The sequence below is a fragment of the Zoogloea sp. genome, assembly GCF_041914405.1.
Classification (GTDB): domain Bacteria; phylum Pseudomonadota; class Gammaproteobacteria; order Burkholderiales; family Rhodocyclaceae; genus Zoogloea.
This window is the reverse complement of record NZ_JAYSDK010000002.1, coordinates 54,546-110,883: the sequence shown is the minus strand read 5'-3', so window position 1 is coordinate 110,883 and position 56,338 is coordinate 54,546. Positions and strand designations below refer to the sequence as shown.

At 63.6% G+C, this 56,338-nt stretch carries 56 protein-coding genes and 1 riboswitch (2 of these 57 only partly in view); of the genes, 27 read left to right on the top strand and 29 right to left on the bottom strand.

Features of this window, described 5'->3' with window-relative positions:
- On the top strand, positions 1-1,296 hold the 3' portion of the coding sequence (locus ACE3RX_RS01700) for a flavin-containing monooxygenase (protein ID WP_374479640.1). Its footprint begins 354 nt before the window's first position; 1,296 of the gene's 1,650 nt are visible here — the last part of the coding sequence; its start codon lies off the left edge, out of view; its stop codon occupies positions 1,294-1,296.
- Between the two features lie 43 nt (positions 1,297-1,339).
- Entirely contained in the window at positions 1,340-2,398 is a 1,059-nt protein-coding gene (locus ACE3RX_RS01695) for an alpha/beta fold hydrolase (protein ID WP_374479638.1), read from the top strand.
- Positions 2,399-2,495: 97 nt separating this feature from the next.
- Here the strand turns inward: ACE3RX_RS01695 and ACE3RX_RS01690 are convergent, their stop codons facing one another.
- Complete coding sequence (locus ACE3RX_RS01690; RefSeq protein ID WP_374479637.1) at positions 2,496-3,383, bottom strand: helix-turn-helix domain-containing protein; 888 nt, start codon at positions 3,381-3,383, stop codon at positions 2,496-2,498.
- 273 nt (positions 3,384-3,656) lie between these two features.
- Here ACE3RX_RS01690 and ACE3RX_RS01685 point away from each other — a divergent pair, with 273 nt between their 5' ends.
- The 3 genes from ACE3RX_RS01685 to ACE3RX_RS01675 all read left to right on the top strand — a co-directional run bounded on the left by ACE3RX_RS01685 (position 3,657) and on the right by ACE3RX_RS01675 (position 5,435).
- Entirely contained in the window at positions 3,657-4,343 is a 687-nt protein-coding gene (locus ACE3RX_RS01685; protein ID WP_374479635.1) for a PEP-CTERM sorting domain-containing protein, read from the top strand.
- A gap of 283 nt (positions 4,344-4,626) precedes the next feature.
- Positions 4,627-4,944 (top strand): hypothetical protein, encoded by a 318-nt coding sequence (locus tag ACE3RX_RS01680; RefSeq protein ID WP_374479633.1) that lies wholly within the window; start codon positions 4,627-4,629, stop codon positions 4,942-4,944.
- Between the two features lie 101 nt (positions 4,945-5,045).
- Positions 5,046-5,435: a carboxymuconolactone decarboxylase family protein gene (locus ACE3RX_RS01675; RefSeq protein ID WP_374479631.1), complete on the top strand. Its 390-nt coding sequence runs from the start codon at positions 5,046-5,048 to the stop codon at positions 5,433-5,435.
- On the opposite strand, the gene ACE3RX_RS01670 is transcribed toward ACE3RX_RS01675, so the two are convergent.
- Together ACE3RX_RS01670 and ACE3RX_RS01665 are read right to left on the bottom strand one after the other, a co-directional pair.
- Positions 5,396-6,112 (bottom strand): flavodoxin family protein, encoded by a 717-nt coding sequence (locus ACE3RX_RS01670; protein ID WP_374479629.1) that lies wholly within the window; start codon positions 6,110-6,112, stop codon positions 5,396-5,398. The two genes, ACE3RX_RS01675 and ACE3RX_RS01670, sit on opposite strands and share 40 nt — an antisense overlap.
- Positions 6,113-6,168: 56 nt before the next feature.
- Positions 6,169-6,663, bottom strand: coding sequence for a DUF2938 domain-containing protein (locus ACE3RX_RS01665; RefSeq protein ID WP_374479626.1), 495 nt, complete (start codon positions 6,661-6,663; stop codon positions 6,169-6,171).
- Positions 6,664-6,747: 84 nt separating this feature from the next.
- Here ACE3RX_RS01665 and ACE3RX_RS01660 point away from each other — a divergent pair, with 84 nt between their 5' ends.
- From ACE3RX_RS01660 to ACE3RX_RS01595, 14 genes are all read left to right on the top strand, one after another.
- On the top strand, positions 6,748-7,179 hold the full coding sequence (locus tag ACE3RX_RS01660) for a helix-turn-helix domain-containing protein (RefSeq protein WP_374479624.1): 432 nt from the start codon (positions 6,748-6,750) through the stop codon (positions 7,177-7,179).
- Between the two features lie 194 nt (positions 7,180-7,373).
- The gene (locus ACE3RX_RS01655) at positions 7,374-7,814 is read left to right on the top strand and encodes a ProQ/FINO family protein (protein WP_374479622.1); all 441 of its coding nucleotides are present in this window, start codon (positions 7,374-7,376) and stop codon (positions 7,812-7,814) included.
- A 912-nt stretch (positions 7,815-8,726) separates the two neighbouring features.
- Positions 8,727-9,575: a hypothetical protein gene (locus ACE3RX_RS01650; protein ID WP_374479620.1), complete on the top strand. Its 849-nt coding sequence runs from the start codon at positions 8,727-8,729 to the stop codon at positions 9,573-9,575.
- Between the two features lie 642 nt (positions 9,576-10,217).
- Positions 10,218-11,156, top strand: a complete 939-nt coding sequence (locus tag ACE3RX_RS01645) for an IS5 family transposase (protein WP_374479618.1) — start codon at positions 10,218-10,220, stop codon at positions 11,154-11,156.
- A 297-nt stretch (positions 11,157-11,453) separates the two neighbouring features.
- Complete coding sequence (locus tag ACE3RX_RS01640; RefSeq protein WP_374479616.1) at positions 11,454-12,095, top strand: HAD hydrolase-like protein; 642 nt, start codon at positions 11,454-11,456, stop codon at positions 12,093-12,095.
- Positions 12,096-12,255: 160 nt separating this feature from the next.
- The gene (locus ACE3RX_RS01635; protein ID WP_374479614.1) at positions 12,256-15,354 is read left to right on the top strand and encodes a transglycosylase domain-containing protein; all 3,099 of its coding nucleotides are present in this window, start codon (positions 12,256-12,258) and stop codon (positions 15,352-15,354) included.
- Positions 15,355-15,358: 4 nt separating this feature from the next.
- Positions 15,359-15,447: riboswitch (glycine riboswitch) on the top strand.
- A gap of 209 nt (positions 15,448-15,656) precedes the next feature.
- Positions 15,657-16,271: a trimeric intracellular cation channel family protein gene (locus tag ACE3RX_RS01630; RefSeq protein ID WP_374479906.1), complete on the top strand. Its 615-nt coding sequence runs from the start codon at positions 15,657-15,659 to the stop codon at positions 16,269-16,271.
- An 87-nt stretch (positions 16,272-16,358) separates the two neighbouring features.
- Complete coding sequence (locus tag ACE3RX_RS01625) at positions 16,359-17,645, top strand: nitrous oxide reductase family maturation protein NosD (RefSeq protein ID WP_374479903.1); 1,287 nt, start codon at positions 16,359-16,361, stop codon at positions 17,643-17,645.
- Positions 17,626-18,537 carry an ATP-binding cassette domain-containing protein gene (locus ACE3RX_RS01620; protein ID WP_374479611.1) on the top strand — a complete coding sequence of 304 codons (912 nt, stop codon included), beginning with the start codon at positions 17,626-17,628 and terminating at the stop codon, positions 18,535-18,537. Before ACE3RX_RS01625 ends, ACE3RX_RS01620 begins: the two co-directional genes overlap by 20 nt.
- 12 nt (positions 18,538-18,549) lie before the next feature.
- Positions 18,550-19,365 (top strand): ABC transporter permease, encoded by an 816-nt coding sequence (locus tag ACE3RX_RS01615; protein ID WP_374479901.1) that lies wholly within the window; start codon positions 18,550-18,552, stop codon positions 19,363-19,365.
- Positions 19,362-19,883 (top strand): nitrous oxide reductase accessory protein NosL, encoded by a 522-nt coding sequence (locus ACE3RX_RS01610; RefSeq protein ID WP_374479609.1) that lies wholly within the window; start codon positions 19,362-19,364, stop codon positions 19,881-19,883. Before ACE3RX_RS01615 ends, ACE3RX_RS01610 begins: the two co-directional genes overlap by 4 nt.
- A 4-nt stretch (positions 19,884-19,887) precedes the next feature.
- On the top strand, positions 19,888-20,160 hold the full coding sequence (locus tag ACE3RX_RS01605) for a hypothetical protein (protein WP_374479607.1): 273 nt from the start codon (positions 19,888-19,890) through the stop codon (positions 20,158-20,160).
- Positions 20,157-20,522, top strand: a complete 366-nt coding sequence (locus tag ACE3RX_RS01600; RefSeq protein WP_374479605.1) for a hypothetical protein — start codon at positions 20,157-20,159, stop codon at positions 20,520-20,522. The genes ACE3RX_RS01605 and ACE3RX_RS01600 overlap by 4 nt, the downstream gene beginning before the upstream one ends.
- Before the next feature lie 18 nt (positions 20,523-20,540).
- On the top strand, positions 20,541-21,047 hold the full coding sequence (locus ACE3RX_RS01595; protein ID WP_374479603.1) for a nitrous oxide reductase accessory protein NosL: 507 nt from the start codon (positions 20,541-20,543) through the stop codon (positions 21,045-21,047).
- Here the strand turns inward: ACE3RX_RS01595 and ACE3RX_RS01590 are convergent.
- From ACE3RX_RS01590 to smc, 8 genes are all read right to left on the bottom strand, one after another.
- Positions 21,044-21,850: a hypothetical protein gene (locus ACE3RX_RS01590; RefSeq protein ID WP_374479601.1), complete on the bottom strand. Its 807-nt coding sequence runs from the start codon at positions 21,848-21,850 to the stop codon at positions 21,044-21,046. The two genes, ACE3RX_RS01595 and ACE3RX_RS01590, sit on opposite strands and share 4 nt — an antisense overlap.
- A gap of 114 nt (positions 21,851-21,964) precedes the next feature.
- A complete protein-coding gene (locus ACE3RX_RS01585; protein WP_374479599.1) occupies positions 21,965-23,110 on the bottom strand; it encodes a hypothetical protein in 1,146 nt (381 codons plus the stop codon).
- Positions 23,111-23,366: 256 nt separating this feature from the next.
- A complete protein-coding gene (locus ACE3RX_RS01580; RefSeq protein ID WP_374479597.1) occupies positions 23,367-23,864 on the bottom strand; it encodes a hypothetical protein in 498 nt (165 codons plus the stop codon).
- On the bottom strand, positions 23,861-24,667 hold the full coding sequence (locus tag ACE3RX_RS01575; protein WP_374479595.1) for a peptidoglycan DD-metalloendopeptidase family protein: 807 nt from the start codon (positions 24,665-24,667) through the stop codon (positions 23,861-23,863). Before ACE3RX_RS01575 ends, ACE3RX_RS01580 begins: the two co-directional genes overlap by 4 nt.
- 184 nt (positions 24,668-24,851) lie before the next feature.
- Positions 24,852-25,727: a UTP--glucose-1-phosphate uridylyltransferase GalU gene (gene galU / locus ACE3RX_RS01570; RefSeq protein WP_374479593.1), complete on the bottom strand. Its 876-nt coding sequence runs from the start codon at positions 25,725-25,727 to the stop codon at positions 24,852-24,854.
- A 6-nt stretch (positions 25,728-25,733) separates the two neighbouring features.
- Positions 25,734-27,830 carry an NAD-dependent DNA ligase LigA gene (gene ligA, locus ACE3RX_RS01565; protein ID WP_374479591.1) on the bottom strand — a complete coding sequence of 699 codons (2,097 nt, stop codon included), beginning with the start codon at positions 27,828-27,830 and terminating at the stop codon, positions 25,734-25,736.
- Positions 27,831-27,841: 11 nt separating this feature from the next.
- Positions 27,842-28,936 carry a cell division protein ZipA C-terminal FtsZ-binding domain-containing protein gene (locus tag ACE3RX_RS01560; protein WP_374479589.1) on the bottom strand — a complete coding sequence of 365 codons (1,095 nt, stop codon included), beginning with the start codon at positions 28,934-28,936 and terminating at the stop codon, positions 27,842-27,844.
- A 21-nt stretch (positions 28,937-28,957) separates the two neighbouring features.
- On the bottom strand, positions 28,958-32,482 hold the full coding sequence (smc, locus tag ACE3RX_RS01555; RefSeq protein ID WP_374479587.1) for a chromosome segregation protein SMC: 3,525 nt from the start codon (positions 32,480-32,482) through the stop codon (positions 28,958-28,960).
- A gap of 209 nt (positions 32,483-32,691) precedes the next feature.
- On the opposite strand from smc, the gene dapC reads away from it, so the two are divergent.
- The 6 genes from dapC to ACE3RX_RS01525 all read left to right on the top strand — a co-directional run bounded on the left by dapC (position 32,692) and on the right by ACE3RX_RS01525 (position 38,720).
- A complete protein-coding gene (gene dapC / locus ACE3RX_RS01550) occupies positions 32,692-33,906 on the top strand; it encodes a succinyldiaminopimelate transaminase (RefSeq protein WP_374479585.1) in 1,215 nt (404 codons plus the stop codon).
- A gap of 17 nt (positions 33,907-33,923) precedes the next feature.
- Entirely contained in the window at positions 33,924-34,754 is an 831-nt protein-coding gene (dapD, locus tag ACE3RX_RS01545; RefSeq protein ID WP_374479899.1) for a 2,3,4,5-tetrahydropyridine-2,6-dicarboxylate N-succinyltransferase, read from the top strand.
- A 61-nt stretch (positions 34,755-34,815) separates the two neighbouring features.
- Positions 34,816-35,997, top strand: a complete 1,182-nt coding sequence (locus ACE3RX_RS01540; protein WP_374479583.1) for a PilT/PilU family type 4a pilus ATPase — start codon at positions 34,816-34,818, stop codon at positions 35,995-35,997.
- A gap of 9 nt (positions 35,998-36,006) precedes the next feature.
- The gene (gene dapE / locus ACE3RX_RS01535; RefSeq protein WP_374479581.1) at positions 36,007-37,170 is read left to right on the top strand and encodes a succinyl-diaminopimelate desuccinylase; all 1,164 of its coding nucleotides are present in this window, start codon (positions 36,007-36,009) and stop codon (positions 37,168-37,170) included.
- A complete protein-coding gene (prmB, locus tag ACE3RX_RS01530; RefSeq protein WP_374479579.1) occupies positions 37,167-38,132 on the top strand; it encodes a 50S ribosomal protein L3 N(5)-glutamine methyltransferase in 966 nt (321 codons plus the stop codon). Before dapE ends, prmB begins: the two co-directional genes overlap by 4 nt.
- A 138-nt stretch (positions 38,133-38,270) precedes the next feature.
- Positions 38,271-38,720 (top strand): response regulator, encoded by a 450-nt coding sequence (locus ACE3RX_RS01525; protein ID WP_374479577.1) that lies wholly within the window; start codon positions 38,271-38,273, stop codon positions 38,718-38,720.
- Positions 38,721-38,732: 12 nt separating this feature from the next.
- Here ACE3RX_RS01525 and ACE3RX_RS01520 read toward each other — a convergent pair whose 3' ends face one another.
- The 12 genes from ACE3RX_RS01520 to ACE3RX_RS01465 all read right to left on the bottom strand — a co-directional run bounded on the left by ACE3RX_RS01520 (position 38,733) and on the right by ACE3RX_RS01465 (position 47,561).
- Complete coding sequence (locus ACE3RX_RS01520) at positions 38,733-39,236, bottom strand: glutathione peroxidase (protein WP_374479575.1); 504 nt, start codon at positions 39,234-39,236, stop codon at positions 38,733-38,735.
- Entirely contained in the window at positions 39,233-39,427 is a 195-nt protein-coding gene (gene iscX / locus ACE3RX_RS01515; RefSeq protein ID WP_374479573.1) for a Fe-S cluster assembly protein IscX, read from the bottom strand. Before iscX ends, ACE3RX_RS01520 begins: the two co-directional genes overlap by 4 nt.
- Positions 39,427-39,768: an ISC system 2Fe-2S type ferredoxin gene (gene fdx, locus ACE3RX_RS01510; protein WP_079433529.1), complete on the bottom strand. Its 342-nt coding sequence runs from the start codon at positions 39,766-39,768 to the stop codon at positions 39,427-39,429. Before fdx ends, iscX begins: the two co-directional genes overlap by 1 nt.
- A gap of 23 nt (positions 39,769-39,791) precedes the next feature.
- Complete coding sequence (gene hscA, locus ACE3RX_RS01505; protein ID WP_374479570.1) at positions 39,792-41,660, bottom strand: Fe-S protein assembly chaperone HscA; 1,869 nt, start codon at positions 41,658-41,660, stop codon at positions 39,792-39,794.
- Positions 41,660-42,190 carry a Fe-S protein assembly co-chaperone HscB gene (gene hscB / locus ACE3RX_RS01500; protein WP_374479568.1) on the bottom strand — a complete coding sequence of 177 codons (531 nt, stop codon included), beginning with the start codon at positions 42,188-42,190 and terminating at the stop codon, positions 41,660-41,662. The genes hscA and hscB overlap by 1 nt, the downstream gene beginning before the upstream one ends.
- Before the next feature lie 53 nt (positions 42,191-42,243).
- Entirely contained in the window at positions 42,244-42,567 is a 324-nt protein-coding gene (iscA, locus tag ACE3RX_RS01495; RefSeq protein ID WP_374479566.1) for an iron-sulfur cluster assembly protein IscA, read from the bottom strand.
- Between the two features lie 14 nt (positions 42,568-42,581).
- The gene (iscU, locus tag ACE3RX_RS01490; protein WP_374479564.1) at positions 42,582-42,965 is read right to left on the bottom strand and encodes a Fe-S cluster assembly scaffold IscU; all 384 of its coding nucleotides are present in this window, start codon (positions 42,963-42,965) and stop codon (positions 42,582-42,584) included.
- A 13-nt stretch (positions 42,966-42,978) separates the two neighbouring features.
- Positions 42,979-44,190, bottom strand: a complete 1,212-nt coding sequence (locus ACE3RX_RS01485; RefSeq protein ID WP_374479897.1) for an IscS subfamily cysteine desulfurase — start codon at positions 44,188-44,190, stop codon at positions 42,979-42,981.
- Between the two features lie 43 nt (positions 44,191-44,233).
- Complete coding sequence (locus ACE3RX_RS01480) at positions 44,234-45,382, bottom strand: cysteine desulfurase family protein (RefSeq protein ID WP_374479562.1); 1,149 nt, start codon at positions 45,380-45,382, stop codon at positions 44,234-44,236.
- Between the two features lie 16 nt (positions 45,383-45,398).
- Positions 45,399-45,887, bottom strand: a complete 489-nt coding sequence (iscR, locus tag ACE3RX_RS01475; RefSeq protein ID WP_374479560.1) for a Fe-S cluster assembly transcriptional regulator IscR — start codon at positions 45,885-45,887, stop codon at positions 45,399-45,401.
- Positions 45,888-45,982: 95 nt separating this feature from the next.
- A complete protein-coding gene (gene cysE / locus ACE3RX_RS01470; RefSeq protein ID WP_374479558.1) occupies positions 45,983-46,744 on the bottom strand; it encodes a serine O-acetyltransferase in 762 nt (253 codons plus the stop codon).
- A gap of 94 nt (positions 46,745-46,838) precedes the next feature.
- Positions 46,839-47,561 (bottom strand): RNA methyltransferase, encoded by a 723-nt coding sequence (locus tag ACE3RX_RS01465; RefSeq protein ID WP_374479556.1) that lies wholly within the window; start codon positions 47,559-47,561, stop codon positions 46,839-46,841.
- A 78-nt stretch (positions 47,562-47,639) separates the two neighbouring features.
- Between ACE3RX_RS01465 and ACE3RX_RS01460 the strand changes: the two genes are divergently transcribed.
- Both ACE3RX_RS01460 and ACE3RX_RS01455 read left to right on the top strand, forming a co-directional pair.
- A complete protein-coding gene (locus ACE3RX_RS01460; RefSeq protein WP_374479554.1) occupies positions 47,640-48,446 on the top strand; it encodes an inositol monophosphatase family protein in 807 nt (268 codons plus the stop codon).
- An 8-nt stretch (positions 48,447-48,454) separates the two neighbouring features.
- Positions 48,455-49,072: an arylesterase gene (locus ACE3RX_RS01455; RefSeq protein WP_374479552.1), complete on the top strand. Its 618-nt coding sequence runs from the start codon at positions 48,455-48,457 to the stop codon at positions 49,070-49,072.
- Between the two features lie 10 nt (positions 49,073-49,082).
- On the opposite strand, the gene ACE3RX_RS01450 is transcribed toward ACE3RX_RS01455, so the two are convergent.
- From ACE3RX_RS01450 to infB, 6 genes are all read right to left on the bottom strand, one after another.
- Positions 49,083-49,643 carry a class I SAM-dependent methyltransferase gene (locus tag ACE3RX_RS01450; RefSeq protein ID WP_374479550.1) on the bottom strand — a complete coding sequence of 187 codons (561 nt, stop codon included), beginning with the start codon at positions 49,641-49,643 and terminating at the stop codon, positions 49,083-49,085.
- Between the two features lie 211 nt (positions 49,644-49,854).
- Positions 49,855-51,969 (bottom strand): polyribonucleotide nucleotidyltransferase, encoded by a 2,115-nt coding sequence (gene pnp, locus ACE3RX_RS01445; protein WP_374479548.1) that lies wholly within the window; start codon positions 51,967-51,969, stop codon positions 49,855-49,857.
- A gap of 182 nt (positions 51,970-52,151) precedes the next feature.
- Positions 52,152-52,421 carry a 30S ribosomal protein S15 gene (gene rpsO / locus ACE3RX_RS01440; protein WP_169145043.1) on the bottom strand — a complete coding sequence of 90 codons (270 nt, stop codon included), beginning with the start codon at positions 52,419-52,421 and terminating at the stop codon, positions 52,152-52,154.
- Between the two features lie 74 nt (positions 52,422-52,495).
- Positions 52,496-53,413: a tRNA pseudouridine(55) synthase TruB gene (gene truB / locus ACE3RX_RS01435; protein ID WP_374479545.1), complete on the bottom strand. Its 918-nt coding sequence runs from the start codon at positions 53,411-53,413 to the stop codon at positions 52,496-52,498.
- A 49-nt stretch (positions 53,414-53,462) separates the two neighbouring features.
- On the bottom strand, positions 53,463-53,879 hold the full coding sequence (gene rbfA / locus ACE3RX_RS01430; protein ID WP_374479543.1) for a 30S ribosome-binding factor RbfA: 417 nt from the start codon (positions 53,877-53,879) through the stop codon (positions 53,463-53,465).
- Positions 53,880-53,882: 3 nt separating this feature from the next.
- A protein-coding gene (gene infB, locus ACE3RX_RS01425) for a translation initiation factor IF-2 (protein ID WP_374479541.1) crosses the window boundary here: on the bottom strand, positions 53,883-56,338 show its 3' portion. Its footprint extends 391 nt past the window's final position; only the last 2,456 of its 2,847 coding nucleotides appear in the window; the start codon falls outside the window, past its right edge — the gene reads right to left on this strand; it ends in the stop codon at positions 53,883-53,885.

Genomic DNA, 56,338 nt, shown 5'->3' with positions numbered 1-56,338 from the left:
GGCACCCGCATCGCCTCGGCCCATTTCGACGAGGCCGCGGACCTGTGGCGCATCACCACAGCCGCTGGAGAAACGATCACTGCCCAGTACCTGCTCGCCTGCTGCGGCATGCTGTCGGCCCCCATCGTCGACCGCTTCCCCGGCCAATCCAGCTTCAAGGGCGAGGTACTCATCACCGGCCTGTGGCCGAAGGAGCCGGTGGATCTGAAGGGCAAGCGGGTCGCCGTGGTCGGCACCGGCGCCACCGGCATCCAGGTGATCCAGACCATCGCGCCGGAAGTCGGCTCGATGAAGGTTTTCGTGCGCACACCGCAGTACATCATCCCGATGCAGAACCCCAAGTACTCGGCGCAGGACTGGCAGAAATGGGGCGAGCGCTTCCATGAAACCAAGCAGCGCGTACGCAGCACCTTCGCTGGCTTCGACTACGACTTCGACGCTGGCCCATGGGACGAGAAAACGCCCGAGGAACGCACCGCCATCCTCGAGCGCAACTGGAACGACGGCTCCCTGGCCCTGTGGCTGGCCTCCTTCCCCGAGATGTTCTTCGACGAGGCCGTCAGCGAGGAAGTGTCGAAGTTCGTGCGCGCCAAGATGCGCGACCGCCTGCAGCACCGGGCCGACCTGTGCGAGCTGCTGATCCCGCAGGACTACGGCTTCGGCACCCACCGCGTACCGCTGGAGAACAAGTATCTGGAAGTGTTCCTGCAGCCCAACGTGGAAGGCGTGGACTGCCGCAAGGCGCCCATCGAGCGCATCGTGCCGGAAGGCATCCAGACCGCCGACGGCAAAGTGCACGAAGTGGACGTGATCATCCTGGCCCTCGGCTTCGACGCCGGCTCCGGCGCACTGAGCCGCATCGACATCCGCGGCCGCGGCGGGCGCTCCCTCAAGGAACAATGGAGCCGGGAAATCCGCAGCTCCATGGGCCTGCAGGTGCATGGCTACCCCAACCTGTTCACCACCGGTGCCCCCCTCGCGCCCTCCGCCGCCCTGTGCAACATGACGACCTGCCTGCAGCAACAGGTGGACTGGATCACCGACTGCATCGCCTACGCCCGCAAGCACGGCAAGCAGGTCGTCGAAGCCACCCAGGATTTCGAGGACGCCTGGGTGCAGCACCATGACGAAACCGCTGCCGCCACCCTCGTCGTCAAGACCGACTCCTGGTACATGGGCTCCAACGTCGAAGGCAAGCCGCGCCGGCTCATCTCCTACATCGGCGGCGTCGGCAACTACAACCGCCAGTGCGACGAACTCGCCAGCAAGGGCTACCCCGGCTTCGCGATGCGCTGAGCCACGCCACACCACGCCAACGATCCCAGGAGGAGACAAGACCATGAACACCTACTACAGCCAGGACGTCCACGGCCCCTTCAAGCTCATCGACATCGGCCGCCTCGAACTCGAAGAAGGCGGCGTGCTCGAAGACTGCACGCTGGCCGTGGCTACCCACGGCCAGCTCAACGAAGCGCGGGACAACGCCATCCTCGTGCCGACCTGGTACTCCGGCACCAGCAAGATCATGGAGCAGGTCTACATCGGCCCCGGCCACGCCCTCGACCCCGAGCGCTACTTCATCATCGTCGTCAATCAGATCGGCAGCGGCCTGTCCCTGTCGCCCAGCAACGCGCCGGCCGACATCGCCGGGCCGCGCTTCCCACGCGTGCGCATCGGCGACGACGTGCGTGCCCAGCACCGGCTGCTCACCCAGCATTTCGGCATCGAACGGCTGGCACTGGTGGTCGGCGGCTCGATGGGCGCCCAGCAGACCTACGAATGGGCGGTGCGCTACCCCGAGATGGTCGAGCGGGCCGCCCCCATTGCCGGCACAGCGCGCAACACCGAGCACGACTTCGTATTTGCCGACACGCTGATGGAAGCCATCACCACCGATCCCGGATTTCGCGATGGCGGCTACACATCCCCAGCCGACCTAGCCGCCGGCCTGCGCCGGCACGCCAAGCTATGGACGGTGATGGGCTGGAGCACCGAGTTCTTCCGCTGTGGCCGCCACCGGGTGCTCGGCTTCGACGACATGCAGAGCTTCATCGAGCAGTTCATGAACGGCTACTTTGGCCCGATGGACCCGAACAACCTGCTGTGCATGGCCTGGAAGTGGCAGCGCGGCGACGTGAGCCGCCACACCGGCGGCAATCTCGCCGACGCCCTCGGCCGCATCAAGGCCAAGACCTTCGTGATGCCAATCAGCCACGACATGTTCTTCCCGCCGACCGACTGCCTGGCGGAGCAGCAACTCATCCCGGGCAGCGAGTTCCGGCCGCTGAACAGCATCGACGGCCACCTCGCCCTGTTCGGCACCGACGCAAACTGTATTGCTGAAGTAGACAGCCATTTGAAGGAACTGCTGTCGCAACTGATCACCTCCGGAAGGTGATGCCCGGGCGGCCCTGACAGGCTGCAAGCGCAGGCGCCCCTCGTTCTGCAGGGCGCGCCTTTCGGGCGCATCGGCATTGCCGCTGCGCCCCTTTTTACTAGCCGCTACGGTCCTTGCGCATCCGCGCTGGCGTCGTCCCCAGCCGTGCCCGCATCACCCGCGTCAGATGCGCCTGATCGGAGAAACCGCAATCCGCAGCCACCTCCTTGATCGCCAGCTCCCCCGCCGTCAGCAGTTGCACCGCCCGCTCCAGACGCCGCCGCGTCACGTAGTCGTAGGGCGAAACCCCCGTCGTCGCGCGGAAATGCTTCGAGAAGGTCCACACCCCCAAGCCCAGCGTCGCCGCCATCTGCTCGATGGAGATGCTGTCCTGCAGGTGGGCATCCACAAACTCGGCTAGCCGCCGCATCCGCGCCGGCGACAAAGGCCCCATCGGCACCTCGTCACGAAACTGGATGGACGCGTACTGGCGGAACAGATGCACCGCCAGCTGGATAGACAGCGCCTCCACGTACAGGCCGCCGCCAAACCCCCGCTGCCCCGCCTCCGCGCTGATTGCATCGACCACGTTCATCACCACCGGATCCCGCGCCTGCAGCACATCGTGCAGCCGGATGTCCGCCACCGCCCGCTCGGTGATGTCCGCCGCCACCCGCTGCATCAGCGCATCCGACAGATACGTGTGAGACACCTCGATGCACTCGGTCCAATGCCAGTGGGACGGCTCCGAACGGGTCAGCAGGGAGAACTCGCCCGGCGCGCACTGTCGCCGCGTCCACCGCCCCTCGACCCGCCGATCCATGGGCGTCTGCCCCGTGCGATAGCGGACCACCATGAAATGATCTATCGGCGGAATGGCCACATCGAGCCCGGTGTACAGATAAGTCCGGTGCCCCACGTCCTTCCACCCCAGGCCATCGCTGGCCGACAACACCCGTCCCGGAACCCAGGTGGGCAAGTCTTGCGGAGAGATCAAGGAACCCATGGGCGAACTCGTTGGAAAGGATGTCGGAAAACCCAGCACAAACGCGCGGCACTCAATATCACTCTAGGATAAGTCCATGCATGGATCTGAAAAACTGTTTTTTCGATGGGGTTTAAAACGACGGCTCGCCCCGAAAGCGTGAAATAGTTGTTGTCGACGTTTTTTACAAATTATCTTCAACAAACAACAAAATCATTGATAAACCCTTGATTTTCCGTCGTGGCACAACCATTGCTTAGCGTCGCCGGCTCTAATACTTAATGGAAAACAATAATGTTCGGTCTGAAAAAGCTGGGTGCCTCCATCGCTGTTGTCTGCCTCTCCTTCGGCATGACGCAAGTGGCTCACGCCGCAGTGATCAACACCGTCCCCGTTTGGGATGGCAGCTCCAGCCTCTCATCCTGGGGTGGCAGCGGCAGCACCAGCACCTACGGCGAAACCTTCCTTGCCGCCGGCAGCACGCTGAATGACTTCACGTTCTATGTGAACACCAATGGCAACACCATCTCCGCCCTGGCCCAGGTTTACGCATGGAGCGGCGCCCTCGGTGGCCACGGCCCGGCCACCGGCCCGGCACTGTTCAGCAGCAATGTCTCCGTGTTCGGCAACGGCCTGCAGCCGATCACCGTCAACACCGGCAACCTGGCGCTGACCGCCGGCAACGAGTATGTCGCCCTGCTGACCGTCACCGACAACAGTCAAGCCGGCGGCGCCTCCTGGGGTCTCATCTGGGCGGACTCGAACGTTGCCAACGACGGCAAGGTTGTCTGGTTCAACAACAACGCCAACCTCTCCCTGCTGAACAGCCAGGCCTGGGACGGCCCGTGGATCAATGGCTCGCTGGCCTGGACCGCCAACTTCAGCAATGGCGCCTCCCACGTGCCCGAGCCCGGCAGCATGGCCCTCGTCGGCCTGGGCATCCTCGGTGCCGGGATCTTCCGCCGCAAGAAGACGGCCTGAGCCCGCTACACCGCTCAAGGCTTGACGAAACCCGCCCACGTGGCGGGTTTTTCATTTCTTGCGCGCGCGTGGGCCGGCAGCCTTCAAGAATTCTTGGTGCGCTATTTGCAACCCGATTGGGAACAGCGTTCTAACAAGCGGTTCTTGTCATGTTTCCATCAATTCAACCCACTTGCCTGGCAACCTCCGGTCCAGGCGACGCCGGGAACCGTCACGAAAAGTTCGAACGCATCACCAAGGCACGCTCCGCCTTGCTCGAAACGCTAAACAGGTGAATGCAGCCATGACCCAGATCATCGACTTTCCCGTCCCGAACAACCGGCGCAACCACGATTACGATGCCGATATAGAGGAAATACTGGCATCCATCCCGGTGAAGAGCCGGGAAAAGCTCAGGTTCGAGCTGATCAAGACGATTGACAGCTACGACGGCTATTTCACTCAATGGTCCCTGAGCTTTCCTGAAGCCTGTGATGAAACACTCAAGAAGCAGATCTACGATCTGGCGCACCAGGAACATGACCGAAAAATACGCATGCTGAAAGACATCATGCGGCTCAAGGCCAAGGTTCTGGTAGCGGCCTACCACCAATCCAGGTGAAAGGAGGCGTATCCAGAAGTACGCCTCTTCCGGATGTTTCCGTTGCCAGCCGGGAATTGCGGCAGATAAGCTCATGGTCATTTCCATCAGGAGTCTTCACCATGAGTCGCGACGCACAATTCGAACAGGGCTTGCAAAAGCGCAAACAAGTGATGGGCGAAGCCTTTGTCGACAAAGCCTTCGCCAACGTGGACGCCTTCACCGCGCCCCTCCAGGAATTCGTCACCCGCAACGCCTGGGGCACCACCTGGTGCCGCGACGGACTCGACCTGAAGACCCGCAGCCTGCTCACCCTGTCGATGCTGACCGCCCTCGGCCGGAGCACCGAGCTCAAAGGCCACGTTCGCGGCGCTGTCAATAATGGCGCCAGCGTGAAGGAAATCCAGGAAACACTGCTGCACGCCACCGTTTACTGCGGCTTCCCCCTCGCCATCGACGCCTTCCGCTCGGCTCAGGAAGTATTGAAGGAAATGGGGCTGATCGAGGACTGAAGCCGCTTGCGTAACACCTCAATTGCGTCATTGCAAACCGCCCTGTCACCCAAGCGGCGAGCCGGAACGAGGACATCCGGCCGAAGAATGACGCAGCCACTCAAGTTCTGCGTTTCGTTTGAAATGCGGTGCGCAGTCTCGGCAAAGTTGCGTCCAAACATCCGGGCTGTCTTGATGTCGCCAGCAACAAAGGCGTCTGCCGCAGCTGAATGCCCCGCCTGCGCCATCAACCCGGACCACGAGCCCAAGCGGTTCGCCGCTTCGTCGTAAGGCACGCCACGATGCTGCTCCGGGAGAATGGGATTGCCGAGCCACAACATTCCGCGCTGCATGCAGAACGTGAACAAAGAGATCAACGTTGACTGCTTGTCACCGGCAGGAAGCGAAGACACCGTAAAGCCGGCGGCCAGTTTTCCCTTGAGCCGCTGCGTGCGCCACAGACCGCCGGTCGAATCCATGAAATTCTTGAAGGTCCCTGAAACACCCCCCAAATAAGTGGGCGAGCCCAGCAGAAAACCATCGAACTCGAGAAGACTGTTGGGTTGCGATGTAACTTCCTCGGCCCTGACGAGACGAACGTCCGTATCGGGGGTACTCCGTGCCCCTTCTGCAACATGCCGGGCAATATGCTCGGTATGGCCATGGGCACTGTGGTAGATGACAGCGATATTTTTCATTTGACGATCTCCGGGAAGACTGGATTTCTGCATGAGGGATTAAGCGTTCATGGCTTTCATCGCGCGATCCATTCAACGAGGCAAGCCGACAGGAAGAGACCAAAGCCAAAAATGCTGTGGTTGATCAGGCTTCTGAGGCCGTTCTTGATCGGGGTGGGCGTCTTCGAAGCTGCGAACCCCAGCCCCATCGCGGGCTGCATGACCAGAAGAGGAAACGCCACCGTGCATACGCCAACCAGAACGGCGATACCGGGCGAAGGCGCTCTGGTCCATGTAACGCCCGAAATACTGGTCAGCAGAAACGCGAAGGCAATCCCCACGACGTAATGGGTGATCCAGCCCAACCAAGTTTCATGGGCGATCGGTGAAGCCTTGCCGATTGATGCATGCGCAATCCGGCCATGAAACACATGCCCGACCCAACGCCCTATGAAGGCAAAATTCAGAGTCTGGACACCGATCCACTTCAGGAATACCAGCCAGATATCCATGAACAAAGTGGCTCCGCACCCGATGAGGACGATCCTCGTAACTTCGGCAATTGATGCCATGACGCACTCCTTTGAACGTTGACGAACAAGACTCTGGAGCGCACTCTAAAAGTTGAAGTCAACTTCAAGTCAAGGGGTGTTTCGATGGATATTTCTGAAGTCAGCAAACAGACCGGGATACCCTCATCGGCATTGCGCTATTACGAACAAAAGGGGCTCATCACCTCGGTTCGCGAAAAAGGTGAGCGACGCCGCTACGCCCCCTCCGTACTCGACCAATTGGCCTTGATCGCCCTTGGCCAGGCCGCGGGGCTAAGCCTCGATGAAATTCGCTCCATGCTTTCGCCTTACGGACAGCCAGATATCGACAGGCAATTGCTGATAGCGAAGGCCGATGAAATCGATACGCTGATCAAACGCTTGAAAGCCATGAGCAACGGGCTCCGGCACGCTGCGGCGTGCCCGGCACCCAGCCATGCCGAGTGCCCGAGCTTTCAGAAGTTATTGAAGGCAGCCGCAACAGGTGCCCTGGAAAAGCGATGGGGCAAGACAAAACTGCATGCTCCCCATCGGTAGGTCCGTGCTGGTGCGTGAGTTCCGTCGCACAAAACGCACGCCCTTTCTTCAACCTAAGCGGCTACGGGCAGGCTGTTTTCCGAAGAAATGCTGAGTGAACGTGATTTCGCACGTCCTTCCTTGATCAAGCCAAGCGGCACGCGAGCCTCGGAGTGCTACCATCGCATCCCGCTGAAAGCCGAGCCCCCTGATCCATGGAAGACCACACACCGTCCCTCGCACCGAGGGCACCCGCCGAGCTCCGTACCGTAAAAGACATGCTTAAGGCACTGCGCGAAGCATTCCCCGTGTTTGCGGAGTACAAACCACTGGCCATCGGCATAGACAAGCAAGCAATCGCCAATCGCCCCGACTTCGACAAGAAGCTCCTGAAGTCCGCGATAGGATCACACACGCGGTCAATCTCTTATCTGAAGGCCCTGCAAAACGCCACCCATCGCTTCAATATCGACGGAACGTCTGCGGACCCGGTCACCCCGGCACAACAGGAACTCGCCGCGCAACAATTGCGTGAACACTTCAAGGCTGGCGCTGAGAAGCGCAGAGCCGAAAAAGCCGCAGCAGACGCCGTTGCAGCCGAGCAAGAGCGCATGCGCAAGCTAGCAACACTGGCGGAAAAGTTCGGGCGGAAATAACCCTGTCTTGTGGAGCCTCAGCACGAGGCTCTCGCGTTACCCAGGGCAGCAAGGCCGATTCAGTCAATCGCTGACGGCGCCACCTGACTTCGTCCGCCAGCGTTTCTTCCAGGGGCCTGAACCCCAGACCGGACTCCCTGCGAGTTTTGTCTGCAGATAATCACCTCCCGTAGTCCCGCCCCCCTCGTCGCCCAACTCAACGCCCGCCTCGCGCAACGCCAAGCCCTGCTCGCCATGACCCGCAGCAACGCCGGGGACGATTGAGGGCACGGATTTCCGGTTGTGGATGACCGGGGAGAAAGGGAGCGCGTGTAGGGTGTTGCCAGATAGCAGCGATGCCTGGCATCTGGCGGTATTGTGAAAGCCTGAAGAACTGACGGTTTTACGCAGACGCAGATCGCGAAGCGGTGATCTCGGGAAGGTCGGGCTGTGCGTCTGCTTGTCGGTGCGGCCGTTCAGCTCTCGGTCGCCGAACTACTGCTATCGACCCAACCCGGACCTTCGTCCATTCGATGTTTCAAGGGCAGGTAACTGAGTTGAGCAGCCGTCCGTGACAACTGCTCACCGACAAGTCCTCGGCCGGAGCGGTCATGGGATTATCGTCCTGGGAACTACCGCTGTCGGCCACAACCGGACAGTGACTATTCCTGTCCATTGCAGACATTGGCAGGCTGAGGAGGTATGCTTCAGTACTAGCGCGCCGCTTTTCACTCTCATTTAGTACGGTATGAATTTACTGCAAGTCACCCATACTCGCCTTTTTCATGAGGCTCTCGCCTCAAGTTAGGGAGCAAAGCTGCATCCTAAAACAAAGTTGGGCGTCACAATCACGGCCGATTGTCTGCCGTTCGCCGACATTCACGTGGAGTGTCATTAAGATTCTTGATGTTAATCTTTACGTGGGAGCGAGGCATGGAGCACGCCGTTGATGTGGTTTTCCGGAAGGTTTTCGTCACGGTGGGAATGAGTGCGCTGGTTCTAACCTGCATGCCTCGGGCTTTAGCGCTAGAAACAAAGCTCAGGGAGATACAGACATTCGCTGAATCGTTTTGTGGATCAGAACCGCGCACGTCAAAAGACACATCGGGTGAGAGAAGGAAACAGGAATTTTCCGTAACGGCCGATGCAAAGCTAGGTGAGCTAATGCGGAAACTGTCCGACATTGGCATAAGTGCTACGGCCAAGTACGGTGTTGAACAATATCGAGGTTTGTTACAAGAAGATATTGCAAAGGAGTTGGCGAGTCGCCGCGACTGCCGATTCAACGTCTTTGATCGCTTAATTTCATTCCTTAACTTAGCACAGAGCCAAGAAATCCGGTTTACCTCTAGCGGAAGAATATCCTCCTTTGGTCGTCGGCAAAACTCTTCGTGTGTGTCAGACGAATTCGAAAGCAATGGAATTCGTGTATGCCTTATGAATTTAAGAGATTCCGAAGGCTGGGGCCTTTCACGTGACTCAATCGCCCTTCTTCGTGTGACAGCGGCAGATGATCCTCCAATTGAAGTTACCCTCAAAAGCGGGGACGAGATAGAACTAAGAACCTATGCCTGCAACCGAATCACGATTAGCGAATTCTCGGCTTCAGCCAGCGGTGGCTTAGATTTTGGGAAGGCGTCTCCTGGTAAGGTCACGGAAAGGAAACCCATAAAGAACGTCAATGGGATTTACGAATGTCTCCCGAGTACGCGTTCCAGCTGTTTTGTAAATTTCAAAATATCCGGCCGGTGCAAGCCCATCATCGGGAAACCAGACTCATGATAGATTTGCCCAGCCGCCCGACCCGGTCAACCAGACCGGAGCCCGCTGCGCTGGGTGTCGTCCGGTGACCTAGCACGCTACGCATCTAACACCCCTCACTGGGACACTTTCAGCACTGGAGTGGATGCGAACGTTGAGGCGGCGTGCTCTCTTCTTAAGGCTCGCTCCCCCGAGGACTTCAAGGATATAGATAAGCCATCTCTTCCAGTAGCAAATACGTCTTCATCTAATAAGGCAGAAAAGTACCTTACATTCATCACATTCATTTCCCGGGTGAGAAGCCTTCAGGCCAGCTACGGCGGCCGAGCGGATTACCGGTATGGTGATAAAGCGTTGATGGTTATTGGAGTTTTCGGCTTCGTAATAAAGTGGATGCGGTGGACGCCCGCTAACCATTCGTAGCGGTCGGGAGTTGAACGGCAGGTAACTTGCGCATTGCTGACCGACGCAGGCCGCAGGTCGAACGACCGTTTAGGCCGACAAGCAGCCCTTCCATTCCGCAATGCTGGTTGGCCAAATCCCCATCTAAGCCAATCCAACACCGCCCTCAAAAATCACACAACACTAAGCATGAAGACTGGCTGTCGCCTTCAACTGGGCTTTGTTGCACAAACGCCTAGTCCCAACGGGTAGGCTCTGGGCATGAGTAAAGGACAGCGCCCGCGGGGCAAGTACAAGACGACAAACTGGGCGGACTACAACGCAGCACTCAAGGCCCGAGGTTCGCTGACGGTGTGGCTGGAGACCGACATGCAGTGGTACGCCCCGACCACCGGCAAGCGTGGCCGCCAACCGACTTTCTCCGATGCGGCCATCCAGTTCTGCCTGAGCATCAAATGCCTGTTTGGTCTGGCCTTGCGCCAAAGCCTGGGAATGGTCGAAAGCCTGTTGCGCCTGGCCGGCGTGGATTGGAAGGTGCCGGACTTCAGCACCGTCTGCCGCCGCCAGAAGAGGTTAAGCGTCAAACTGCCCTACCGGCCCAGCACGACGGCACTGGACCTGCGCGTCGACAGCACCGGCATCAAGTTCCTGAGTGAAGGCGAGTGGAAACGCAAGAAGCACGGTGCCGAGTACCGACGTCAGTGGCGCAAGGTGCATTTGGGTATCGATGCCCGCACGCTGGAAATCCGGGCCATTGAAATCACCGACAACGGCACAGGGGATGCGCCGATGCTGCCGGAACTGCTCAGCCAGATACCTGCAGACGAGACCCTCAGTAGTGTCAGCGGTGATGGCGCCTCCGACACCAAGGCCTGCCATGCGGCGATTGCCCAGCGCAACGCACAGGCCATCATCCCGCCACGCAAGAACGCCAAAGCCTGGAAAAGTACGCAGAGCGGTGCAGCATCACGCAATGAAGCCCTGCGGGCCTGCCAACGATTAGGGCGTCGAATCTGGAAGAGGTGGAGCGGCTACCACCGACGCAGTTTGGTGGAAACGAAAATGAACTGCTTCAAACGACAGGGCGAACGGGTCATGGCCAGAACGTTTGAGCGTCAGGTGACGGAACTGCATGTCCGCGTAGCACTGCTCAACCGGTTCAGCCAACTCGGGCGCCCGGTAACGGTGGCCGTGGCGTAAATCCGTCTGGGGCTGGGGTCATCACGCCTGCAAGCGCATTTGTGCAACAAGGCCGGTCAACATGGCACCTTGGGCGGGCTGATATCCAATGCGGCGGCGAACGCATTGATGCATGCGCCGTCAACATTCAATGTTGCTGCGGCGTTTTTCTATGTGCGGGCGGCAACATCTCATGGGGGCGCTGCGCTCTTTACCGTGCACGCGGCTTCGCGTAGTCTGCGTTCGCCATTCCTTCGGCATACTTCGTCAACATCGACTGAGCGCCCTTCACCTTCGTCTGTTCCGGCTTTCTCCATCATGTCGCAGCACCTCGCGGTTTTTGATTTCGACGGCACGCTTGCCGATTCCTTCGATGCATTTCTTGTATGCCTCAACGAGGCGGCCAAGCGGCACGGCTTTCGCGGCATTGCGCCAGATGCAACGGAGGAGCCGCGCAAGATGTCGGGGCGGCAGCTGATGGATCATCTGGGGATTCCGTTCTGGAAGGTGCCGGCGATTGCGGTGGACATGCGCCAGCGGGTGCTGGAACACATCGACATGGTGCGGCCCTTTCCCGGCACGGCCGAGGCACTGCGGGCGATTGCGGACCGGGGCACGGCGCTGGCGCTGGTCACATCCAATTCCCGCGAGGCGGTGCATACGGTACTGGGCGCAGAGACGCTGGCACTGTTCGCCCAGGTGCATTGCGGCGCGTCCCTGTTCGGCAAGCGTTTCAAGCTGCAGGAGCTGCTGTGGTCGAACCGCCTGAAGCCGCAGCAGGTGGTGTACGTGGGGGACGAGATCCGCGACGCGGAGGCCGCCGCGGCGGTGGGGGTCGGCTTTCTGGGGGTAGCCTGGGGCTTCACGCGGGCGGCGGAGTTCCAGCAGTATTGCCGGCACCCGCTGCTGGAGCGCATGGAAGACCTGCCGGCGGCAATTGCCGAGGTGCTGCCGGGCTGAGACCCGCTTGCGGGGTCGCTGTCCGCCAGAATGATCCCGCGCCACCGCAGTTCCGCAACACAAGCACGGGAAGATCGACGATGTTCAAATTCAATCGATCTGGCCGCGCGCGGAGCGATCCCCCTATACTGGCGCCGTGAGGTCAGACAACGGATCCCAAGTGCAAGAAGACCAGCCCAAAAGCTTGCTGCACCGCCTGCGCTGGCCCCTTGGCGGGCTGCTGGTGGTCGTTGTTGTCGGTGGCGGCGTGCTCGTCGCCGACGAGGTCAAAACGTCCCGCTGGCAGGCGCATTATCTGGCGCGTTACGCGGCCGACCTGAACTATGCGCTGGTCGATGGCCGCAGCGATGCGATCCGCACGCCGGCCCACGGGCCCTTCGACGAGCGCATGGGCTATGCCGAACTGCCGCAGATCGGCGCGCGCCTCGCCGCGCACGGCTTCAAGCTGACGCGGCAGGCGCATTTCTCCGATGCGCTGCTCGATTACGCCAGCCGCGGCTACTTTCCGCCCTATCGCGAAAAGACCTCGGCCGGCCTCACCGTGACCGATTGCCGCAACGAGACGCTGTACCGCTTCCGCTATCCGTACCGGGCTTATGCCGACTTCGCGGCCGTGCCGCCGCGCATCGCCCAGGCCCTGACCTTCATCGAAAACCGCGATCTTCTCGACGAAGCACGCCCCTTGATGAACCCGGCGGTGGATTGGGTGCGCTTCGCCCGCGCGGTGGTCGGGCGGGTTGGCCGGCTGGTGAATGAGGATTTCGATGCGCCGGGCGGCAGTACCCTGGCCACCCAGATTGAGAAGTTCCGCCACTCGCCGGACGGCGTGACGCCCAACAGCAGCGAGAAGCTGCGCCAGATGGTGTCGGCCAGCGTGCGCGCCTACCGCGATGGCGAGGAAACCCTGCCCCGGCGCCGCGATCTGTTGATCGACTACCTGAACACCGTGCCCTTGTCCGCCGCGCCGGGCTTCGGCGAGGTTAACGGCCTCGGCGATGGCTTGTGGGTGTGGTTCGCCGCGGATTTCAACGAGGTCAACGCCCTGCTCGCCGCCCCCGAGGAAAGCGGCCCGCGCCTCGCAGCGCAGGGCCGTGCGCTGCGCCAGGTGGTGGCATTGATGATTGCCCACCGCCGGCCGTCCTACTACCTCGCCCCCAAGGGCCGCGAAAACCTCGGCCAGCTGTCGGCGAGCTATATAAGACTGTTTGCCGAGAACGGCATGATCGGCCCCACGCTGCGCGATGCAGCGCTGGCCGAACCGCTGAAGTTCCGCGACATGGTGGCCAACCCCGCGCTGCTGCCGGCCGATGCCGGCAAGGGGGCGACGGCGATCCGCAACCGCCTGGCCGGCCTCCTCGATGTCTCGCTGTACGAGCTCGACCGCTACGACGCCGATGTGTCCACCACGCTGGACGGCGCGCTGCAGCAGCGCGTCAGTACCTTCCTCGGGCGTCTCGTCGAGCCGGAGTTCGCCCGCCAGCAGGGTTTGATCGGCGAGCGCATGCTCGAAGCCGGCAAGCTGGATGCGGTGCGCTACAGCTTCAACCTGGTGGAGAGCACGCCGGGCAGCAACCGCGTGCGCGTGCAGACCGACACCACCGATCAGCCCCTCGACATCAACGAAGGCAGCAAGCTGGAGCTCGGCTCCACCGCCAAGCTGCGCGTGCTGACCACCTATCTCGAGATCGTTGCGGAGCTGCACCAGAAGCACGTGGACAAAACGCCGGCCGAGCTGCGCAAGCTGCAGATCGACCCGCGCGACAACATCTCCCGCTGGGCCATCGACTACCTGGCCCACGCCAGCGACCGCAGCCTGCCAGCCATGCTGCAGGCCGCCCTGGCGCGCAGCTACTCGGCCAGCCCGGGCGAGAGCTTCTTCACCGGCGGCGGCGTGCACACCTTCAACAACTTCCGCAAGGAAGACGACGGCCGCGTGCCCACCGTGCGCGAGGCCCTGCAGGGCTCGATCAACCTGCCCTTCGTGCGGCTCATGCGCGACGTGGTGCGCCATGCGATGTACCAGATCTCGGGCAGTACCGCTCAGCTGCTGCAGCAGGCCGACGACCCACGCCGTGCGGACTACCTGGCCCGCTTCGCCGACAAGGAGGGGCAGGTCTTCCTGCGCCGCTTCTGGCTGAAGTACCGCGGCAAGAAGCCCGCCGAGATCCAGGACGACTTCCTCGACGGCCTGCGCCCCGGCGCCGATCGCCTCGCCGCGGTCTTCCGCTACCTGTCGCCGCAAGCCTCGCAGGAAGCCCTCGGGGCTTTCATGAAGCAGCGCCTGGAAGGCGACAAGCTGAGCGACGAACACCTCGCCCGGCTGTACACCCGCAACGCGCCGGAAGCCTACGACCTGACCGACCGCGCCTACGTCGCCCGGGTGCACCCGCTCGAGCTGTGGCTGGTCGGCTATCTGTCGGCCAAGCCGGAAGCCAGCTGGGACGAGTTGGTCAAGGCCAGCAAGGCCGAGCGCCAGGCGGTCTATCGCTGGCTGTTCCGTACCCGCTTCAAGGGCGCCCAGGATTCACGCATCTTCACCATGCTGGAAGTCGAGGCCTTCCTCGACATTCACCGCCGCTGGGCCCGCCTCGGCTACCCCTTCGGCCATCTCGTACCCTCGCTGGCCACCGCCCTCGGCAGTTCGGGCGATCGCCCGGCGGCTCTGGCCGAGTTGATGGGCATCATCGAGAACGACGGCATCCGCCTGCCCACGCGGCGCATCGATAAACTGGACTTTGCGACCGGCACCCCTTACGAAAGCCACTTCACCAGCAACGGCGAACAGGGCGAGCGGGTGATGGCGCCGGAAGTGGCCGCCGCCCTGCGCAGCGCCCTCTCCGAGGTGGTCGAGGGCGGCACGGCGCGGCGCCTGGCCGGCGCCTTCAAGCTCGCCGATGGCAGCACGCTGGGGGTTGGCGGCAAGACCGGCACCGGCGACAACCGCATCGTGCTCGGGCGCGGCGCGACGCGCGGCGTGGCGCTGAACCGGACGGCCACCTTCGTCTTCTATCTTGGCCCCCGCCATTTCGGCACGTTGACCGCCTACGTCATCGGCCCCGACGCCGCCCGCTACCACTTCACCTCGGCGCTGCCGGTGCAGATCCTGAAATCGATGGGGCCGCTGCTGCTGCCGGCGCTGGAGCCGGGCGCGGAGAAGCGTTGCCCCGCGCCACCGGCAGGTGCCGGCAACATGGTGGTTGCGGCATCGAGTGCCGGGCCGGCCAGCGCGATTGACAGCGCGCCGCCGGCAAAACCATAATCGCCCGCATCCTGCTGGAGAGAGAGGCCCACGGCCTCCGCCGAAGGCGCAAGCTCCCATAATCGCTCAGGCACACCGTACCGCAGGATTTATTTGCCGACTGGAGAGAAGCCGGAGCATGCCTCGCATGCTGACCGGCTCACCGAAGGGGCAGGCGCCGCACGGCGCCGAAACTCTCAGGTAAAAGGACAGGGGGAGAGGCGTTGCAGGCCCGTCATGGAACGGGTCCGCCCTTTTCCGGAGTCTCCCCGATGCCTGAACTCGCCCTGCCCTCCCTCCCCGCATTCCTCGCCGGACTCGACCTGATGACGAGCATCTATCTCGTCGCCATTGCCGCCGAAGCCATGTCCGGCGCCCTCGCTGCCGGACGCCGCAATATGGACATCTTCGGCGTCGCCGTCATCGCCTTCGTCACCGCGCTGGGCGGCGGCACCCTGCGCGACCTGGTGCTCGGCCGCTTCCCGGTGGGCTGGACCCAGCATCCGGAATACGTTTATCTGGTCATCTCGGCCGGCTTGCTGACCACCCTGCTGGCGCCGATGATGCACCGCCTCAAGCATCTCTTCCTGGTCCTCGACGCCCTCGGGCTGGTGGCCTTCTCGCTGATCGGCTGCAATGTTGCCCTGACCCTGCACTACCCGCCGGTCGTGGTGGTCATGGCCGGCATGATCACCGGCATCTTCGGGGGCATCCTGCGCGACGTGCTGTGCAACCAGGTGCCCGTGGTCTTCCGGCGCGAGCTCTACGCCAGCGTCTCGCTCGCCGTGTGCCTGCTCTTCCTCGCCCTGCGTACCGCGGGCGTGCCGCCCGACCTCAATACCACCCTGTGCTTTGCCGGCGGCCTCGCCTTGCGCCTGCTGGCCATTCATCGCGGCTGGCAGCTGCCGACCTTCTCGTACCGGCAACGCTGGGAGTGAATCGCGCGGCCGCCAACTTTACCTACATCAAGGCCGGCTGCGACATTCCGCCGCAGACTGGCGGCCATGCTTGATTCCTGCCCGTCCATGCTGCTTTCTTGCCTCACCCTTCGTTCCGTCGTGCGAAGCGGCCTTGCCGCCCTGCTGGCCGTACCGGCGCTGGCGGCCCACGCAGCCGACTGGCTGGTGAAGCCGGGCGAATCGATCCAGGCCGCGCTCACGCGCGCCGCAGCCGGTGACACGGTGCATGTGGCCCGCGGCACCTATGCGGAAAACCTGCGCATCGAAAAGCCGGTGAAGCTGATCGGCGACGGCCGCCCGACCCTCGACGGCCAGGGCCACGGCGACACGATCCGCGTGGTGGCCACCGATGTGAACATCGAGGGCTTCATCATTTCCAATTCCGGCGCTGACCTGGGCGCCCAGAATGCCGGCGTGTATATGCAGCCCGGCGCCGACCGGGCGCGGGTGGCCCATTGCGATTTCAGCTACACGTTGTTCGGACTGTGGATCGAGAAGGCCCGTGACGTACGGGTGGAATACAACATCATCACCGGCAAGCGGGATCTGGATTCAGCCCAGCGCGGCAACGGCATCCAGCTCTACAACAGCGCCGGTGCGCAAATCATCGGCAACCAGATCAGCTTCGTGCGTGATGCGATCTACGTGGACATCACCAACCACGCGGTCTTCCGTGGCAACAAGATGCACCACAGCCGCTACGGCACCCACTACATGAACTCCCACTACAACGTGTGGGAAGACAACGAGAGCTACCTCAACCGCGGCGGCCTGGCGCTGATGGAGGTGCGCAACCTCACCGTGCGCAATAACAAGGCCTGGGGCAATTCGGACCACGGCATCATGCTGCGGACGATTCAGGACTCCGTCGTGGAGAACAACGTGGTGGCCGGCAACGCGCGCGGCTTCTTCATCTACGACGCGGAGTACAACACCCTGCGCAACAACCTGGTGGTGGATAACCAGGTGGGCGTGCACCTTTGGGCAGGCTCGGTGCGCAACACGGTGGAGGGCAACGACTTCATCTCCAACCGGGAGCAGATCAAGTACGTGGCCACCAAGGACGAGCCCTGGGGTGGCAAGGTGGGCAACCACTGGAGCAACTACGTGGGCTGGGACCGCAACGGCGATGGCCACGGCGACGTGCCCTACGAGGCCAACGACATGGTGGACCGCCTGTCGTGGCGCCATCCGATGGTCAAGCTGCTGCTCGCCAGCCCGGCCATTCAGACCCTACGCCTGATCGCCCAGCAGTTTCCGCTGCTGCGCGCCCCCAGCATCGTGGACAAGAACCCACGCATGCGCCCCGAACATACCGACTGGAGAAACTGGCTTGGCAAGCACTATCGTTGAAGCCCGCGGCGTCACCAAGGACTTCGGCTCCATTCAGGCGGTGAAGGGTGTCGACCTTTCCATCGCCGCCGGCGAGCTGTTCGGCCTGATCGGCCACAACGGCGCCGGCAAGAGCACGCTGTTCAAGATGATGCTCGGGCTGATCCCCGTGACCCGCGGCGAGATCCGCCTGGACGGGGAATCTGTGACCGGGCCACGCTTTCGGGACACACGCCGCAAGATCGGCTACCTGCCGGAAAACGTCGTCCTCTACGACAACCTGACCGGCATTGAAACCCTGTATTTCTTTGCGGATCTGAAGGCCGTGCCGCGCGGGCAATGCGCGGCGCTGCTGGAGAAGGTGGGCCTCGCCCACGCCGCCGGCCGGCGCGTGCGGGAATACTCCAAGGGCATGCGCCAGCGCCTCGGCTTTGCTCAGGCCCTGCTCGGCAAGCCACGCCTGCTGTTCCTCGACGAGCCGACCACCGGCCTCGATCCGGCGGCGATCCGCGACTTCTACCGCATCCTGCGGGAGCTGCGCGACGAGGGGGTGACGATGGTGCTCACCTCCCACATCCTCGCCGAGATCCAGGAGCGCGTGGATCGGCTGGCGATCATGGAAGGCGGCACGATCCGCGCGACCGGCACGGTGCAATCCTTGCGCGAGGCGATGAACCTGCCGCTGACGCTGGAGATCGCCGGCGGCGCCGGCCTGCGCGAGCAGGTGGCGCGGGTGCTCGAAGGCCTCGCCATCGAAGGCATCGATGATTCTGGCCACAGCCTGCACATCCGCCTGCCCCGCGAAGCCAAGATGCCCGCCCTCGCCCGCCTCGCCACCCTTGGCGAAACGCTGCGCGACCTCCACGTGCGCGAGCCGTCCCTCGAGGACGTGTTCTTCGGCTACCGGACCTGAACCATGTTCTCCATCGACTTCAGACAGATCGGCATTGTCGCCGGCAAGGAATTCTGGGACCGCATCCGCAACCGCTGGGTGCTGGCCGTGGCCGTGGTGTTTACCGTGTTCGCGCTGGTCATCGCCTATTTCGGCGCAGCCCAGCAGGGCACGGTGGGCTTCCACTCCATCGACGTGACCATCGCCTCGCTGGTCAGCCTGGTGATCTACCTGATCCCGCTGATCGCCTTGATCCTCGGTTTCGACGCCATCGTCGGCGAGCGGGAACGGGGCTCGCTGGACCTGCTGCTGACACTGCCGATCACCCGCAAGGAGCTGATCCTCGGCAAATACGCTGGGCTGGCCGGCGCGCTGGCCTTCTCCACCATCGCCGGCTTCGGCGCGGTAGGGGTGATCCTGTCGCCGCAGCTGGACCTCAACGCGCTGTTCCACTACGCCGGCTTCATGGCCTCGGCGATCCTGCTCGGCTTCGCCTTCCTGAGCCTGGCGGTGATGCTGTCGGTGTTCGCCAGCGACCGCACGCGGGCCTCGGGCATGGCCATCGGCACCTGGTTCTTCTTTGTGCTGGTGTTCGACCTGCTGATCCTCGGCGCGCTGGTGGTGACCGCCGGCGACTACGGCGGCACGGTCTTCCCCTACCTGCTGCTGCTCAACCCGGCGGACGTCTTCCGCGTGCTCAATGTGTTCAGCCTGGACGAGGTGCGCACGCTGTACGGCCTCGCCACCGTGTTCCCCGAAGCCCTGAGCCATCCGGCCACCCTGGGCGGCGTGATGCTGGCGTGGATCGCCGGCCCGCTGATGGTGGCCATCTGGAGATTCGAACGATGAAACGCTCTTTCCTTCCCCGCCTGGCCGCACTTCTGTTGGCAGCCGGCATGCTGACGGCCTGCGGCAAGACGATGGACAGTAGCGTCGCCCCGACGGAGCTTGGCAAGGACACCTACTGTGCCCTCGACGGCATGCTGCTCGGCGACTATCCCGGCCCCAAGGCCCAGATCCACTACGCCGGGCAGCCGGAGCCGGAGTTCTTCTGCGACACGATGGAGATGTTCTCTATCTACCTGAAGCCGGAACAGGCCCGCAAGGTGGCGGCGATCTACGTGCAGGATCTGGACAAGACGAGCTGGGAAGACCCGAAGGGCGCGTGGATCGACGCGAAGGCGGCGTTCTACGTGGTGGGCTCGAAGAAGCGCGCCGCGATGGGCCCGACCCTGCCCTCTTTCGGCACCCGCGAGGGCGCGCAGAAGTTCGCCGCCGCAGAGGGCGGCAAGGTACTGGCATTCTCCGAAGTCACCCCCGACATGGCCCGCCTGGACGGCGGCGCGCTGCACGATCAAAGGATGTAAGCCGATGGACAATTTCTACGACAAGGTTCCCGCCGAGAGAGCACTGGAGATCCAGCGCGTGTCGCGTCTGATGTACGAGGTGCGTGCCGCCCGCGACGACATGCTGGCCCGCCTCGGCGCAGCCGACGCCGAACAGGCGCTGGCCTGCATCGTCGACGGCCAACTGCCTGAGCATCCCGGTTACGAACACTACCTGTCAGTGCGCATCCTCAACGGGCTGCACAACCAGGTGCGCGCCGAGCTGGCCGCCCTCGTCAAGGAGGCTCAGGAACAATGAACCTCCATCTGGAACTGGCTGCCCGCGTGGAAGAGGACTTCGGCGCCCATCTGGAATCGCCGCCGGAGATCAAGCTGGATGCGCTGATCCTGCGCCTGGACAACGGTGTGGTGATGGAGGCGCGCATCGCAGCCCCCGACGCCTATGCCATCGCCTGGGCCTGGGGCGACGCGGAGCTGCGCATCGACACCGCGCCGGTGCACAAGGATCTGGCCACCTGGCCCAACCACCTGCACGCTGCCGACGGCAATCTTCAGCATGATCCACTGACGATTTGCGGCGCGACCCCGTGGGACAATCTGCGCGCGGTGCTGGATGCGGTGCTCGCCGATCCGTTGCTCGAACGCCGCCCGGCCGCCTAAGCCTTCAGGAGCTGATACATGCTTTCTCGTCTGTCCCCTGCCCGCCTGGCGGCGCCGCTGCTGGCGTTGGCCCTGTCGGTGCCAGCCTTTGCGGTCGATCTAGCCGCCCAGTCGATCCCGCGCGCGGCGCGCTGCCCGGTGTGCGGCATGTATCCGGCGCGCACGCCCCAGTGGGCGGCGCAGATCGTCTTCAACGACCAGAGTGCCAGCCATTTCGATTCGCCGGTGGATCTGTTCCGCTTCCTCAACAACATGGTGTTGTTCGACAAGCAGCACAAGCCGGCCGACATCGGCGCGATCTACGTGGCGGATTACGAGCGCAAGACGCCGACGGATGCGAAGAAAGCCTTCTTCGTGCTCGGCTCCAAGGCCACCGGCCCGATGAACGATCCCAACCTGCCGGCTTTCGCCACCCGCGAAGCCGCCGACACCTTCGCCAAAGCCCAAGGCGGCAAGGTACTGGCCTTTGGCGAAGTGACGCGGGACGTGATCAAGAGCCTGAACGGCGGCGGCCACCAGCACTAGGGTGTATTTGCGGGAGGGCAGACAAAAGCACTCAAGTACCAAGGCGTATCCTGGCCGGAGAGGCTGACCACAAAGGCGGCGGGCGCGACGATACCGTCGCCCAAGGCCTTGAGCTTCACCGACAGGGCTTCTTCTCCCGCGTTGTAGCGGATCACGTAGCCGGAGTGCTGGTAACCCGGTCGGCTGTTGATCGAATCCGGCAACAGGCGAACCCGAAGCCGTCCCTTTGCCCCCTCGGCGGCAAGCTGGCTCTTGATGCGCTCAGCCTGTGCCCTTGCCGAGTCTCCCGAGCGCTCACACCAGAAGATGTCGAAATCGATGTCCTCCCAACTGGACGACTTCTTGACGAGCGCAGCACGAGGCGCGTTTTGCTCCGCCTTGAAACGGCTCTCCTGGGCCAGGGTGGCTTCGGCTTCCTTCTTGATCTCGGGCGTAGATGAGGTACTTAAGACGGCCAACAGCTCTGTGCGCAGGGGATCATCCAGCATCGAAGTGACCAGGGCCTTCGATACCATTTGCCGTTTTACATCCCCGCTTTCCAAGGACTTCACCACCGCCTCATAGATCAGGATCTGCTTCTTCTCCAGGCTCTCCCGGTTGATGCGGGTTTCTTCCTGGTCCTTGCGGACCGACTCCCGCTCCTTGATCCCCTTTTCCGCCGCATTGAACTGCCACGCCGAATACCCCGCGGCAATTGACAGAATCACTCCGACAACGATTTGAGCCTTTTCTAAAAAGGACTTTCCCTCCACAGTCTTACCCTCCTGAGTCATCGCTTCCCTTGAATGCTGCAGATGCTCCAACGAGAGTCAGCCCCGAGGACATCAAATCCTGTTGGCGTTTTCTCCACGGCCGGGCAGCACGAGTCCAATAGCATTGATTCTCTAAACCCATAACAGCGCAGCTTGCCAAGCGGCTTACAGCAGGTATTGCTCGATGCGGCTCACCGGCGCGTTGCGCAGCAGGTAGAGCTGGGGATTGACGCGCTCCGCCGACTTGCCGTTGAGGGTGACCGGCACCGGCTCTCGATCAAGGATGCACAGGCGGCGGCTGACGCAGTCGGCGCGCCACGGGGGCAGCGCGGTCTTGCCGCGCTCTTCCACCGCGATGCGGGTGAGCTGGAACTGGTCGGCGGGCTTTTCTTTTTCCACCCGGGCGCGGATGGCGTCGCGGGCCTTGTCCAGACTGCCCTGCTGCACGCACAGGTCGTACAGCGCCGCCAGGCAGCGCACATTGTCGATGCGGATCGGGTTGAGGCCGTGCAGCCACGACAGCGCGGCGATGAGCTTGCGGCCGTACACGTCATAGGCGTATTGCAGGGTCTCGGTGTAGAAGGCCGGCACGCGGCCCACCGCCTGCAGCGCGGCTTTCCAGGCGGGATCGAAATCGGTCTTGCGTCCACCGCGGGACAGGGCATCGGCCCAGGCCACCTGCTTGGCCAGGCTGGGCAGCTTGAGCATGGCCTGCCACTCGGGCCACAGCGCACCGAAAGAGGCCTTGAGCGCCGCCTCGTCGCGCACCGCGAAGCGCTTGAAGAGTTCCTGCAGCGTGCCGGTCTTGAGATTGACCTGCAGCGGCCCGAAGGACAGGCCGGCGCCGTCGAAATTGCCGGTGACTTGCTGGAAGGGATCGCCGCTGGTCTCGAAGGCGGCGGTGACGCGCAGCGCGTTGGCGATGGCGAGTTCGGGGCGCACCGCCGGCAGCGCGGCGGGATCGGGCATTTCCAGGTAGATCAGCGTACCGGCCTGCTCGACGCGCTGGAAATGCCCTTCCTGCGCGAGGCGGGAGGCGGACTTGAACAGCACTTCGGGCTTGGCGCAGCTCACCCACACGAAACGTCCATCCAGCCCCTGCCCCATGCCGTCTACCGGCAGCACCGAGGCGATTTTCAGCGGCATGCCAATGGCGTCGCGCAGGACCTGCACGGAGCCGACCAGCTCCCGATGGATATGCACACGGCCGTCCGGCCGGGCGTACTCGCGCAGCTGGAAACTCGGCGTCACGCTGCCCGTTGCCGGGCCGCCCACCAGGAAATCGTTCTCGTACTTGAATCGTGTCGCCATCTCGCCTCGTCCCCCGTCCCGTTGGAGCCGGCGCTTCAGGCCGGTGTCATCCCAACGTAGACGAAGGGCATCGAAGTGCCAAGAAATCTGCACATCGTGTGGCGATGGCGGGGGGTGGCCGGGCGAATGAATTCGCCCCCAAGGGATAGGGCCGCACTGCCGGGGCAGGGTCATCCATCCCGCCCCACGTTGTGGGCGCGAATTCACTCACCCCCGCTCAGCTTTTGTGGGGGCGAATTCATTCGCCCAGGCCGCGCTAAGGCGTGTCGTCCGAATGCACCACGCGGAAGCGGCGCCCGTCCCAGTAAAGCAGCATGTCGATGCCGGCTTCGCTGCCGAGCAGGATGCCGTCGCCCCGCCAGCGCGGCGCGACGGCTTTCCAGGACTCACCCTGCGGTGCATCGTGGGGCAGGACCTGCAGCGGCGCGGGGCTGTCCTGCCAGATGGGCGTGGAGAAGAAGCGCCGGTTCTGGATCAGCGTGCAGACATCGCGGCGGTCTATCACCAGCATGAAGGCGACGCCGGCATTGCGGCGCAGACGCGAATTCCAGGGATCCCAGGCCAGCGCGGGGAGCGCGGCGCGGGACTGGCGGCGCACCCACAGGCGATCGGCGACGCCATCGCCGTCGAAATCCCCCGTCAGGACGTGCGTACCGGCTGGAGGGCCCACTTGGCAGGGGGTGGCGGCGTGGGCCGGGACAGTGATCGTCAGCCAGGCGGCCAGGCCGCCGTAAAGCAGGGTTCGAAGAGTCATGCCTTGGGCAGGTTCTGCTTCCACTTGTCAAGATAAGGGGTCGGGTCGATCAGGTCGGCCCGGCGCAGGAAGGGGACACCATCCGCACGCCGTGCGGACACATCCTCGGCCACCGTCAGTCGGCCATCCGCTTTGCCCGAGTACATTTCCAGGTGCAGCATGGCGCTCGGCACGCTGACGCCGACCAGGCGCCCGACCTTGGCGATGAACTGCCCGGCGATCACCCGGTCGCCCTTGCGCAGTGGGGAGCCGGGCTGGATCTCGCCGTAGCGGATCAGGAAATCGCCATGATCGATCTCCAGCGCGTCGGTTTCCGCGTAGAACGCATAGGGATCACGGACCACCACCCCGGCGCGAACCGCATGGATCGAGGTGCCAATGGGGGCATAGAGGTCGCAGCCGGCATGGGCACGGGCCCCACTGCTGCGGTTCGACCCATAGGCGCGCGGCGCCTGGGTCCAGTCCATCTTGGGCAGGGTCGCCAGTGGGAAGGACTCTTCACTCGCCACGCCTGCGCCGTCGACTCCGCCGGCCGCCATCAGCAAGTGCTGCCAGTCCTGGCTCTGCACGGCGATCAGGCCAGTGGGTGCGAGGCCGGAAAGAAGCTGGAAAGCCTTGATCGCCGCGACAGTTGCGGAATCCTTCGGGGGCCGCGCGATCCCGCCGTCGATGCCCTGCGGGTCCAGCGCCGACTTGCCGAGCCGCCGGGCAGCCCCGGCCAGCAGGGTCTGGACGGTGATCACATCGGCCTTGAGGTTGTGGGCACCCCGCTCCCAGGCACCCACTGACGCACTGATATCCATATCCGTGTCTCCTTGAGGGCCCGTACATAGCTGGCGCGCCATCGCCACGGCCCGAGTATCAAGCATAGTCGGCCACCCGGCACAGTCACCCTCGGCACGTCGCCGGACTTACCGTGGGCGACCGGGCGCCTTACCCTTGGACAGGCGGGAGACGGAAAACGCTCCCCCGCCCGGATCAGCTGGATCAGGCGTGTCGTGATGCCAGGAAGGCGGCGAACTCGGCGCCCACTTCCGGGTGGCGCAGACCGAGTTCGACGGTTGCCTGCAGATAGCCCAGCTTGGAACCGCAATCGTAGCGGACGCCCTTGAACTGGTAGGCCAGCACCGCCTCTTCCTGCAACAGGGAGGCGATCGCATCGGTCAGCTGCAGTTCGCCGCCGGCGCCCGGCTTGAGCTGGCGCAGGTGCTCGAAGATACGGCCGGTCAGGATGTAGCGGCCGATCACCGCCTGAGTGGACGGCGCCTCCTCGGGCTTCGGCTTCTCGACGATGCCGGTGACCCGCTGCAGCTCGCCGCTATCCCTCTCGGTACTGACGATGCCGTATTGGCGGGTCTGCTCCTGGGGCACGTTCATCACCCCCAGCACGGAGCAGCGGTGGTAATTGTAGACGTCGGTCATCTGCTTGAGCACCGGGGTCTGGCCCAGGGAGTCGAGCAGGTCGTCGGCGAGCAGCACCGCGAAGGGATCCTCCCCCACCACCGGCGCGGCGCACAGCACCGCGTGCCCGAGGCCCAGCGCCTCGGCCTGGCGGATGTAGATGCAATTGACGTGAGACGGCACGGTATCCCGCACGATCTTCAGCAACTCGGTCTTGCCGCGTGCTTCGAGCTCGGTCTCCAGCTCGTAGGCTTTGTCGAAATGATCCTCGATAGCGCGCTTGGAGCGACCGGTGATGAACACCAGGTCGGTCACGCCGGCCGCCACGGCCTCCTCGACCGCGTACTGGATCAACGGCTTGTCCACGATCGGCATCATTTCCTTTGGGCTGGCCTTGGTGGCCGGCAGGAAGCGGCTCCCCAGACCGGCGACAGGAAATACCGCCTTCGTCACTTTCTTCATCGTCCCTTATTCCCCGAATAATTGGCCCTGGCCGCCCGGCTGTTCCGGTTCGACCGATGCAAGCAAGGCACGCAGCGCGTCCTCGTCCAGGATTATGACACTGAGTTGTTGCGCCTTTTCGAGCTTGCTGCCCGCGTCGGCCCCGGCCACCACATAGCTGGTCTTCTTGGATACGGAACTGCTGACCTTGCCACCGACCGCCTCGATCATCGCCGCAGCCTCGTCGCGCCGCAGGCTCGGCAGCGTGCCGGTCAGTACGAAAGTCTTGCCGGCCAGGCCACCTTCGGTCGGACGACTGGGCGCTGGCGCGCTCTCCGGCCAGCGCATCTCCCGGCGCAGCGCCGCAATGACGTCGCGGTTGTGCGCTTCGGCAAAGAACTCGGCGATGCAGCGCGCCACCACCGGCCCAACGTCCGGCACCGCCAGCAGCGCTGCCTCGTCGGCGGCCAGCAGGGCCTCGATCCCGCCGAAATGGCGGGCCAGATCCTTGGCGGTGGTCTCGCCAACATTGCGGATGCCCAGCGCGAAGATGAAGCGCGCCAGCGTGGTCTCCCGGCTGGCATCGATGGCCTGCACCAGGTTGGCGGCGGACTTCTCACCCATCCGTTCCAGCCCGGCCAGCACCTCGGCGTTCACCCGGCTGGCGTCGTAGAGATCAGCCGGCGTCTTGACGATGCCGGCCTCGACCAGCTGATTGACGATCTGCTCGCCGAGCCCATCGATATCCACCGCCCGGCGGCCCGCGAAATGCAGCAGCGCCTGCTTGCACTGGGCGGGGCAGAACAGGCCGCCGGTACACCGCGCCACCGCCTCGTCCTCGCCGCGCACCACGTGGGAGCCACACTCCGGGCAGGTCGGATAGGACTTCAGCAGGTCGAAGCGCTCTAGCTCGCCCTCGCGCCTCTCGATGATCGGGCCGACGACTTCCGGGATCACGTCGCCGGCGCGGCGCACGATGACCCAGTCGCCGAGGCGCACATCCTTGCGGTCGATCTCACCCTGGTTGTGCAGCGTGGCGTTGGTGACCGTCACCCCGCCGACGAACACCGGCTCCAGCCGCGCCACCGGCGTCAGCGCGCCGGTCCGCCCCACCTGTACATCGATGCCGATGAGGCGCGTCGCCACTTCCTGGGCCGGGTACTTGTGGGCCACGGCCCAGCGCGGCTCGCGGGACACGAAGCCCAGCTCCAGCTGGCGGGCGATGCTGTCCACCTTGTAGACCACGCCGTCGATGTCGAAGGGCAGGCGCTCGCGCTGCGCCGCCATCTCGGTGTGAAAACGGGCCAGCGCTTCCGGCCCTTCGGCGCGGGTGCGATGTTCGCAGACCGGCAGGCCGAGGGCCGCCAGCGCATCGAGCACGCCGCTATGGGTATCCGGCTGGGTCCAGCCCTGCACATCGCCGAGGCCATACGCAAAAAAGGACAGCGGCCGCTGGGCCGTGATACTCGGGTCGAGCTGACGCAGGCTGCCTGCCGCCGCGTTGCGCGGATTGACGAAAACCTTCTGCCCGGCGGCCTCCTGGCGGGCATTGAGGCGGTCGAAATCGTCTCGGCGCATGTAGATCTCGCCGCGGACCTCCAGCACTGGCGGAGCTTCACCTTTGAGACGCAGCGGAATCTGGCGGACGGTGCGCACGTTGCGCGTCACGTCCTCACCGGTGCTGCCATCACCGCGCGTCGCTGCCTGGACCAGCACACCGTCCTCATAGCGCAGGCTGATCGCCAGCCCATCGAACTTGAGCTCCGCCGCATAGACGACCGGTGGCGCCAGTTCGTCCAGGCCCAGCGCCCGGCGCACGCGATGGTCGAAATTGACGGCGCCCTGATCGGTGGTGTCCGTCTCGGTGCGGATCGACAGCATCGGCACCACGTGGGCCACCGATGCCAGCTCGGATGACGGCTGGCCGCCGACGCGCTGGGTCGGCGAGTCCGGCGTCAGCAGCTCCGGGTGGGCCGTTTCGAGGTCCTGCAGCTCGCGGAACAGGCGGTCGTACTCGGCGTCCGGCACGGTCGGCGCATCGAGCACGTAATAGGCGTATTCATGGCGCTCCAGCTCGGCGCGCAGCGCTGCCGCCCGGGCACGGGTTTCCTGACTGACGGTCATCCCTGCCCCGCTCAGGAAAAGAGGCGCTGCGCCAGCGGCGAGCCCGGTGCAATGTCGCACTCGGCCATCTGCCCCTGGAACTGTTCGATCTGAGCCCGGATCAGGCCGACGGCCTTCTCACCGAAGGGGTTGCGGTTGTCGTCCACGACCGCCCCGTTGAGCGCCTCGGCCAGCTGCTGGGCAAAGCCCATCATGCGCTCGAAGACCCGCACGCCATCGGCAACCCGCGGCACGTCCAGGGTCAACGTCACGCCCTGGGTGCTCAGGCCACGCATTTCCTCGGCCGCAAACAGCACCGGCTCCAGGTTGCCGAGCACGAACTGACTGTTGCCAAGCTCGTCACGGGCATGGAAACAACCGTCGCCGAGCAATTCGAGGCCGGCAGCTTCCGCCAGGCCACGCAGCTTGGTTCCGGCAAAAGGCTGGGAGCGGGCGACCACATTGACGCCGATCTGGATGTCTACCCCAGCACAGAAGCGGTCCAGCTCGACCGCTCGCGCCACCGCCTCGTTGCGGGCTGGCAAGGACGGGATGGCCATGAAGAGGTCGCACATGTGTTGCAGGCTGTCGGACAGGTGCGCCAGATCGCCCTCGCCGGCCGGGCCGCGGCGGTCTACCAACTGCAATGCCGCGCAGACCCAGTGGTAGGTCCCGGCGCTATGGGCATTCACCGGCTCCCAGCGGTTGGCTGCGTCGGAAAACCCGAACCAGCGCACCGGCTTGGCGATGTCACCGCACTGCTGCGTCGCCGCCTGCCACAGGCGGGCCGCCACCAGCGGCTCGATGGACTCGATGCGGATCACCCAGTCGGCCCGCTCATCCACCTCGGGCGGCAGCAGCGGCGGCACCCGGCGGGCGCTGGCATCCTTGACGGACTGGGCGCTTGGTACGGCGGTACGCGCCTGCTCGGCGCTGATCACCGGCTCGACCCGCTCGGCGCCCGCGCCTGTCGGCAACTCGCTGAGCACGGGCTCCTGTACGGTGGGGTTGGCCTGCTCGATCTGCTTGCGGTGCTTGCGTTCCTGCCACTTGTTGAACGCGAAGATACCGATCACCACGGCGCCACCGGCGCCTACCAGACCCATCTGCAATTCACTGATTGCCATCGATTTCCCTTGTATTTCGGATTACGCCGCAGCCGTTTCGGCCAGGCGCAGCGCTTCCTCGATATCCACTTCCACCACCCGCGACACACCTTGCTCCTGCATCGTGACACCCACCAGCTGTTGCGCGATTTCCATCGTGATCTTGCTGTGGCTGATGAACACGAACTGGGTCTGCGACGACATGCGCTTGACCATCTGGCAGTAACGCTCGGTATTCGAATCGTCGAGTGGCGCGTCGACCTCATCCAGCATACAGAACGGCGCCGGATTGAGCTGGAACATGGAAAACACCAGCGCAATCGCCGTCAAGGCCTTTTCGCCGCCCGAAAGCAGCTGGATGGAACTGTTCTTCTTGCCCGGCGGCTGGGCGACGATCGTGATCCCCGCATCTAGGATCTCGTCACCGGTCAGCACCAGGCGGGCCTCCCCCCCACCAAAGAGCATGGGGAACAGGCTGCCGAAATGGCGATTGACCGTATTGTACGTCTCCTGAAGCTGCTCCCGTGTTTCCCGGTCGATACGGCGGATCGCATCTTCCAGGGTTTCGATGGCGCCGAGCAGGTCTTCGGTCTGCACGTCGAGATAATTCTTGCGCTCCGCCGCGGCTTTCAGCTCGTCCAGGGCCGCCAGGTTGACCGGCCCCAGCTCGGTGATTTCGCGGCCGAGACGGGCCACTTCCCGTTGCAGCGCACCTTCTTTCAGATCTGGCACCAACAACGGTAGCAAGGCCGCTTCATCGGCCTGCGCCTCCTCAAGGCGCGCGCCGTGCTGGGCTTCGGCCATCTCCGCCGCCTGCACCCGCAGACGCAGGTCGGCGACGCGTTCGCGCTGGGGTGCCGCCCCATGCTCGGTGCGCTGGCGCTCCTCCTCCAGCGCACGCAGGCGTCCATTTGCGTCCTCGAGGATGTTCCGACTCTCTGCCAGCGCGGATTCCCGCGCCGAACGTAGGGCCACGGCTTCCTGCAGGGCCGCAGCCACCGAAACCTCGTCGATCTCCATCAGCGTCTCGCGCCGCTCCGCCAGTTCGTCGGCGATGCGTTCGAGCTGCTCGGCGGCCAGCGCCCGGTTGCGGGCGATGTCCTCGAGCTTGCTGGCGCATTCGCGCTCGGAATGGCGCGCTTCCTGCAGCTCCCGCGACAGCGCCTGCTCCAGGGCGCGGGTTTCGCGCAAAGCTCTTTCCCGCTCCTGCCGCACGGCTTCCGCCGCATCCAGACGGCCCCGCTGCAGCTCGGCCATTTCCCGGCTGCGCTCCAGCTCGGTCTCGGCGCGCATCAGGCGGTCCCGCTCGGCCTGCTCGCCGTGGGCGATCTCACCGAGATCGCGGTCGATCTGGCCGCAGCGTTCCTCATAGCGCAGGCGCGCCTGGTTGAGCTTGAGCACCTCCACCTGCTCGGCATGGACGCGAGCCTGCAGCGCCTGCGCCTCGCGCCGCAGCTGGGTCAGGGTGTCCTGCAAGCGGGTGGCCTGCTCCTCCGCCTCCGCCACGCCGGCGTGGGCCAGGGACGCCTCCTCCTGGGCCGCATCGACTTCCGCCGCCAACTGGTCGATTTCCCGCTGGCGTTCGATCACGCCATGGGTGCGAGAATCGGGTGCGTAGTGACTGAGGACGCAGGCATCCAACTGGTGCCCTTCCCGGGTCAGCAGCCGCCGGCCTTGCAGTTCCGCGCGACGGTCCAGCCACGGCCCGAGATCGTCCACGACAAAGACCTGCGCGAGCCAGCTGGCGAGCAGGGGCGACAAATCGTCGTCAGCCTGCACGAGGGACAGCAGCGGGCGAGTCCCGTCCAGCATCTCGAGCGACGTGGCGGTCTGCGGGGCCGAATCAGCCAGCAGAAAGGCGACGGCGCCTGGCACGCGATCGGCCAACGCCGCCAGCGCGGCACGGCCATCGGACGCCGGAAGGGCAGCCAGGCGCTCACGCAATACTGCCTCCAACGCCAACTCCCAGCCGGCTTCGACGCGGATGCGCTGCCACAAGGGCTTCAGCGCCTCCAGACCATTGCGCTTCAGCCAGTCACCCAGTTGCCCCTGGGCCTGGACCTTGTTCTGCAACTGGACCAGGGCTTCGCGCCGCGCCCGCAACTCGGTCGCCCGACGCTGGGCCTGGCGCTCCGCCTCCAATGCCTGCTTGAGGGCCTGCTGGGTAGCCGGCAGGCTGGCCTGCAGATCGGCGATCTCACCCTGGTGGCGGGCCAGGGTGTCCTCGGCCTCCTCCAGCGCCGCCTCTCTTTCGGCCACGGCACGCAGATCCGGCGCCTGCACGGAGGCCTGCTCCTGCTGCAGGCGCGCCCGACGCTGGGTCAGCGTTTCAAGGGTCCGTTCGCTGCTGACCCGATGCGCTTCTTCGACGCGGATCTGCTGTTCCGCCTGGTTGAGTTCGCGCCGTACCGCGGATGCTGTGGTGTCGGCGGTGCGCTGGGCCTCTTCAGCCTCTGGCAGGCGCTCCTCAACTTCCGCATGCCGCGCCTCGGCCTGTTCGGCCCGCAGGCTGGCGTTCTCGAGCAGGCTCTGCCAGCGCTCGGCGTCAGCGCCCAGGTTTTCCTGCTGGCTCCGCCATTGGGCGTCGTCCCGCTCCAGCTGGGCCAGACGGCTTTCCAACAGGCGCCGGCTGTCACGCAAGCGCGCCAATTCGCCTTCGAGGCGGGTCAGCTCGGAGCTCACCGCGAACAACGCGCTTTGCGCCAATTGCACGCCTTCATTGGCCGACATCTGGCTGTCCCGTGCAGCTTCGAGCTGGGCTTCCAGCTCCTGCAGGCGGGTCGAATCGGCCTCGATGCGGCGGGTGGCGTCGGCCAGCTCCTCGGCCAGGCGCGCCCGTTCGGCGCGCGCCTCGTTACGCTTGAGTAACCACAACAGGTTCTGGCGCTCAGACAGGCTGGTGTTCAGCCGGTGGTATTTCTCGGCCACCGCGGCCTGGGCCTCCAGGCGGCCGAGCTGCTGCCCGAGCTCGTTGCGGATGTCGTCCAGGCGCGCCAGATTGTCCCGTGCGTCGGCCAGACGGCCTTCGGTCTCCTTTCGACGCTCCCGGTACTTGGTAACGCCGGCGGCTTCCTCGAGAAAGCCGCGCACCTCTTCCGGGCGGGCCTCGATGATGCGCGAGATCATCCCCTGCTCGATGATCGCGTAGGCCCGCGGCCCCAGGCCGGTGCCCAGGAACAGGTCGATCACATCCTTGCGGCGAACCTGCACACCGTTGATGAAATAGGTGGACTCGCCGCTGCGGTCGAGGACCCGCTTCACCGCCACTTCGGCATAGGGCTTCCACTGGCCGGCGGCGCGCCCCTCGGCGTTATCGAAGACCAGCTCCACGCTGGCCCGCGACACCGGCTTGCGGGTCGTTGAGCCGTTGAAGATGACGTCCTGCATCGACCCGCCGCGCAGCGCCGAGGCGCGCGACTCGCCGAGCACCCAGCGCACCGCGTCGATGATGTTCGACTTGCCGCAACCGTTCGGCCCGACGACGCCCACCAGGTTGCCCGGGGTGAGCACGGTCGTCGGGTCGACGAAGGTCTTGAAGCCGGCAAGCTTGAGTTTGGCGAGGCGCACGGGATTCCAGAAAACAAGGGACAGGAGGCGGGAGCGCCGTTGATGCTGCAGTGCCGCATTAACGGCCGCCGCTATAATACCACCGGCCCAAAACGAGGCCACAGGGCTGACCACCCTGCCCCGAGCCGCTGCGACAGCGGCCAAGCCGGGCCCCGCGCCGGCGCCATAGAATGCCCGTCGAGGGCCAAAACACAGGACATCCGCCGAAAGTGAATCCGCATCTCCAGGAACTCCACCCCTATCCCTTCGAAAAGCTGCGCACCCTGTTCGAAGGCATCGTGCCGCCAGCGGAGTACGCGCCGATCCGCCTGTCCATCGGCGAACCCCAGCACGCCACACCGGCTTTCATCCGCGAAACACTGATCGACAATCTCGGCGGCCTTGCCAACTACCCCACCACCCAGGGTTCCGAACAGCTGCGCCAGTCCATCGCCGGCTGGCTGGAGCGCCGCTATGGCCTGCCTTCCGTGAATGCCGGCACCCAGGTGCTGCCGGTCAACGGCTCCCGCGAGGCGCTGTTCGCCTTCGCGCAGTGCGTCGTGGACGGCTCCAAGCCCGGTGCGCTGGTGGTCTGCCCGAATCCGTTCTACCAGATCTACGAAGGCGCGGCCTACCTCGCCGGTGCCCAGCCCTACTTCATCAACAACCTGCCCGACGACAACTTCGGGTCGAACTTCGACGCCATCCCCGAAGCGGACTGGCAGCGGGTCCAGCTCGTCTACGTGTGCTCGCCCGGCAACCCGACCGGCCGCGTGCTGTCGCTGGAAGAATGGAAGCGCCTGTTCGAGCTGTCCGACCGCTACAACTTCGTGATCGCCGCCGACGAGTGCTACTCGGAGATCTATTTCGACGACGACAATCTGCCGATCGGCGGCCTGGAGGCCGCGCACCGCCTCGGCCGCAGCGACTTCCGCAACGTGGTGATGTTCTCCAGCCTGTCCAAGCGCTCCAATGTGCCGGGCATGCGCTCCGGTTTCGTGGCCGGCGATGCGGCCATCCTCAAGCGCTTCCTGCTCTACCGCACCTACCACGGCTGTGCGATGAGCCCGTCCGTGCAGGCGGCCTCCGCAGCGGCTTGGAACGATGAGGCCCACGTGGCAGAAAACCGCCGCCAGTACCGCGAGAAGTTCGACCACATCACCCCGCTGATCGCCGCCCACCTGGACGTCGAACGCCCCGACGCCGGCTTCTACCTGTGGTCGCGGGTGGACAAGCTGGGCCTCAGCGATACCGAATTCGCCCGCCGCCTGCAGGCCGAATATAATGTAACGGTTCTGCCCGGCAGCTATCTGGCGCGCGAAGCCCACGGCGTCAATCCCGGCGCAGGGTTTGTCCGTATCGCGCTGGTGGCCGAACTGGCAGAGTGTATCGAGGCGGCCACCCGAGTCGCCACTTTCGCCCAACGACTTTCGAACAATTCATGACTGCATCCATTCACATCATGCCCAATCACGAAAACCCCTTCGCCACCCTCATCGAAGAGCTGTGGGAGCGCCGCGCCGACCTGTCCGCTGCCAGCGCCACCAAGGAGCAGATCGAGGTCATCGAGCATGTGATCGAAGAGCTGGACCAGGGCAAGCTGCGCGTCGCCGAAAAGATCAACGGCGAGTGGGTCACCCACCAGTGGATCAAGAAGGCCGTGCTGCTGTACTTCCGCACCCATGACAACAAGGTCATGCAGGGCGGCGACACCCGCTACTTCGACAAGGTGCCGACCAAGTTCGACAACTACGACGCCCACGACTTCGCCGCTGGTGGCTTCCGCGTCGTGCCGAATGCCGTTGCGCGCAAGGGCAGCTTCATCGGCAAGGGCGTCGTGCTGATGCCCTCCTACGTGAACATCGGCGCCTACGTCGGCGAAGGCACCATGGTCGACACCTGGGCCACCGTCGGCTCCTGTGCCCAGATCGGCAAGAACGTGCACCTGTCCGGCGGCGTCGGCATTGGTGGCGTGCTCGAGCCCCTGCAGGCCAACCCGACCATCATCGGCGACAACTGCTTCATCGGCGCGCGCTCCGAAGTCGTCGAGGGCGTCATCGTGGAAGACAACTGCGTCATCTCCATGGGCGTGTACATCGGCCAGAGCACCAAGATCTACGACCGCGCCACCGGTGAAGTCCACTACGGCCGCATCCCCGCGGGCTCCGTGGTGGTCAGCGGCAACCTGCCCTCCGCCGACGGCAAGTACAGCCTGTACTGCGCGGTGATCGTCAAGAAGGTGGACGCCCAGACCCGCGCCAAGACCAGCATCAACGAACTGCTGCGCGACTGACCTCCTCCCCCCTTCACGGGCCGCCCTCGCTGGGCGGCCCTGTTCATTTCCGGGCCGCCCGATGATCATCGACAAGCTCTTCGCCCTGATGGCCGAGAAGAAGGCCTCGGACATCTTCATCACAGTCGGCACCCCGATCCATATCAAGATCGACGGCAACACGCTGCCGATCAACCAGCAGTCGATGGATCCGACGATGATCCACCGCATGGCCTACGAAATGATGTCGCCCGAGCAGATCGAGCGCTTCGAGAAGTACAAGGAGATGAACCTCTCCTTCGGCCGGCGGGACATGGGTAACTTCCGGATCAACATCTTCTGGCAGCGCAACAGCATCGCGATCGTCGTCCGCTACATCCTCGGCGACATTCCGCGCCTCGACAGCCTGGGCCTGCCGCCGGTGCTGTCCGAAGTCATCATGGAAAAGCGCGGCCTCGTGCTGGTGGTGGGCGCCACCGGCTCTGGCAAGTCCACGACCATCGCGTCGATGATCGACTACCGCAACGAGAACCGCTCAGGTCACATCCTGACCATCGAAGACCCGATCGAATACCTGTTCAAGCACAAGATGTCGCTGGTCAACCAGCGCGAGATCGGCAGCGATACGCTGGACTGGCAGAACGCGCTGCGCAGCGCGATGCGCCAGGCCCCCGACTGCATCCTGATCGGCGAGATCCGCGACAGGGAAACCATGCAGGCTGCCCTCGCCTATGCCCAGACCGGCCACCTGTGCCTGGCTACGCTGCATGCCAACAACGCCTACCACGCGCTGAACCGCATCTTCAGCTTCTTCCCGCTGGATGCCCGCACGCTGCTGTCCCTCGATCTTGCCGCGACGCTGCGCTGCATCGTCTCCCAGCGCCTCGTCAAACGCCCCGACGGCGGGCGCATTCCGGCGGTGGAGATCCTGCTGCACTCCCGCCAGGTAGCCGAACTCATCGAGCGCGGCGAGATCTCGGCGATCCGCGAAGCCATGGAGCAGAGCCTGGCCCAGGGTTCCCGCACCTTCGAGCAGGACCTCTTCCGCCTCTACAAGGAAAAGTACATCACCCTCGAAGAGGCCCTGGCCAACTCCGACTCGCCCACCAACCTGTCGTGGCTGATCAACAATGCGCAGATCGGCCCTACCGGCACCAGCGACAAGAACAAGAGCAAGCCCCCCTCATCCATCGATTTCGAGCGGACCGAGCCTGATGGCTCCTCCTTCCGTGAGTTCACCCTCGAGCTCAACAACGACGACTAAGAACAAGACATGAACGCCCCCCAGACCACGGACCAGCCGACCCTGGCCCTGACCCGCGAACTCATCGCCCGCCCCTCCGTCACCCCGCAGGATTCTGGCTGCCTCGAACTCATCGCGGCCCGCCTCGCCCCGCTCGGCTTCGTCTGCGAACGCATAGACGGCGGTGGCGTCAGCAACCTGTGGGCCCGGCGCGGCACGCAGAGCCCGCTGGTGGTCTTTGCCGGCCACACCGACGTCGTTCCCACCGGTCCGCTGGCCGACTGGCACTCCGACCCTTTCGTGCCGACCGAACGCGACGGCTTCCTGTACGGACGCGGCGCCGCCGACATGAAGTCGTCCCTGGCCGCCTTCGTGACCGCCATCGAAGCCTTCGTTGCCGCTCATCCCGAGCACGCCGGCTCGATCGCCCTGCTGCTGACCTCCGACGAGGAAGGCGATGCCACCCATGGCACCACGCTGGTCGTTGAGACCCTCCGGGCCCGTGGCGAGAAACTCGATTTCTGCATCGTTGGTGAACCGACTTCCGTCGACACCATTGGTGACACCATCAAGAACGGCCGCCGCGGCAGCCTGTCAGGCAAGCTGACCGTCAAGGGCGTGCAGGGCCACATCGCCTACCCGCACCTGGCGAAGAACCCCATCCACCTGGCCGCCCCGGCGCTGGCCGAGCTGGCCTCCGTCACCTGGGACGAAGGCAACGAGTACTTCCCGCCCACGTCCTGGCAGATGTCCAACATCAAGGCCGGCACCGGTGCCACCAACGTGATTCCCGGCACGCTGGAAGTCCTGTTCAACTTCCGCTTCGCCACCGTGCATACCGCCGACGACCTGAAGTCCAAGGTCCATGCCATCCTCGACCGTCATGGTCTCGACTACGACCTCACCTGGACCCTCGGCGGCAAGCCCTTCCTGACGCCACGCGGCAGCTTGGTAACAGCCCTGTCCGGCGCGATCCGCGACACCGTGGGACTGGAAACCGAACTGTCCACCACCGGCGGCACCTCGGACGGCCGCTTCATCGCCGACATCTGCCCGCAGGTCGTCGAATTCGGCCCGGTGAACGCCACCATCCACAAACTCAACGAGTGCATCGCGGTGGACGCCATCGAGCCCCTCTCCGCGATTTACCGCCGTACCCTCGAAAACCTGCTGACAGCATCGGAACCGGCATGACCCACCACGACGAACACGACCAAGCGCATGATCACGATCACGATCACGAGGACGAGCATGAACACGAGCATGGCCCGCTGGCCGAGCTCGTCACCGTGCGCGACTGGATTCGTTACGGCGTCACCCGCTTCAACCGCGCCGGCTGCTTCTATGGCCACGGCCTGCAGGACGCCTATGACGAAGCCGTCTACCTGATCCTGCACACCCTCGCGCTGCCTCTCGACCGCCTCGACCCTTTCCTCGACGCCTGCATCCCGAGCGACGAGCGGGTGGAGATCTTTGACGTCATCGAGAAGCGCGCGGCCGAGCGCCTGCCCGCCGCCTACATCACCGGGGAAGCCTGGCTCGGCGATTACCGCTTCAAGGTGGATCCGCGGGTCATCATCCCGCGCTCCTATTTCGCCGAATTGCTGCACGACGGCTTCAGCCCGTGGATCACCAACCCGGAAGCTGTCACCTCGGCAATCGACATGTGCACCGGCTCTGGCTGCCTGGCCATCCTGATGGCTCATGCTTTCCCCAACGCCGAGATCGTCGCCGTGGACATTTCCCAGGACGCTCTCGATGTCGCCGCCGAGAACATCGCCGCCTATGGCCTGGAAGACCGCATCAAGCTGGTGCTCTCCGATGGCTTCGCCGCAGTTCCCGAGCAGAAGTTCGACTTCATCCTCAGCAACCCGCCCTACGTCACCCAGGAAGCCATGGACGCACTGCCGGCGGAATACCTGCACGAGCCCGGCCTGGCCCTCGGCTCCGGCGAGGATGGCCTCGACCTGGTGCGCAAGCTGCTTGCCGACGCCCCCCGCTTCCTTAAGGCGGATGGACTGCTGGCGATCGAAGTCGGCCACAACCGCCACATCGTCGACGAGGCCTTCCCAGAGCTCGCCCCGACCTGGGTGTCGGCCCCGAGCGGTGACGACAAGATTTTCATCCTCGATGCCGACCAATTAGCCAAAAAGTGATTTGCAGCGAGAAATCGGTCAAGCTCTTCCTGGTCCTGCCGTACTTATGATCATGTGCGGGGTTGAGCTCTTTTGAGTTCAGCCCCTACCGACTGAAAACAAGCACAAGAAACATAAAGGCAGGATCAAGGAGTTCGTATGGCGACCGATCGCCCGATTCTTCTCGTCGAGGACAATCCCGACGACGAAGCCCTGACGCTGAGGGCATTCAGCAAGAACAAGATCAGCAACCAGGTGGTGGTCGCCAGAGACGGGGTCGAAGCGCTGGATTACCTCTTCTGCACAGGACAGCACGCCGGGCGTGACCCGCTGCTGATGCCGGCCTTCGTACTGCTGGATCTCAAGCTGCCGCGCATCGACGGCCTGGAAGTACTGCGCCGTATCCGGGCAGACGAACGCACAGCCCTGTTGCCGGTGGTCGTGCTGACCACTTCGAAGGAGCACCAGGATATTTCCGAAGCCTACCGGCTCGGCGCCAACAGCTACATCCGCAAGCCCGTGGACTTCGAGCGCTTCCTGCAAGCAGTCGGGCAGCTGGGTTTGTACTGGCTTTCGCTGAACGAGCCGTCGGAGCCGACAACCCACTAGGGACCGGAGGCGCTAGCCGAGCAGCGCTTCGATGTCCTTTTCAAGCGCCGCCGGCGCAGTCGTCGGCGCGTAGCGCCTGAAGGGTATGCCTTGGCGGTCTATCAGAAACTTGGTGAAATTCCACTTGATTGGCTCGGTGCCGAGCACGCCGGGCAACGCAGTGGTCAGGAAACGGAACAGGGGATGGGCATTGGCGCCATTGACATCCACTTTCTCGCTCAAGAGAAAGCTCACGCCGTAGTTGCGCTCGCAGAATTGTGCGATGTCCTCAGCGTTGCCAGGCTCCTGTCCACCAAACTGGTTGCACGGAAAACCGATCACCACCAGCCCCCGTCCGGCATGAATTTCGTGCAGTTGCTGCAGGCCCGCGTACTGGGGCGTGAAGCCGCAGCGGCTGGCTGTATTGACCACCAGCATCACCTTGCCGGCATAGTCTGCAAGGGAAACCGGCGCCGCCGTTCCAAGACTCCGGAACTCGAAGCCGTGAATGGTGGCCGGCGCCGAGGCGGCAGTCACTCGCACTCCTCGATCCACGCCTGCTGAATCGCCTCAAGCACGCGCTCGCCGCAGTGCTTCGGGTCGTCATTGAACTCGGGCAAGGCGATGACCCAGCGCATCAGGTCGACGAAATTGATCCGGGTCGGATCGGTGTCGGGATGCGTGTCTGAAAGCTGGATCGCGATTTCCTGTACGTCGGTCCACTTCATCAGTGCTTGCCCTCCCGCGCCATGTTGATGGAGTACTTGGGAATTTCAACCGTCAGCGGAGTTTCGCCGACGATGGCTTGGCAGGACAGGCGGGACGTGGGCTCCAGGCCCCAGGCCTTGTCCAGCAAGTCTTCTTCCAGTTCTTCAGCCGGCTCCAGGCTGTTGAAACCGTCGCGTACGACCACATGACAGGTCGTACAGGCGCAGGATTTCTCGCAGGCATGCTCGATCTCGATACCGTTGGCGAGCAAGCTGTCACAGATGCTCTGGCCGGGCTCGGCCTCGATGACTGCCCCTTCCGGGCAGAGTTCCACATGGGGCAGCACAATCAATGTCGTCATAATTCTTGTCCGTCCGGATTCGGTCAGATCCGGATCTCGTCGATCTTATGGCCCGCCAGCGCGCCACGGATGCTCTTGTCCATGCGGCGCGAAGCGAACTCGTTGGAAGCGCGGTTGAAGACCTCAAGCTGAATCTTGATGGCGCGCGCGTCCTGGCCCTCCGCCGCGCTGCGCAGGGCTGCAATGGCAGCATCAAGCTCCGTGCGCTCAGCCTCGTTGAGCAATTCGCCGTCAGCCTGCAGCGCCTTCTCAGTGGCCTCGATCACGCGCTCGGCCTCGACCTGCTGCTCCTTCAGCGCACGCACTTCCATGTCGTTCTGGGCGTGTTCGAAACCGGCCTTCAGCATCTCGGCGATCTCCTCGTCGGCGAGGCCGTAGGACGGCTTCACCTCGACGCGCGCTTCGACGCCGGTGGTCTGCTCCCGCGCGGAAACAGACAGCAGGCCGTCGGCGTCTACCTGGAAGGTCACGCGGATACGTGCGGCGCCGGCCACCATCGGCGGGATGCCGCGCAGCTCGAAGCGCGCCAGCGAGCGGCAGTCGGACACCAGCTCGCGCTCGCCCTGCACCACATGGAAGGCCATCGCGCTCTGGCCATCCTTGAAGGTGGTGAAGTCCTGCGCACGGGCCGTGGGAATCGTCGAATTGCGCGGGATGATCTTCTCGACCAGACCGCCCATCGTCTCGATACCGAGGGACAGAGGGATCACGTCGAGCAGCAGCCATTCATCTTCGGTCGCCCGGTTTCCAGCCAGCACATTGGCCTGCATGGCGGCACCGACGGCGACGACGGTATCCGGATCGAGGTTGGTGAGCGGGGTCTGGCCGAAGAGTTCGCCGACCGCCTGCTGTACGTGGGGCATGCGCGTTGCGCCGCCCACCATCACCACGCCCTTCACATCCTCCGGCGACAGGTTGGCGTCACGCAGGGCCTTCTTGACCGGCTTGAGGGTCTTGCTGACCAAATTGGCAGTGATTTCGGCGAAGACCTGGCGTTCGATGACCAGGTCGACTTCGTCACCGTTTTCCAGCGCTGTGCGGATCGGCACCGACTCGTCGAGGGTCAGGCGTTCCTTCACCTCCCGTGCCTTCATCAACAGGCGGCGGGAATCCCGGTCGGACGGCAGCGAGATGCCGGCGTTGTCGAGGATCCAGCAGAACAGGCGGTGGTCGAAGTCGTCACCGCCCAGGGCTGCGTCGCCGCTGGTCGCCACCACTTCGAAGACGCCACGCGACAGGCGCAGGATGGAAATATCGAAAGTGCCACCACCGAGGTCGTAGACCGCGTAGATGCCTTCGGACGCGTTCTCGAGGCCGTAGGCGATCGCTGCTGCTGTCGGCTCGTTGAGCAGGCGCAGCACGTTCAAGCCGGCCAACCGCGCCGCATCCTTGGTCGCCTGGCGCTGGGCGTCGTCGAAATACGCTGGCACGGTAATCACCGCACCGGTCAAATCACCAGCGAGACTGCGCTCGGCGCGCTCGCGCAGGTTCTTCAGGATTTCGGCGGAGACCTCGACCGGGCTCTTCACGCCCTGGACAGTGCGCAGCCGCACCATGCCCTCGGCGTCCACGAAGTCATAGGGCATCGTCTCCACATGGGCGACGTCCTTCAGGCCACGGCCCATGAAACGCTTCACGGACACGATGGTGTTGCGCGGGTCGATCGCCTGGGCGGCCTGGGCCGAGCGGCCGATGTCCACCTGGCCGTCTGGCAGGTAACGCACGACAGACGGCAGCAGCATCTTGCCGTTCTCGTCCTGCAGGCATTGGGGCACGCCATTGCGCACGGTGGCCACCAGCGAATTGGTCGTGCCCAGGTCGATACCCACCGCCAGCCGATGCTGATGAGGGGCCGTGGACATGCCCGGTTCGGAAATTTGCAGCAGAGCCATCAGGATTCCAGCGCCGTCAAGGCGTCATTGATTTCGTGTTGCAGCTTCTCGAGGAACTTGAGGCGGCGCACCGTATCGGCCGCAGCCTCCAGATCGCCGGCGGTATCGAACTCCGCTTGCAGTTGTTCGACAAGCCCTTTCGTGTCGCGCCGGATACGCCGGGCGAGATCGTCCAGCACATCCTCGTCGGCCGCCTCGCGGGCTTCTTCCAGCGCCTCGCGCCATTCCATCTGCTCCATCAGGAACTCGGCGGACATGGCAGTATTGGTCTCGAAGGCCGGATCGACGCCCTTCAACTCAAGCAGATACTGGCCACGGGCGAGCGGGCTCTTGAGGGTCCGGAAGGCCTCGTTGGCCCGCGTCGCCCATTGCATCGACAGACGCTTTTCAGCGTCTGACAGATGGGCGAAACGATCCGGATGCACCTTACCCTGCATCTCGAGGTAGGCCTGTTCGAGACGATCCAGGTCCACGGCAAAGCGCGGCTCAAGGCCGAACAGCTCGAAGAAATCCTGCTTCATGTCGAGCATGTCAGCCCTCCCCCGCGCCCGGCGGGCAAAACGGTTCGCGAAACGGCGTCATCCTAGACCGAGAAGCTCTCGCCGCAGCCGCACTCGCCCTTGACGTTCGGGTTGTTGAACTTGAAACCTTCGTTCAACCCCTCTCGCACAAAGTCGAGTTCGGTGCCATCCATGTAGGGCAGGCTCTTCGGATCGATCAGCACCTTCAGGCCATGACTCTCGAAGACGACGTCCTCCGGCAGCACCTCATCGGCGAATTCCAGCTTGTAGGCCATCCCGGAACACCCCGACGTACGCACGCCCAGGCGAATGCCGACGCCCTTGCCGCGCTTGGCGATGAAGTTGCCGATGTGCTTTGCAGCCTTGTCGGAGAGGGTTACTGCCATGATCGCGTTTCCTTTCAGCCGTTGTGCTTTTTCTTGTAATCCTCGACCGCCGCCTTGATGGCGTCCTCGGCCAGGATCGAGCAGTGGATCTTCACCGGCGGCAGGGCCAGTTCCTCGGCGATGGCGGTGTTCTTGATCTCCAGCGCCTGATCGAGGGTCTTGCCCTTCACCCATTCGGTGACGAGGGAGCTGGAAGCAATAGCCGAGCCACAACCATAGGTCTTGAACTTGGCGTCTTCGATCACGCCGTCCTTGCCGACCTTGATCTGCAGCTTCATCACGTCACCGCAGGCCGGCGCGCCGACCATACCGGTACCGACGCCTTCATCTTCCTTGCCGAACGCACCGACGTTACGGGGGTTCTCGTAGTGATCCAGAACTTTTTCGCTGTATGCCATTTTCGCTCTCCTGTCAGTGCGCTGCCCACTGCACGGTGTCCAGATCGATACCTTCCTTGAACATGTCCCACAGGGGCGACAGTTCGCGGAGCTTGCCGATCTTGCGCTGCAGCAGATCAATTGTGTAGTCGATTTCCTCGACCGTCGTGAAGCGGCCGATGGTGAAACGGATGGAACTGTGAGCCAGTTCGTCGTTGCGGCCAAGGGCACGCAACACGTACGACGGCTCCAGGCTGGCCGACGTGCAGGCCGAACCGCTGGACACGGCGATGTCCTTGATCGCCATGATCAGTGACTCACCTTCAACATAGGCGAAGCTGATGTTCAGGTTGTGCGGAACGCGGTGCGCCATGTCGCCGTTCACGAAGGTTTCCTCGATGGCGGACAGGCCTTCCAGCAGACGGTCGCGCAGCGCACCGATGCGCTTGTTCTCCTCGGCCATTTCCAGGCGGGCCAGGCGGAACGCTTCGCCCATGCCGACGATCTGGTGCGTCGCCAGCGTGCCGGAGCGCAGGCCGCGCTCGTGACCACCGCCGTGCATCTGGGCCTCCAAGCGCACGCGCGGCTTGCGGCGCACGTAGAGGGCACCGATGCCCTTCGGGCCGTAGGTTTTGTGGGCGCTGAAGGACATCAGGTCCACTTTCAGCTTGGACAGGTCGATGTCCACCTTGCCGGTAGCCTGGGCCGCATCCACGTGGAAGACGATGCCCTTGTCGCGGCAGATCTCGCCGATCTCGGCGATCGGTTGAACCACGCCGATTTCGTTGTTCACAAACATCACCGACACGACAACGGTATCCGGGCGGATGGCCGCCTTCAGGACGTCCAGGTCGATCAGGCCATTCTCCTGCACGTCGAGATAGGTCGCCTCGAAGCCCTGACGCTCCAGTTCGCGCACCGTATCGAGAACCGCCTTGTGCTCCGTCTTGACGGTAATGATGTGCTTGCCCTTGCCAGAGTAGAAGTGCGCCGCACCCTTGATCGCCAGGTTGTTGGACTCGGTGGCGCCGGAGGTCCAGATGATCTCCTTCGGATCGGCGTTCACCAGCGCAGCAACTTCCTCGCGGGCTTCCTCGACGGCCTTTTCAGCCGTCCAGCCGAAAGCGTGGCTACGGGATGCCGGGTTACCGAACAGCTCCGTGAGGTAGGGAATCATCTTCTCCGCCACGCGGGGATCCACCGGCGTCGTTGCCGAGTAATCGAGGTAGATCGGGAACTTGAGCATCTTCATCTTCTCCGTACTGCAAAAATTTAATCGTTCCAGTTACTTAGACCGCCATGGCGGCAAGCGTTCGGAGGCTCTGGAGGTTCTCGCGAAGCGCCCCCAGAAAACCATCCACATCCTGTTCCGTGCTGCCATCACCGAGGCTCACGCGTACTGCCGAGCGGGCCAGCCCGGATTCGATACCCATCGCCATCAGCGTGTGCGAAGGCTCGGGATTGGCGCTGGAGCAAGCGGAGCCGCTGGCCACCGCATACCCCGCCCGATCGAGCTTACCGACCAGGGTCTCGCCATCCACCCCGGCCATGGCGAAAAAGCTAGTGTTCGCGAGGCGTTCGGCTTCCGCCGAAAAAATCGTCGCCCCCAAGGCAACCAGACCACGCTCAAGGCGTTGCTGCAACCTGCCCAGCCGTTCCGTGCGATCACGGCGCAAGGCGACGGCGCGCTCACAGGCAGCACCGAATCCAACAATGGCCATCACGTTCTCGGTGCCGGAACGCAGATTCCGTTCCTGCCCACCGCCGGCGATCAGCGGGGCGAGTTCCACTCGCTTGTCGACGATCAGCGCACCCGCACCGATCGGCCCGTAGATTTTGTGAGCAGACAGCGTAAGCCCATGCACGCCGAGTGCCCTGAAATCCACATCGATCTTGCCCAATGCCTGCACCGCATCACAGTGCATCCAGCCGCCGTGGGCGCGGACTTGCGCCGCCAGCACCGGCACATCCTGGATCACACCGGTCTCGTTGTTGGCCAGCATCACCGACACCAGTTTCGGCTTGTCGGCAAGCAGACGTTGAAAATGCGACATGTCGAGGCGCCCTGCCTCATCCACGGCGATCTCTTCGCAACGCCAGCCCGCGCGCTGCAGTTGCCGCGCCGGCTCCCTGACACAGGGATGCTCGATGGCACTGATCGCCACCAGACCCGGTTTGAGGTTGGACGCCGCGCCCTTGATGAAGAGGTTGTTGGCCTCCGAACCGCCGCTCGTGAAAAGAACCTCGGTCGGATGGGCATTGACGGCCGCCGCCACCTGGGCGCGAGCCTCATCGATGGCCTTGCGCGCCGCACGACCATATTCGTGCCGGCTCGACCCGTTACCGAAGCGCTCACCGAACCACGGCAACATCGCCTCCCTGACCGCGGGGTCGAGGGGCGTCGTTGCGTTGTGATCCAGGTATACGGGGGCAAACACGGGTCGTCCTTGCCTCTCAGGCCGTCAATTGCAGCTTGTCGGCCGCCTTGCCCGCCGACGGAGCACGCTCGTCGTGGAGCACCGCAACTTGGGCGCACTTCTGACGCTGCTGCTCGACCAGGCTGGCCAGTGTCACCGAGTGGAGGTACTCATACATCCGCCGGTTGAGGTTGGTCCACAGCTCATGGGTCATGCAGCGCTGCTCGTCCTGACAATTCTCCTTGCCGCCACAGGAGGTCGCATCCAGCGGCTCGTCCACCGCGGCGATGATGTCCGCCACGGTAATCGAAGCCATGTCCCGCGCCAGCGCATAGCCGCCACCGGGCCCGCGCACACTACTGACCAGTTCGAAACGGCGCAGCTTGCCGAACAGTTGCTCGAGATAGGAAAGGGAAATCTTCTGCCGATCGGCGATCCCGGCCAGCGTCACCGGGCCATCCGCGCAACGCAGCGCGAGATCGATCATTGCCGTAACAGCAAAACGACCTTTGGTTGTGAGTCTCATATCGGCTCCCGGGGGGCTGGTAAAAAAATAGTTGAATATTTCGGTCAACAATACCAAACCCGACAAATTCAATCAACTATTTCCAGCCAGGGCCTTCAGTCCACCATTTTCCCAAGACCCTGGGGGTCAAAGGCGTCTTCAGCTTTGGCCGTACCTTCGACACAGATCCCAGCTGCGACGAGCTTCTCGACCAGAACCCGAATACGCCGGTCGGTCTCGACCGCATGATCGAGCAGACCGTGCAGCGCTTTCGAAACCGGGTCATCCAGATCCCGCGTCACTCCGTAAGCCGTAAAGCCGATCTGTTCCGCCTTAGCCTCACGTTCCCGATTCGCCTTGTCATCCGCCGCGACAATCCGGGCAGGATTACCGACCGCCGTTGCGCCAGCCGGCACCGGCTTAACCACCACCGCATTGGAGCCAACCTTAGCGCCATCACCAACCTCGAAGCCACCCAGCACCTTGGCACCTGCTCCGATGACGACACCTCGCCCAAGCGTGGGATGCCGCTTGGTACCACGGTAAAGCGAGGTTCCACCCAGGGTGACCCCCTGGTAGATCGTACAGTCGTCGCCCACCACGGCCGTTTCACCAATGACAACCCCCATGCCGTGATCGATGAAGACCCGGTGCCCAATGGTGGCGCCCGGGTGAATCTCCACACCGGTCAGCATCCTCGCCACATGACTGGTAAACCGCCCAACCCAGTGAAAGCCGCGCAGCCACGCTGCGTGGGCAAAGCGGTGCAACCACAAGGCGTGCATCCCGGGATAGCAGGTAAGCACTTCCCACTTGGAGCGTGCGGCCGGGTCGTGTTCGAGAACATTGGCCAGGTCTTCACGCAGACGACTGAACATGAAAGAAAACCCCCTGAACTGAAGTGCACTGAAGCCGGCCCACCTGCAGGCTGCAAACCCGCGGCAGGCCCTGTTTATTTCCGACTATTTTAGTCTACTTCTTTTCGAAGGCGCTCAACATTCCGCGCAGAATATTGATTTCATCCTTTTCGAGACGAATCCGCCCGAACAAGCGACGCAGTCTCGGCCACAGACGCTTTGAATTCTCTGGATTGAAGAAGCCACTCGCCGTGATTGCCCGATCAAGATGAACGTAAAAGCCCTCGATCTGCTCGTGGGTCGCCGGCTCAAACTCCGTTGCCGGCGCCCGCCCGGGATCGATAGCGGCCATCCGCAACTCGTAGCACAGCAATTGCACGGCCGCCCCCAGGTTGAGGGAGGAATAGTTCTCGCTGACCGGAATCTTGACCGGCATGTGGCACAGGGCCACATCCTCGTTGGACAAGCCCTTGGTCTCGTTACCAAAGACCAGCGCCACATCACCGTGGGCAGCAAGCTGAACGACGTCGACCGCCGCCTCCCGAGCCCATTTCATCGGCACCGCCAATTCTCGCCGGCGAGCCGTCAACGCGGCAGCGAACACCGTCCCCTCAAGCGCCTCGGTCAGCGTGTCGACAACTCGCGCCGACTCGAGGATGTCGTCGGCACCCGCCGCACGGGCGGTGGCAACGGGATCAGGAAAGGACTGCGGACTGACCAGCACCAGCTGCGACAGACCCATGGTCTTCATGGCCCGAGCTGCTGCGCCGATATTGCCAGGGTGACTGGTGCGGGTGAGGACGACACGCACGCGCTCAAGCGCGCCATCGTTGTTCATATTAAAATAAGCGGTTTTCCGAATTAGAGTCGACCGGTGGGCATCCGATGCCCGTACCGGCAGAGCTCGCCAGACACCATGCATCCCACACTGAACATTGCCATCAAGGCCGCGCGCCGCGCAGCCACCGTCATCAACCGGGCGTCCCTCGATGTGGACCTGCTCCGTGTCGAGGTCAAGAGCCCCAACGATTTGGTGACGGAAGTAGATCGGGCCGCAGAAGAGGCCATCATCCAGGTTCTCCGCGAGGCCTATCCGAGCCACAGCATTCTAGCAGAAGAGTCCGGCGAGACCGGCCCGGAGGCCGAAACCGAATACCAGTGGATCATTGACCCGCTCGATGGCACCACCAACTTCATCCACGGCTTCCCCCAGTACGCGATCTCCATCGCCCTGGCCCGCCGTGGCGTCGTCGAACAGGCGGTCGTCTTCGATCCTAACCGCAACGAGCTGTTCACCGCCTCGAAGGGTGCCGGCGCCTTCCTCAACGACCGCCGCATCCGCGTCTCCAAGCGCATCAAGTTGCAGGACGCCCTGCTCGGCACCGGCTTCCCCTACCGCCAGTTCACCAACGCCGACACTTACATGGCGATCTTCAAGGAACTGACCCAGAAGACCGCCGGCCTGCGCCGCCCCGGTGCCGCGGCCCTCGACCTGGCCTATGTCGCCGCTGGCCGCCTGGACGGCTTCTGGGAATTCGGCCTGTCCCCGTGGGACACCGCTGCCGGCAGCCTGCTGATCAGCGAAGCGGGCGGCCTGATCAGTGATCTCTCCGGCGAAGCCGACTATCTCAACACCGGCAATGTCGTCGCCGGCACGCCCAAGATCTTCCCGGCCCTGCTGCAGATCATCCAGGGGCACTGCGGCGACAAGCTCAGCGCCTGAGCACAGCAATGAGGCTGACGCCCTTTTTCCGCATCCTGTGCCTGAGCGCACTGCTGGCTTGTGGCCCCGCATGGGCGGCAAGCAAGATCCTGGTGTGGGGCGACAGCCTTTCCGCAGGTTACGGCCTGCGTCCGCAAGAAGCCTGGCCCGTGCTGCTCGGGCAAAAGATCGGCACAGCCAAGCTGCCCTACGAAGTGGTGAATGGCAGCATCAGCGGCGAGACCACGGCAGGCGGCCTCAGCCGCCTGCCTGCGGCGCTGCAGGCCCACAAACCCGCCATCGTGATCATCGAACTTGGCGCCAATGACGGGTTGCGCGGGCTGCCAGTCAAGGCGATGAGCGCCAACCTCCAGGGAATGATCGACGCCAGCCGCCAGGCCGGCGCCAAAATCCTGCTGATCGGCATGCGCATGCCGCCGAATTACGGTCCAGCTTATACGGCCGCCTTCGAAGGCACCTACCGGGAACTGGCCAAGGCCAACCAGACTCGCCTCGTCCCCTTCCTGATGCAGGGCTTTGCCGACCGCCCAGACCACTTCCAGCAGGACGGCATCCATCCTATCGCCGCCGCCCAGCCGCTTATCGCCGATACCGTCTGGCAGGAACTCCGCCCACTACTCCGCTGAGCAGGCCCCTTTACGCCCCTCCCGGCGGCAGCCGCAATGAAGGCGCATGCCCCTTCACGGCACAAATCCGCTGAATGACTGCCGGCTTCGGTGCGCTCACCTCCCCCTGCTCATACGCCAGGACCGTACATGAGCCAGCAACCCGCTCAAAGAGCTCATGAGAGCGCAACAGGAAATCCGGGTTGCTTGGCTTTCCAAAGCGCTCGTTACCGATCATGAAGGTTTCGTAGATCAGCACCCCGCCATGGGCGAGTGCTGTCAGCAACAGCGGAAACCGCTGCCGAAACAGATAGTTGGTGACCACGATCGCATCGAACTGACGCCCTTCGTAAGGCCAAGCCCCCCCCTCCAGATCCGCCTCCCGGAGGGTGATATGAGGCACTGCGGCGAGCAACTCTAGCGCCACCGCGTCGCGATCCACAGCCTCAACCCGGAATCCACGGCCAGCCAGCCAGCGGGCATGACGCCCACTGCCACATGCAAGGTCAAGAACCTCCCCGCCAGCCGCAATCAGGGGGGCAAAACGCGTCACCCACGGCGACGGCGTCAAGGCGGACATCTGACGCATCATTTTCAAGACTCCGTGCCGACGCGCCTCCGCGGTCGGCATTCACTGAATTCTCATCACTCAAGGCGGCGGTTCGTGCCCGCCAACCACAACTCCGTACGCCCGATTCTAAGCCGACGACAGCTCCGACCCACAAGCGGCCTCCAAGGTTCGCACTCCCCAAAATGAAAAAGGGCGCATGCGCGCCCTTTTTCACACTACGAGTCAGCCTTAATTACTGCTGAGCTTGCTCGTTCAGCAGAGCCTTCATGGACAGACGCACACGGCCCTTTTCATCGGTCTCGAGCACCTTCACGCGGACGACCTGACCTTCCTTGAGGTAGTCGGACACGGCATTGACGCGCTCGTTGGCGATCTGGGAAACGTGCAGCAGGCCATCACGACCCGGCAGAATGTTGATGATCGCACCGAAATCGAGGATGCGGACCACCGGACCTTCGTAGACCTTGCCCACTTCGACTTCCGCGGTGATCTCTTCGATACGCTTCTTGGCCTCCTGGGCGCCTTCGGCGCTGACGGAGGAGATCGTCACGTTGCCGTCGTCGGTGATCTCGATGACGGTGCCGGTTTCTTCCTGCAGACCACGAATCACAGCGCCGCCCTTGCCGATCACGTCGCGGATCTTCTCGGGGTTGATCTTCAGCGTGATCATGCGCGGTGCGAAGGTGGACACCTCGCCACGCGCTTCGCCCAGCGCGCTCTTCATCAGACCGAGGATGTGCATGCGGCCTTCCTTGGCCTGGGCCAGCGCGACCTGCATGATCTCCTTGGTGATGCCGAGGATCTTGATGTCCATCTGCAGCGCAGTCACACCCTTCTCGGTACCGGCGACCTTGAAGTCCATGTCGCCGAGGTGGTCTTCGTCACCCAGGATGTCGGTCAGAACGGCGAAACGGCCGCCGTCCTTGATGAGGCCCATAGCAATGCCCGCCACCGGCGCCGTCAGCGGCACACCCGCGTCCATCATGGCCAGGGAGCCACCACAGACGGAGGCCATGGAGCTGGAGCCGTTGGATTCGGTGATTTCGGACACCACACGGACGGTGTAGCTGAAATCGTCCTTGCCCGGCAGCACCGCAGCCAGCGCACGCTTGGCCAGACGGCCATGGCCGATCTCGCGACGCTTCGGGGAGCCGAAACGACCGCACTCACCGGTGGAGAACGGCGGGAAGTTGTAGTGCAGCATGAAGCGCTCGCGGTATTCGCCAGCCACCGCATCAATGATCTGCTCGTCGCGGCCGGTGCCGAGGGTGGTGACCACCAGCGCCTGGGTTTCGCCACGGGTGAACAGCGCGGAACCGTGGGTGCGCGGCAGCACGCCCACGCGGATATCGATCGGGCGTACGGTGCGAGTGTCGCGACCATCGATACGCGGCTCGCCGCTGAGGATACGGCCGCGAACAACCTTGGCTTCAAGGTCGAAGATGATGTTGTTGACGGTGTTCGCGTCGAACTCCACGCCTTCGGCGGTCAGCGCGGCGTGCACTTCGGTACCAATGGCGGACAGCTGCGCGGAACGGGCCTGCTTCGCGGTAATGCGGAAGGCTTCCTCGATCTTGGCGCCGGCGATCTCGGTCACGCGGGCAATCAGCGCCTCGTTCTTGGCGGGAGCCTGCCAGTCCCACTCGGGCTTGCCAGCCACATCGACCAGCTCGTTGATCGCGTTGATCGCGGCCTGCATCTGGGTATGACCAAACACCACACCACCCAGCATCACGTCTTCCGGCAGTTCCAGCGCTTCGGATTCAACCATCAGCACGGCGCTTTCGGTACCGGCCACCACCAGGTTCATCTGGCTGGTTTCCAGCTGAGAAGCGGTCGGATTAAGGATGTACTCGCCGTTCAGGTAGCCGACGCGACAGGCGCCGATCGGGCCTGCGAACGGAATGCCGGCGATCGCCAGCGCAGCAGAGGCGGCGATCATGGCCGGGATGTCCGCATCCACTTCGGGATTCAGGGATACGACCTGAGCAATGACCTGCACTTCGTTGTAGAAGCCATCCGGGAAGAGCGGACGGATCGGACGGTCGATCAGGCGGGAGGTCAGCGTTTCCTTCTCGGTGGGACGGCCTTCACGCTTGAAGAAGCCACCGGGGATACGGCCTGCGGAATAGAACTTCTCGACGTAATCGACGGTAAGGGGGAAGAAATCCTGGCCCGGCTTGGCGTTCTTGGCCGCCACTACGGTCGCCAGCACGACGGTGTCGTCCATATTGACGAGCACAGCACCGTGGGCCTGACGGGCGATCTCGCCGGTCTCCAGGGTCACGGTATGGGAGCCGTAGGTGAAACTTTTCTTGATTGCGTTAGGCAAAGGATGTCCTTTCATTCAATCGGCTGGCGGCAAACCACAACCGCACGCGTAGCCGAGGTAACGCGCCGTTCTCTATGGCGCACAGATGTGACAAAGCCGGCGAAGCCACTCGGACTTGCACCGGCTGTGCCCATGATCAAACCCGCGCAAGATGCGCAAGGAATGTCACGTTCAGTAACGAAGCTACGTCTATCCGCTTACTTGCGCAGACCAAGGCGGCCGATCAGCTCACGATAGCTGTCGACGTTCTTGCGCTTCAGGTAGTCGAGGAGCTTGCGACGCTGGCTCACCATCATCAGCAGGCCGCGACGGGAATGGTGGTCCTTGACGTTAACCTTGAAGTGGCCGGTCAGATCGTTGATGCGGGCGGTAAGCAGAGCGACTTGCACTTCCGGAGAACCGGTATCGCCCTTGGCGCGCTGGTAGTCGCCAACGATTTGCGCTTTTTGTTCAGTGGAGATTGCCATTGTTTAACTCGGTTAGATTTAGCCTTGCGAAGCGCGCGATTATATCGAACGCAAGCGGGATTACTCAAGAAATTTCATTGGGTGCCTGTTGACATCAGACGGGTTGGCACCAACACACCGCCTTCGGTGAGCGTTCCCACACCGAGAAAACGCTCGTCATGATAAACACGGAACAGGGCACCCTCGGCGCCCTCTTCCACCTTGACCGACTGGCCATGAGTAAAACTGCGCATGCGGGTCTCGTCCAGCATCTGCACGGCCATATGCTCCAGCAGGGTATCGACCGGCGCCAGGCGAGCATCCCGCTCTTCCAGCGAGAGCGCCTCGAAGTCAGCCAGCGGCGTCGCCACATCCAGCGCGAAAGGACCGATATGCGTGCGGCGCAACGCCGTCAGATGGGCGCCACACCCAAGCATGGCACCCAAGTCGGAAGCCAAGGTGCGCACGTAGGTTCCCTTGCTGCACCTCACCCGAACGTACACGCTGTCGCCGTCTCGCCCCAGACACTCGAAGCGATGGATCGTTACCTTGCGTGGCTCGCGGGGAATCTCAACCCCGGCCCGCGCATACTCGTACAAAGCCTTGCCGTGGTGCTTGAGGGCCGAATACATCGGCGGTACCTGCTCAATGCCACCACGCAGACGCGCCATGGCCGCTTCGATTTCGGCATCAGACACGTGGACCTCCGAGCGGGCAAGCACCTCACCTTCCGCATCAGCCGTCGTGGTGGTGACGCCAAGCAGCACCGTCGCATCGTACCCCTTGTCGGCGTCGAGCAGGGTCTGGGAAAACTTCGTCGCCTCCCCGAAGGTCAGTGGCAGCAGGCCGCTCGCCATGGGGTCAAGCGTACCTGTATGACCAGCCTTCGCGGCGTTCAGCAGGCGTCGTGCCTTCTGCAGCGCATGGTTGGACGTCAGGCCGACGGGCTTGTCGAGAAACAGCACGCCGTCAACGACACGCCGCTGGATGCGACGCTGGGGAGTTGTAGCCAAGCAGGAAATCCCAAAAAAAGCGGCAGCGCAGAACGCGCTGCCGACAGTGTCAGGCGGCCGGATCGGACTTGTCGTCACCCTCCGGCACCTCATCGGTCTCGGAAGCAAACTGGCGATCTGTCTCGATGGCCTTGTCGATCAAGGCCGAAATCCGGTTGCCGGTTTCGACGGAAGGATCGTAGTGGAAGTGCAGCTCAGGCAGGGTATGGATACGCACCCGGCGCCCCAGCTCGCGACGAAGGAAGCTGCTGGCACGACGCAGCCCCTTCAGAATTTCTTCGAGCCCTTCCTGTCCCTTCATCGAGGTGAAGAACACCTTCGCATGGGCATAGTCGGGGGTGATCTCCACGTCGGTGAGCGTAATGAAACCGACGCGGGGATCCTTCACTTCCAGGCGGATCAGCTCGGCCAGCTCACGGCGGATCTGCTCTGCCACGCGCTGCCCACGGGAAAACTCCTTCGGCATGGCTTACAGCGTCCGGGCGATTTCCTGGATCTCGAAGATCTCGAGCTGGTCGCCTTCCTGAAGATCGTTGAAATTACGGACCTGCAGGCCGCACTCGTAGCCGAACTTGACTTCCTTGACGTCGTCCTTGAAACGCTTGAGCGATTCGAGTTCGCCGCTGTGGATAACCACGTGGTTGCGCAGTACGCGGACCAGCGAATTGCGCTTGACCAGGCCCTCCAGCACGTAACAACCCGCAATGGTGCCGACCTTGGAGATCGTGAAGACCTGACGGACCTCGACCATACCCAGGACCTGCTCGCGCTTCTCGGGGGCCAGCATGCCGGACAGCGCGCTCTTCACCTCATCAACGGCATCGTAGATGATGTTGTAGTAGCGCAGATCGACGCCGAAGGTCTCGGCCAGCTTGCGGGCATTGGCATCGGCACGGATGTTGAAGCCGATGATGACAGCGCCAGAAGCCTGAGCCAGGTTGACGTCGGATTCGCTGATCGCACCGACACCGCCGTGGATGACCTGAACGCGGACTTCGTCGGTGGACAGCTTGATCAACGAGTGGGCCAGCGCCTCCTGGGAGCCCTGCACGTCTGCCTTGATGATCAGCGGCAGGGTCTTGACCTCGCCCTCGCCCATCTGCTCGAACATGCTCTCCAGCTTGGCGGCCTGCTGCTTCGCCAGCTTCACGTCGCGGAACTTGCCTTGACGGAACAGGGCGATTTCACGCGCCTTGCGCTCGTCAGCCAGCGCCACGACCTCATCACCGGCACCCGGGACTTCGGACAAACCGAGAATCTCGACCGGAATGGACGGGCCGGCTTCTTCAATGGGCTTGCCGTTCTCGTCGAGCATGGCACGGACGCGACCAAAGGTCGCACCAGCCAGCAGCACATCACCGCGACGCAGGGTACCGGACTGAACCAGCAGCGTGGCCACCGGGCCGCGGCCCTTGTCGAGTCGCGCTTCGATGATCAGGCCCTTGGCCATGGACTCCTTCGGAGCCTTCAGCTCAAGCACTTCGGCCTGCAGCAGGATGGCTTCGAGCAGGTCGTCGATGCCATGGCCCGTCTTGGCCGAAACCTCAACGAACATGGTGTCGCCACCATAGGCTTCCGGCACCACGCCCTCAGCGATCAGTTCCTGACGCACGCGCTCGGGATTTGCGCCCGGCTTGTCGATCTTGTTGACCGCCACGATCAGCGGCACTTCCGCTGCCTTGGCGTGGTGGATTGCCTCCTTGGTCTGAGGCATCACACCGTCATCAGCGGCGACAACCAGCACCACCAAGTCGGTAGCCTTGGCACCACGGGCACGCATGGCCGTAAAGGCCTCGTGACCCGGGGTGTCCAGGAAGGTCACCATGCCACGCTCGGTTTCCACGTGGTAGGCGCCGATGTGCTGGGTAATACCCCCCGCCTCACCCGCAGCCACCTTGGCGCGCCGAATGTAGTCGAGCAACGAGGTTTTGCCGTGGTCGACGTGACCCATCACGGTCACAACCGGGGCGCGAGGCTCCAGCGCGACATCCTTGTGCTCCGCGTTTTCCTCGAGGAAGGCATCAGGATCGTCCAGCTTGGCCGCCAGCGCCTTATGACCCATTTCCTCGACGATGATCATCGCCGTATCCTGGTCGAGCACCTGATTGATGGTGACCATCGTGCCCATCTTCATCAAGGCCTTGATGACCTCGGTAGCCTTCACCGCCATCTTGTGGGCGAGATCGGCAACCGAAATGGTCTCGGGCACGTGCACTTCACGCACGATCGGCTCAGTCGGTGCGACAAAGCTCTGGGTATCTTGCTGACGCCCGCCATTGCGGCCACCACCGCGGCCACCACCACGCCAGCCGCCAGCACCGCCAGTGGTATCACCACGGGTCTTGATGCCCGCACCACGGCGCTTGGAGTCGGTAGCGGCTTCCTTGACAGCGACCTTCTTGCCATCCTTGCCGCGGCCGCTCTTGTCCTCCGCCTTGGCCGGCTTGTGCAACGTACCCGACTTGGACGCTGCATCGCCTTCGACCTTGGCCTTTTCGGCTGCGGCCTGGCGCTGCTTTTCGTCTTCGGCGCGCTGCAGCATCGCGGCACGGGCACGGGCTTCACGCTCCTGCTTTTCCTTCAGGTCGGCAGCCTGGCGGGCAGCCAGTTCGGCACTCCGCTGAGCTTCACGCTCGCGGGCAGCCTTTTCTTCGGGCGAGAGGATCGAGCCAACGACCACTCGGCGCACCGGACGCTGCGGAGCCGGATCCTTAGCGGGCGCCGCCGGCGCCGCTTCGCGCACTTCTGGAGCGGCAGCTTCGGCGACGGGCGCAGGCGCCACGGCCTCGACGACGGGCTCGGGTGCGGGAGTCGGCTCGGGTTCCGGCTCAGGCTCAGGCTCGGGTTCCGGCTCGGGAGCAACTTCCACGACCGGTTCCGGCACGGGCTCAGGAGTCGACTCCACTTCCGCCACCGCCTGTTCGG

Excerpts from the sequence above, each read along its gene's own strand:
- ACE3RX_RS01485 (WP_374479897.1), bottom strand. The coding sequence starts at position 44,190 with ATGCTCAAGTTCCCGATCTACCTCGATTACTCGGCAACGACGCCGGTG.
- ACE3RX_RS01455 (WP_374479552.1), top strand. The coding sequence starts at position 48,455 with ATGAGGCTGACGCCCTTTTTCCGCATCCTGTGCCTGAGCGCACTGCTG.
- ACE3RX_RS01650 (WP_374479620.1), top strand. The coding sequence starts at position 8,727 with ATGGAGCACGCCGTTGATGTGGTTTTCCGGAAGGTTTTCGTCACGGTG.
- ACE3RX_RS01660 (WP_374479624.1), top strand. The coding sequence starts at position 6,748 with ATGGATATTTCTGAAGTCAGCAAACAGACCGGGATACCCTCATCGGCA.
- galU (WP_374479593.1), bottom strand. The coding sequence starts at position 25,727 with ATGAAGAAAGTGACGAAGGCGGTATTTCCTGTCGCCGGTCTGGGGAGC.
- ACE3RX_RS01465 (WP_374479556.1), bottom strand. The coding sequence starts at position 47,561 with ATGAACAACGATGGCGCGCTTGAGCGCGTGCGTGTCGTCCTCACCCGC.
- ACE3RX_RS01645 (WP_374479618.1), top strand. The coding sequence starts at position 10,218 with ATGAGTAAAGGACAGCGCCCGCGGGGCAAGTACAAGACGACAAACTGG.
- dapD (WP_374479899.1), top strand. The coding sequence starts at position 33,924 with ATGCCCAATCACGAAAACCCCTTCGCCACCCTCATCGAAGAGCTGTGG.
- ACE3RX_RS01540 (WP_374479583.1), top strand. The coding sequence starts at position 34,816 with ATGATCATCGACAAGCTCTTCGCCCTGATGGCCGAGAAGAAGGCCTCG.
- ACE3RX_RS01625 (WP_374479903.1), top strand. The coding sequence starts at position 16,359 with ATGCTGCTTTCTTGCCTCACCCTTCGTTCCGTCGTGCGAAGCGGCCTT.
- ACE3RX_RS01670 (WP_374479629.1), bottom strand. The coding sequence starts at position 6,112 with ATGAAAAATATCGCTGTCATCTACCACAGTGCCCATGGCCATACCGAG.
- ACE3RX_RS01525 (WP_374479577.1), top strand. The coding sequence starts at position 38,271 with ATGGCGACCGATCGCCCGATTCTTCTCGTCGAGGACAATCCCGACGAC.
- ACE3RX_RS01640 (WP_374479616.1), top strand. The coding sequence starts at position 11,454 with ATGTCGCAGCACCTCGCGGTTTTTGATTTCGACGGCACGCTTGCCGAT.
- ACE3RX_RS01665 (WP_374479626.1), bottom strand. The coding sequence starts at position 6,663 with ATGGCATCAATTGCCGAAGTTACGAGGATCGTCCTCATCGGGTGCGGA.
- hscA (WP_374479570.1), bottom strand. The coding sequence starts at position 41,660 with ATGGCTCTGCTGCAAATTTCCGAACCGGGCATGTCCACGGCCCCTCAT.
- iscA (WP_374479566.1), bottom strand. The coding sequence starts at position 42,567 with ATGGCAGTAACCCTCTCCGACAAGGCTGCAAAGCACATCGGCAACTTC.
- ACE3RX_RS01695 (WP_374479638.1), top strand. The coding sequence starts at position 1,340 with ATGAACACCTACTACAGCCAGGACGTCCACGGCCCCTTCAAGCTCATC.
- ACE3RX_RS01690 (WP_374479637.1), bottom strand. The coding sequence starts at position 3,383 with ATGGGTTCCTTGATCTCTCCGCAAGACTTGCCCACCTGGGTTCCGGGA.
- hscB (WP_374479568.1), bottom strand. The coding sequence starts at position 42,190 with ATGCTCGACATGAAGCAGGATTTCTTCGAGCTGTTCGGCCTTGAGCCG.
- ACE3RX_RS01610 (WP_374479609.1), top strand. The coding sequence starts at position 19,362 with ATGAAACGCTCTTTCCTTCCCCGCCTGGCCGCACTTCTGTTGGCAGCC.
- ACE3RX_RS01655 (WP_374479622.1), top strand. The coding sequence starts at position 7,374 with ATGGAAGACCACACACCGTCCCTCGCACCGAGGGCACCCGCCGAGCTC.
- ACE3RX_RS01560 (WP_374479589.1), bottom strand. The coding sequence starts at position 28,936 with ATGGCAATCAGTGAATTGCAGATGGGTCTGGTAGGCGCCGGTGGCGCC.
- ACE3RX_RS01675 (WP_374479631.1), top strand. The coding sequence starts at position 5,046 with ATGAGTCGCGACGCACAATTCGAACAGGGCTTGCAAAAGCGCAAACAA.
- prmB (WP_374479579.1), top strand. The coding sequence starts at position 37,167 with ATGACCCACCACGACGAACACGACCAAGCGCATGATCACGATCACGAT.
- rbfA (WP_374479543.1), bottom strand. The coding sequence starts at position 53,879 with ATGCCGAAGGAGTTTTCCCGTGGGCAGCGCGTGGCAGAGCAGATCCGC.
- ACE3RX_RS01585 (WP_374479599.1), bottom strand. The coding sequence starts at position 23,110 with ATGGCGACACGATTCAAGTACGAGAACGATTTCCTGGTGGGCGGCCCG.
- iscR (WP_374479560.1), bottom strand. The coding sequence starts at position 45,887 with ATGAGACTCACAACCAAAGGTCGTTTTGCTGTTACGGCAATGATCGAT.
- ACE3RX_RS01685 (WP_374479635.1), top strand. The coding sequence starts at position 3,657 with ATGTTCGGTCTGAAAAAGCTGGGTGCCTCCATCGCTGTTGTCTGCCTC.
- iscX (WP_374479573.1), bottom strand. The coding sequence starts at position 39,427 with ATGAAGTGGACCGACGTACAGGAAATCGCGATCCAGCTTTCAGACACG.
- ACE3RX_RS01460 (WP_374479554.1), top strand. The coding sequence starts at position 47,640 with ATGCATCCCACACTGAACATTGCCATCAAGGCCGCGCGCCGCGCAGCC.
- ACE3RX_RS01680 (WP_374479633.1), top strand. The coding sequence starts at position 4,627 with ATGACCCAGATCATCGACTTTCCCGTCCCGAACAACCGGCGCAACCAC.
- dapE (WP_374479581.1), top strand. The coding sequence starts at position 36,007 with ATGAACGCCCCCCAGACCACGGACCAGCCGACCCTGGCCCTGACCCGC.
- ACE3RX_RS01600 (WP_374479605.1), top strand. The coding sequence starts at position 20,157 with ATGAACCTCCATCTGGAACTGGCTGCCCGCGTGGAAGAGGACTTCGGC.
- rpsO (WP_169145043.1), bottom strand. The coding sequence starts at position 52,421 with ATGGCAATCTCCACTGAACAAAAAGCGCAAATCGTTGGCGACTACCAG.
- ACE3RX_RS01580 (WP_374479597.1), bottom strand. The coding sequence starts at position 23,864 with ATGACTCTTCGAACCCTGCTTTACGGCGGCCTGGCCGCCTGGCTGACG.
- ligA (WP_374479591.1), bottom strand. The coding sequence starts at position 27,830 with ATGACCGTCAGTCAGGAAACCCGTGCCCGGGCGGCAGCGCTGCGCGCC.
- pnp (WP_374479548.1), bottom strand. The coding sequence starts at position 51,969 with ATGAAAGGACATCCTTTGCCTAACGCAATCAAGAAAAGTTTCACCTAC.
- iscU (WP_374479564.1), bottom strand. The coding sequence starts at position 42,965 with ATGGCATACAGCGAAAAAGTTCTGGATCACTACGAGAACCCCCGTAAC.
- ACE3RX_RS01595 (WP_374479603.1), top strand. The coding sequence starts at position 20,541 with ATGCTTTCTCGTCTGTCCCCTGCCCGCCTGGCGGCGCCGCTGCTGGCG.
- ACE3RX_RS01605 (WP_374479607.1), top strand. The coding sequence starts at position 19,888 with ATGGACAATTTCTACGACAAGGTTCCCGCCGAGAGAGCACTGGAGATC.
- cysE (WP_374479558.1), bottom strand. The coding sequence starts at position 46,744 with ATGTTCAGTCGTCTGCGTGAAGACCTGGCCAATGTTCTCGAACACGAC.
- fdx (WP_079433529.1), bottom strand. The coding sequence starts at position 39,768 with ATGACGACATTGATTGTGCTGCCCCATGTGGAACTCTGCCCGGAAGGG.
- ACE3RX_RS01575 (WP_374479595.1), bottom strand. The coding sequence starts at position 24,667 with ATGGATATCAGTGCGTCAGTGGGTGCCTGGGAGCGGGGTGCCCACAAC.
- ACE3RX_RS01450 (WP_374479550.1), bottom strand. The coding sequence starts at position 49,643 with ATGATGCGTCAGATGTCCGCCTTGACGCCGTCGCCGTGGGTGACGCGT.